Origin of the sequence: Serratia sp. Ag1 (assembly GCF_000743355.1) — a bacterium.
Classification (GTDB): domain Bacteria; phylum Pseudomonadota; class Gammaproteobacteria; order Enterobacterales; family Enterobacteriaceae; genus Chania.
Map to the genome: position 1 here is coordinate 1 of NZ_JQEI01000016.1, position 57,671 is coordinate 57,671.

The following is a 57,671-nucleotide window of genomic DNA, read 5'->3' on the forward strand; positions in this document are numbered from 1 at the left end:
TGGAAAGCGAGAGCCAAGCAACTGATGGAACGCGGCGATTTAATTGATGCCGATTGGCGCAACCTGGAATTGTATTGCCTCAACTACTCGATGTACCGCCGTGCCGTGGCAGACCTTGCGGCGCGTGGTTTTTCGGTTGAGGGTTCACGCGGTGCCACCACCACCAACCCCGCGCTGAAGGCCAAATCGGACGCCGAAAAAATCATGATCAAAATGTCTTCCCTGTTGGGTTTTGATCCGGTATCCCGCCGCCGTAATCCGGTAGAAATCGACGAGGAAGACGAACTTGACCGCCTGGGATGAATACGCAGAAGCGATAAAAAGCGGTGAAATACCGGCGTGTAAGCGGCTAAAACAGGCCGTAAACCGCTACTTTTCCGACCTCAACAACCCCCTTTACGTGTTCGATACGGCCACTGTAGAGCGTTTTGTCGCTTTTTCTCGCCTCTGTCCCCACGTTAAAGGCCCGTTGCGCGGCAAGCCGATCGCGCTTGAACCGTGGCAGCAGTTCGCCTTTGCCAACCTGCTGGGCTTCAAATTGGCGGCTACCGGTCGCCGCAAGTACCGCAGCGCCTACATTCAGGTACCGCGCAAGAACGCCAAATCGACAGTGGCCGCGATGCTGGCTAACTGGTTCCTGGTGATGGAGCACGGCCAGCAGGACATTTACACCGCCGCCGTGAGCCGGGATCAGGCCCGTATCGTGTTTGATGATGCCCGGCAGATGTGCCTGCTCTCCAAACCGCTGCGCAAGCGGGTGGCTATCCAGCAGCACAAGCTGATTTACGCCAAATCCAACAGCCTGTTAAAGCCGCTGGCGGCCAGAGCCTCCACCATTGAAGGGACTAACCCGAGCCTGGCGGTGGTCGATGAATACCACCTGCACCCGGATAACGGCGTGTATTCGGCGCTCGAGCTGGGGATGGGGGCACGCCCTGAAGGCATTCTGTTTGCCATCACGACAGCCGGCAGCAACATCGTATCGGCCTGCAAGCAACACTATGACTACTGTTGCCAGATATTGGCCGGGGAAGAAGAGAATGAATCGCTGTTCGCGTTGATCTACGAGCTGGACGACGAAACCGAAGTAGACGACCCGGCGAAGTGGGTGAAGGCCAATCCTAACCTGTCGGTATCCGTGGATGTGGCCGCGCTGGCCGATACCATCCAGAAGGCCCGCGGTATTCCCTCGCAGTGGGTGGAAATGCTGACCAAGCGTTTCAATATCTGGTGCCAGGGTGCAACGCCGTGGATGGGGGAAGGAGCCTGGAAAGCCTGCGCCGCCGACTATACCGAAGCCGACCTGGAAGGGCTGACGTGTTACGCCGGTATGGATCTCTCTTCCACCAGTGACATTACCAGCGTTTGCTACACCTTCCCGCTAGAACGCCGCGTGCGCCTGCTGACGCGCCACTATATCCCTGAAGCCCAACTGCAGAACCCGGCCAATAAGAACCGCACTTTGTACCGCCAGTGGGTGAAACAGGGCTGGTTACGCACCACGCCGGGGGATTGCATCGACTATGACCGCATCCGTGATGATGTGCTGGCCGACGCTGAGCGCTTCAACATCGAGCTGGTGGGCTTCGATACCTGGAACGCCACGCAGATCCGTACCCAGCTTCAAGGGGCTGGCCTCGATGTGGAGCCGTTCCCGCAAACCTATGTGAAATTCAGCCCGGTGGCGAAATCGGCGGAGGTGTTCGTGAACCGTAAGGTGATCGAGCACAACGGCGATCCGGTGCTGGCCTGGGCGATGGCTAACGTGGTGATGGAAACCGACGCCAACGCCAATATCAAGCCGAACAAGAAGAAGGCCGCCAACAAGATAGATCCGGCGGTCGCCTTCCTGATGAGCTTTGGCACCTATCAGCTACAGCATGAAGAATTTGCCTTCGACATGAGCGAAGAACAACAGCAGCGCCTTGCGGCGTTCAACGGTATTTAACAGGAGATCATTATGAACACACTTGATAACCAGAAAAGAACGATCAGGCTCTACGGCCCGTTGCGCCAGTTTGTGAAAGACAACCAGAAAGGCATCATTGAAATGTGTGTAAAAACGCCAGGGGAAGGGGTTAAGGCGTTATGTACTGTATTGCCTGGGTTTGAAAAATTCATGCTGACCAGCAAGGCCAAAGGGCTAACCTTTGCCATATTCAACGGCAAACGGAACATTGGCAAAGATGAGTTGGATTTTAACGGCACTGACGAGATCAGGATCGTGCCGGTCATTATTGGCAGCAAACAGGCCGGAGTGTTTCAGACCATTCTTGGTGCTGTGCTGGTTGGGGCCGCCGCCATCATGTCGGGAGGGTTAGGAGCCGCATTTGCAGTTAAAGGGCTTGCAGGGGCGATGGCAATGACGGGAACCGCTATGGCGCTGGGTGGTGTCGTTCAAATGCTGTCACCCATGCAAGGCGGCTTAGCAATGCGAGAGAGCCCTGACAATAAACCGTCTTACGCCTTCGGCGGGCCGGTAAACACCATCGCCCAGGGCAACCCTGTGCCGATTCTCTACGGCAAGCGCCGGATCGGTGGCGCAATTATTTCTGCTGGGATTTACGCAGAAGATCAGCAGTAGTGATTCAATTTTGGGGCTAGTGGTGCTCTCTAGCCCTTTGAAATTTAGGTGGAATGCTTAGTAATCACAAAGGCTTTCTGCCGAAAACCACTATTGGAAGTAGAGCCATTCCCTTTTCAGTGAGGCTCCAAAGATACCCATTTTTCCCAGCTCTTTTTTCTACTAATTTCTGTTGCTGTAACCAGTTCAGCTCTTCCAATACTACGTCTCTAGGATAATTTGCCTCTTCAGCAATCCCACTTGGGTAGCGTGCATTATATTCGGTATTAAGAAGGGCGCTCATGATAGCTTCACGCGCTTTTGTAATATCGGAGGCTAGAGTTTTGAGCTCTTCTGTATTGTTAGTTTGTTCTGAGATAACAGCCTCTTGAGCTCTCCGTTCTCTCGTTTTTGCTTCAAAGCCAGCGCCTTTGAATGACTCCAGTTTATCAATGTTACTGAAAGCTAAACCAATCGCCCCAGCAACAATGGCAAGCGCCATTTCCGCAGGGCGCCCAAGTAATGCCATAAGCGAACTTAGGCCGAAAAGAACCAAGACAGATAAGTTTTCAAGGTTAGAAAAAATAGCGCCCAGGGTTGAAAGGTGCTTCCCTCTAGCTTTTTGCTTTCCATTGATCGTGTTCATTCTAGTCTCAATTGAAGTCTTAAAATCGGGCTCTATTCTATCAGACCAAGTGCTTTTATGAGTGTACTGGTTTGTTATTGTTCATCATCATGTGTAGTCTATGGTGTAGTCATTTAAAAGAAAAAGGCGCTTAACCGAATGAGGAAAAGCGCCTTTTATCAATACGTTAACTGATTAGTATCAGTTCATGCCGTATTTTTTCAATTTCTTGCGCAACGTACCGCGGTTGATACCCATCATCAGTGCTGCACGGGTTTGGTTGCCACGGGTGTATTGCATCACCATGTCCAACAATGGCTGTTCAACTTCAGCCAATACCAGCTCATACAGGTCACTAACATCTTGACCATTCAGTTGAGCAAAATAGTTCTTCAGTGCTTGCTTAACCGAGTCACGCAGAGGCTTTTGAGTCACTTGGTCCTGTGAGTTCACGGTTGAAACGGTCAGTACGTCAGAATTTACGCGTTGTTCGAACATAGTTCTGTCAGCTCTTTTTTTTACGCTAGATTTTCGAAATATGCCTCCAACGCCTCCAGCTGTTCGCTGGCATCCTCTATGGCGTTGAATGTGCGCCGAAACTGGTCATTTGGGGCATGCTCCTGGAGATACCAGGATACGTGCTTACGAGCAATCCGGAATCCTTTGCCTTGGCCATAAAAACCGTGCAGTTCCCGAATGTGCTCTATCAACAAGCGCTTCACTTCGCCAAGTGGCATCGGTGGCAGCAGCTCCCCTGTGTCCAGATAATGCTGGATTTCCCGGAAGATCCAGGGTCTCCCCTGAGCAGCGCGGCCTATCATCAGGGCATCGGCCCCAGTGTAGTCAAGCACTGCTCTGGCTTTATGCGGGTCAGTAATGTCGCCATTCGCGATAATCGGAATGGAAACACTCTGCTTAACTGCCCGAATGCTGTTGTATTCCGCGTTGCCGTTGAACAGGCAAGCACGGGTTCGGCCATGAATCGTCAAGGCCTGTATACCGCAGTTTTCGGCCAGTTGGGCAATCTCTACACAGTTACGGTGTTCTGGTGCCCAGCCGGTACGGATCTTAAGCGTAACCGGCACATCCACGGCGTTAACCACCGCGTGGAGGATCTGCTTAACCAGATCCGGGTACTGCAATAACGCAGACCCTGCAAGCTTCCGGTTCACTTTCTTGGCCGGGCAACCCATATTGATGTCGATGATCTGTGCGCCGCTGGCCACATTAATGCGCGCCGCAGCAGCCATATCATCAGGATCACATCCGGCGATCTGCACGGAACGGATCCCTGGTTCATCACTATGTACCATACGCAGACGTGACTTATCCGTGCGCCACACCTCCGGATTGGAGGAGAGCATCTCGGATACAGCCATCCCAGCTCCCATTGCATGACACAAGGTTCTGAATGGGCGATCGGTGATCCCGGCCATCGGGGCCGCAATCAGGCAATTTGTTAACTGGTGGTTTCCAATGCGCATAGACAAAGACTGACCATACTGTGTCCGCAAGGGCGCGTATATTACGCATTTTTTCGTCGAGATGAAAGGCCAAACTTTGACCAATGTGCTGCTATTTATCAACGAAAACGCGGCTCACAGCGGTTTATATAAATATTGTATTTATTTAACAACAGCTTGACGTATTACGCTTAATTTCCGAGCAATGAAATATTCCTGTCACAACAGGATTTTATCTTTAAATGATGCGAATTTGAGCATGCAACATCAGGTGTACAGCAGAATTATCAGGGTAAAGCTTTGACAAGACGTGAAAAATAATGACAGAAAACATCGTCACTGAATCGTTTTAGCGGCCCACCGCCCCCCAGAGGAGACAGCGGTGAGCATACCTTAGACATTAATCGACGATAACGCGGCCATTGAGCGGCTGTACCGGGCGATTATTGGCATGGTGGACAACCGAACGGAATTGACCGATCTGCTCGGCAGAAGCGTTCACCGGGTGATCCAGAACCATCCAGGTTACGCCTTCAGAGCAAGGTGGTGTAGTCAGTGAACCGCTGAAGCGGTAGAAGTTGAACTGCTTAGGCAACAGGGCCTGAATATCAACCGGTTTGGTCAGGACTGCAGTCTGATCAACCTGAGTTGGCATTTGCTGCCAGGCTTGTGCCAGTTGCGGGTTGGCTTTACCTTCCTGGAACATCAGCGCCAATACCGCCAAAGCACCGTCTTTGTCTTTATAGACGAAATGGGCCTCCAGCGGGAACTGCTTGCCGTCGATCTCGTTTTCGCTCGGTGCATGGAAGTGGAACTGCTGCAGCGTAAAGGTATCGTTATCCAAACGCAGGGTATTACCTTCGCTAACGTTAACCTGAATGGTATGGCCGTTATTGATGATTTGCTGTTTACCCGGCTGGAAAGCTAAATCAAGCTTACCGTGATGCGTTTTCAGTGCACCTTGGATATTGACCGGTGACTGGTTCTTGCCGGTTTCACACAGTGAAAAATCAGGGGAGAGTTTGCCCCAATGTGCCGGATCTTCCTGACCTTCGTAACTCCAATGCTGGTGTTGCTCTGCCGCACCGATTGAGAAGCTGGCTGCCAGCATGACTGCCAGTAGTAATTTTCCTTTCATCTTCCACCTCTATTACAACTAAAACGTGAATAGTTTTTGGCGTGCATCACATTAGATAGCTGATAGCCTTTGCCAAGTTTAGGAGGATACGCCCGGCATTCCCGAGGATAAATCAGTGTTTTCTGAGGGAAAGATGGAAAACCACCGGAAGTAATTAAATTTCTGGTGGTTTTTTTTGAGAGGAAAAATGTAACTATTTACGTTGGCCTGTGATGCGGCACCATTCTTCGCGTTCGGCAACCGGATCGAGCGTGAATTTGTCTGCATAAGCTTCAGCAACGCTCTGGGCTTGAGTCGCCAGAACGCCAGAGAGGCCAAGGTAGCCACCGGTTTTTGGCAGGCAGCCGATGAGCGGGGCCAGTTCACGCAGTGGGCCTGCCAGAATATTGGCAACCACCACGTCAGCCAGCAGATCGGCGGGCTGATCTTTCGGCAGATACAGCTCCAAACGTTCTGAAACGCCGTTACGCTGCGCGTTGTCGCGGCTGGCCTGAATAGCTTGGGGATCGATATCAATACCGATAGCGCGCGTTGCACCGAGTTTCAAAGCGGCAATCGCCAGAATGCCGGAGCCACAGCCGAAGTCGATGAGGGTTTTGCCCGCCAGATCCAGTCCGTCGAGCCATTGCAGGCAGAGCGCGGTGGTGGGGTGAGTCCCTGTGCCGAACGCCAGGCCCGGATCGAGCATCACGTTAACCGCATTCGGATCCGGCACGTCGCGCCAGCTTGGGCAGATCCACAGCCGCTCGCCGAAACGCATCGGGTGGAAGTTATCCATCCATTCGCGTTCCCAATCTTTATCTTCCAACTGCTCGATTTTATGGCGGAAACCGGCACCCAGCAGTGGATGCTGTTCCAGCATGGCAACCACATCAGCCATATCGGTCTCGGCATCGTACAGGCCAATCACATCGGTATCGCCCCACAGCAGGGTTTCGCCCGGCAAAGGTTCAAATACCGGGTTGTCGTGGGTGTCCTGAAAGGTCACCGATACCGCGCCGCTTTCAACCAGCGCATCGCTCAGGTTTTCGGCCTGCTTGCCGGTGGTGTTCAGTTTTAGTTGGATCCAAGGCATAACAATTCTCTTCAAGAGGGTAATGATAACGCCAGCCGACGCTTTTCGCCGCACAGGTTACCGATATAAAACGCCGTCAGGCTGAGCAGCAGCGCAGGCACAATCGGGTGCAGCCCTGCCAGTTGCAGCTTGAAGCTGGCCAATAGCGTATAGCATAACGCACCCGTGACCATTGAGCTAAGCGCTCCCTGCGCGTTGGCACGCTCCCAGTACAGGCCCAACACCAGCGGCCAGAGGAATACTGCTTCCAATCCGCCGAAGGCCAGCAGGTTCAGCCAGATAATCATTTCCGGTGGCCGCCAGGCGGCCAATAACACCAGTAACCCCAGGATCAGGGTGGTCAGGCTGGAGAAGCGTTTGATCATCTTCTCATTGTGTACTTGCTGTGGCCGCACGCCCAGATAAAGATCTTTGATAATGGTCGCGGAGGATTGCAGCAATTGCGCATTGATGGTCGACATGATCGCCGCCATCGGCGCGGCCAGGAAGATCCCGGCGGCGTAAGGTGGCAGCACGGTGATCATCAGCGTCGGGATCACCTGATCGGGGATCTTCAGATCGGGGATCACCGCACGGCCCAAAGCTCCCGCCAGATGCATACCGAACATCAGCACTGCCACCACGATGGTGCCGAGGATGATCCCGCGATGCACTGCTTTGCTGTCTTTGTAGGAAATGCAGCGCACGGTGGTGTGCGGCAGGCCGATTACGCCGAAGCACACCAGGATCCAGAACGAAGCCATAAACGGCAGGCTGAGGATCTGCTCACCGCCCTGCGGTGTCACTAAGGCCGGATCGATCTGCTGCAATTTATCTACTGCACTGTGTAAGCCGCCCGCCGCGTGGATCACCGCCACCAGCAGCAATACGGTGCCGAGCAGCATGACCAACCCTTGCATCGCGTCGTTAAGCACGCTGGCACGGAACCCGCCGAACGCGGTGTACAGCGCAATGCTGACGCCAAAAATCAGCAGGCCGGTATCGTAGGGGATGCCCGCTGCCGTTTCCAACAAACGCGCACCGCCGATAAACTGCACCGTCATGGCCCCGAGAAAGGCCACCAGCAGGCTGAGACTGGCCAGCCAGACCAATAGGCGGCTCTGGTAGCGGGCGAACAGCATGTCGTTCAGGGTGATGGCATTGTAGCGCCGCGCCAGAATAGCGAATTTTTTGCCCAGTACCCCGAGCGAGAGCCACACAGCGGGCAGTTGGATCATTGCCAGCAGCACCCAGCCGAGGCCGTATTTATAGGCTGCACCGGGCCCGCCGATAAACGAACTGGCGCTGATATAGGTGGCGGTGAGCGTCATTGCCAGCACAAAGCCACCCATTGAGCGGTTGCCGAGGAAATATTCACTGAGGAAGTTGCCGGTCTGGCGGCGGCTGTAGGCATAAATCGACAGGCCGAAAACCAACAGCAGGTAGGCAATCAGCGGCAAGATCACTTCAATTTGCATCGCTATCCTCCAGGGGAATATCGCGGAATACGCCGCGCACCATCAGCCAGCACAGGCCGATAAACAACAGCGGCACCAGCAGGCACGCCATTTCGAACCAATGTGGCAAGCCGGTGATGCCCGTGGCGCTATCCGGCAAGTAGGCCGCCAACGACCACGCCAGCAGGTAGAGTAGCGTCAGACCCAGTGCCCAGCGCGCCTCGCGATGAGCTTGAACAAAGCGTTGTTCCATCCGTGCCTCCAAGGGTTTACGGTGATGGATTGGCAAAGGAGAGGATTTTACGACAAGATCGGCGTTTGCCCAGCGTTAAGTTGGCTGCCGCCGTAAAGAAAAAGGCCGATGAATCATCGGCCTTGGTCGGAAAATGTACAACTGATGAGCTTAGGTCTCTTGCAGGCCCAGCTTCTTTTCCAGATAGTGGATATTGGTGCCACCGTGCTGGAAGTTCTCGTCGTTCATGATCTTTTGCTGTAGTTCAACGTTGGTTTTGATGCCATCGATGATCAGTTCAGCCAGTGCGTTTTTCATACGGGCAATGGCCACGTCACGGCTTTCACCGTAAGTGATCAACTTACCGATCATGGAGTCATAGTACGGCGGCACGGTATAACCGGCGTAGATATGAGATTCCCAACGTACGCCGAAACCGCCCGGCGCATGGAAACGGGTGATCTTGCCTGGGCTTGGCAGGAAGGTGTTCGGATCTTCAGCATTGATGCGGCATTCCACCGCATGGCCGTGGATCTTCACTTCATCCTGTTTGATCGACAATGGCTGACCGGCAGCGATACGCAGCTGTTCTTTGATCAGATCCACACCGGTGATCATTTCGGTTACCGGGTGTTCTACCTGAATACGGGTGTTCATTTCGATGAAATAGAACTCGCCGTTTTCGTACAGGAACTCAAAGGTGCCTGCACCACGGTAGCCGATCTCCACACAGGCTTTCGAGCAGCGTTCGCCGATGTAACGGCGCAGTTCCGGGGTGATCCCTGGCGCTGGTGCTTCTTCAACCACTTTCTGGTGGCGGCGCTGCATTGAGCAGTCACGCTCAGCCAAGTAGATGGCATTGCCCTGGCCGTCTGCCAACACCTGAATCTCGATGTGGCGCGGGTTTTCCAGGTATTTTTCCATATAGACCATGTCGTTGTTGAAAGCCGCTTTGGCTTCCGCTTTGGTCATGGTAATGGATTGTTCAAGATCTTTGTCGTGGCGCACCACGCGCATACCGCGACCGCCGCCGCCGCCAGAGGCCTTGATGATCACCGGGTAACCGATGCGCTTGGCGAAGGCACGGTTTTTATCCATGTCGTCGGTCAGTGGGCCATCAGAGCCTGGTACGCAAGGCACGCCAGCCTTTTTCATCGCGTTAATGGCGGAAACCTTGTCGCCCATCAGGCGGATGGTGTCAGCACGCGGGCCGATGAAGATAAAGCCGGAACGTTCGACCTGCTCGGCAAAGTCGGCGTTCTCGGACAGGAAGCCGTAACCTGGGTGGATCGCCACTGCGCCGGTGATTTCCGCTGCAGAGATGATGGCCGGGATGTTCAGGTAGCTTTTAACCGAAGGCGCAGGGCCTATACACACGGTCTCGTCAGCCAGCAGTACGTGTTTCAGATCGCGATCGGCGGCAGAGTGAACGGCCACGGTCTTGATACCCAACTCTTTACAGGCACGCAGAATACGCAACGCAATCTCGCCACGGTTAGCGATAACAATTTTATCAAGCATGATGCGCCTCGTTATTCGATGACGACCAATGGCTCGTCATATTCAACCGGCTGGCCGTTTTCTACCAGAATGGCTTTCACCACGCCTGACTTGTCAGCTTCGATTTGGTTCATCATTTTCATGGCTTCAACGATGCACAGGGTGTCGCCAACTTTCACTTGCTGGCCCACTTCCACAAAGGCTTTCGCGTCTGGGCTTGGCGTGCGGTAGAAAGTCCCAACCATTGGGGAACGAACAATGTGGCCACTCATGGCCGCAGGTGCTGCTGGGGTTTCTGCGGCAACAGGGGCAACGGCAGTTGCCTGAGCGGGTTGCTGCTGGGCTGGCATGGCGTACTGTTGCATCATTGGGTAAGCCTGCACCGGTGCGGCACGGCTGATGCGAACTGACTCTTCGCCTTCAGAGATTTCCAGTTCAGAAATGCCTGACTCTTCAACCAGTTCGATCAGTTTCTTGATTTTACGAATATCCATGAGTGTGATTCCGACTCTTTTTTGCGTAGCAATTAGTTGGATTTTGACAAACGGCGAACCGCTGCCTGTAAAGCAAATGTGTAGCCATCCGCGCCAAGACCGCAAATCACACCTACCGCAACGTCAGAGAGGTAAGAGTGATGGCGGAAAGGCTCGCGGGCATGCACGTTAGACAGGTGGATCTCGATAAACGGGATCTGCACCGCCAACAGTGCATCACGCAGCGCCACGCTGGTATGCGTGAACGCGGCAGGGTTAATCAGAATAAAATCCGTATTACCGCGTGCCTGATGAATGCGATCGATTAACGCATGTTCAGCGTTGGATTGCAGATGGCTCAGGGTAATATTTAGCGCATGCGCCTGGTTTTCCAACCCGTTAACAATCTCTGCCAACGTCGTGCTGCCGTACTTCTCTGGCTCACGCGTCCCCAGTAGATTCAGATTGGGGCCGTTCAAAAGCAAAATGTGAAACTTATCCGCCATTGTGCTGCTATCTCCGGCAATAAAACCATCATTGAAGAAAATAACCCGATGTCACCGATTTGTCACCTGCCAGACGACGATTTCATGCCATCTGCAGGTACAAGGGCGGGCATTATAACGATATCGTGGCAATTCGCAGCTAAATACTGGTCTTATCAGCGAAGATATTCAACCCTGAATTGACAAAGTGATAACCCTATTATCGGATTATGAGGGATAGAACACAGAAAAGTTCCCTGCCAGAAGAGGGGATTTTCACCGTCAATCGAACCCATTCCGGCAGGATTTAGCGCCACCCGCTACGAAATTTTCTGTAACGCAGGGCCAGTAACAGCAGTGCCAGCAGAGCATAAATGAAGGGCTGCGGCGAAAAGACTTTTACCGACCAAAGATAGTGAATGGGTGCCAAGATGGTCACCAGATAGACGCAGTTGTGCAACTTTTGCCATTTTGCCCCCAACTTGCGTTGGGCCCAGAGGGTGGAGGTGGCCGCCAGTGCGAACAGCAGCAGCCAACTGACGATGCCGAGTGTCAGATACGGGCGGGTGAGCAGTTCGCGGCCCAACAGGTGGATATTGCTCAATCCCAATTCAAGCAGCGAATAGCTGAGTAAATGTAATGTGGCCCAGGCAAAACACCACAACCCCAGCATACGGCGGCAGCGGATCAGCATCGGCTGGCGCGCATAGCGGGCAAGAGGCGTGACGCATAAGGTAGCCAGCAGTAATTTGAGCGCCATTCTGCCGGTAAAATGCTGGATATCTTTCGCCGGATCGGCACTGAACCCGCCTTGATTGACCGCCAGAATCAGCCACAGGAACGGCAGAAAAGCCGCTAAAGTGATCGCCACTTTCAGCCAGCGAATATGCGTTGGGGTTAATCGCACCTAGAAATTCTCCCGTAAATCCAGACCGCGATACAGCGAAGCCACCTGATCGGCATAGCCATTGAACAGCAGTGTCGGTTGGCGCTGAACATCCAGAATGCCACCGGCACCGATGAAACGCTCGGTAGCTTGTGACCAGCGTGGATGATCGACATGCGGGTTGACGTTGGCGTAAAAGCCGTATTCATTGGGGGCGGACAGATTCCAGGTAGTTGGTGGCTGTTCGCGTGTCAGGCTGATTTGCACAATCGATTTGATGCCCTTGAAGCCGTACTTCCATGGGGTGATCAGCCGCAGCGGTGCGCCGTTCTGCGGTGGCAGCGTTTTGCCATAGACACCGACGGTCAGCAAGGCCAGCGGATGCATGGCTTCGTCGAGCCGCAATCCTTCGACATACGGATATTGCAGGCCGCCGCCGATAAAGCGATCTTTCTGGCCGGGCATCTGCTCAGGATCGTACAGGGTTTTAAAGGCAACATAGCGGGCGTTACTGTTGGGCTCCGCCAGCTTAAGCAGTTTGCCCAGCTCAAAACCGATCCAGGGCACCACCATCGACCAGGCTTCTACGCAGCGCATGCGATAAATACGTTGTTCGAGTGGGAAACGCTTCATCAGATCGTCAATATCGAGCGTGATCGGTTTACTGACTTCGCCGTCGATCTGCACTTTCCAGCCTTCGGTTTTCAGAGCGCCCGCGTTAGCCGCAGGATCGGCCTTATCCAGACCAAATTCGTAAAAGTTGTTGTAGCCGGTGACTTTCTCTTCCGGCGTCAGGGGCAGGTTAGCCTGCCAGATCTCCGGCTTGCTGAACTCCAGTGCTCTGCCGGGGGGCGCTTTGGGCCGATCATTATCTTTAAACCATGACAGCAAATCGGCCTGTGCCTGGGTGGGCAAAGCCAGAGACGCGGCGGTGATCCCCAGCGCCTGGAGGACTTTGCGCCGCTCATAAAACACGCTCTCCGGCGTGACATCGGCTTCGGTGAGTGTTCTTTTTTTGTTCATTATTTGTTCTCCGCAGGTAACGGCCTAAGCATGGCGTGAAAGCTAGCCTAATGCGAGAGGTAGGATGTAAAAATGAATGGCAAGAGGAATCAGGGGACTTTCCCTCTTCTGCAGGAAGAGGGAATAACTTACTGCTATTTCAGCGGATTTTCACCAGAGTACGGCCAGTCACCTGATTGTTCATCAGTGCAGCGGCAGTAGCAGGCACCTGTTCGAGCAGGATCTGCTGCGTCGCTTGTTGGTAGAAGCTTTCCGGCAGAATACTGGCCAAGCGCTCCCAGGCGGCTTGGCGGCGCGGGAAGGGGGTCTGCACCGAATCGATCCCTTGCAGGCGCACATTGCGCAGAATAAAAGGCATGACCGTGGTGGGCAACTGGTAGCCACCCGCCAGCCCGCAGGCGGCAACCGTGCCGTTGTAATTCATCTGCGCTAAAACGCGGGCCAGCAATTTGTCGCCCACCGTATCGATTGCTCCGGCCCACAGCTGTTTTTCTAACGGGCGTGGTGTTTCGATATAATCGCTGCGCGGCAAGACTTCGGTGGCTCCGAGCGATTTCAGATAGCCGGTATTGTTATCGCGGCCACTGATCGCCGTCACGCGATAACCTAGCGCAGCAAGCAGGGCTATCGCCGTGCTGCCGACGCCGCCGCTGGCACCGGTAACCAGAATGTTGCCGTCTGCGGGTTTTATCCCGCCTTCTTCCAACGCCATCACGCAGAGCATAGCGGTAAAACCTGCCGTACCGAGAATCATCGCTTTGCGTTCATCCAGCCCCGCAGGCAGTGGAACCAACCAGTCGCCGGAGACTTGAGCCTGCTCAGCCAACCCGCCCCAGTGATTTTCACCAACCCCCCAGCCGGTGAGCACCACGCTCTGGCCCGCTTTAAATCGTTGATCTCTACTGCTGTGCACGCGGCCAGCGAAATCGATACCGGGCACCATCGGAAAATTGCGGATAATCTTTCCTTTTCCGGTGATCGCCAGTGCATCTTTGTAATTGAGGCTGGACCAATTAATGTCGACCGTCACATCGCCCGCAGGCAGCCGATTGGCGTCGATATTTTTGACCTGCGCCAGAGTTTGGTCGCCTTGTTGTTCCAATAACAGTGCTCGCATGTCACCCTTTCCTTTTATTTCATACTTGATATGAATGTTTGAATCGGTTTAGTTTGACTATATGCATAATAAGAATGTGTGTCCTGATGAAGGACAAAAAAATAGCGCTTAATAGTTTTCTTCGTCAGCTATGCTTGATAGGTTGGTAACGGTAACTTGATGCCAGGTAAGGAAAAAAAACACTTTTTAAATGCGTTGAAATCAAGTTGCTGTGTTGCATTTATACCCAAAATAATTCGAGTTGCTTGTAGGCGGCAACCGAATGAATCCCCAGGAGCTTACTTGAGTAAGTGACTGGGGTGAGTGAGGGCAGCCAACACCCAAGCAACTTGAAGTATGACGGGTATATTCGAGCAGATACGGGGCCTTTATCTATTAAAGGATGATCTTTCGTTTAACTATTGTGGACAAAGCTCGAGGATGAGATTTACTACTAAGCTCTCTGCATTGATCACCCTGCTCGTTGCCTTGGCCATGTTTCTGATGTTGATGGGGTGTTCTTACAGTTTCTTTTACGTGACTCAAGAACGTCTTGAACGTCGTTTCGACGCATTAGCGACGTCTCTCGATCAGGCGATGTTGCATGATGTTCCTCAAGCTCAAGATCACTGGTTGCCACTGGTGATGCGGCCACTCGGCATTATTGCCATCAGTGTTGATGCCGGAAAAAGCAACCTTTTTTCCTACCGGCTTTCAACAATAAAAATGCCCTGGGAGTCGCTCAATGGTTATCGGCAGACTTCGCTGATGATGATGCATCACCCTGGAACCATGCTAAACATCACGTATATCGATCCTCTCGCCAGCGATATCCGTTCATTGCAATCTACGGCGGCGGTCACCCTTTCTATTATCCTCATGATCGTGATCCTCTTGATCAGCCTGCGCTGGTTGCGTGAACAGACCGAAGGTGAAGATCGTCTTGAACGCCGTGCCCGGCGTATTCTTAATGGCGAGCGGGAAGAAGTGCTCAAAGGAGACATGCGCGAGTGGCCCGCCAGCGTCAGCGGGGCGCTCGATCGTCTGCTGGCGGATCTGGCCGAAGCGCGCGAAGAACGCAACCGAGTTGATACTCTGATTCGCGCTTTTGCCGCACAGGATGCGAAAACCGGCCTTAATAACCGTCTGTTTTTTGATAATCAACTGACGACGCAATTAGAAGAAGGGGGAGCGCACGGTATTGTCATGATGGTGCGGCTGCCTGATTTCGATACGCTGCGTGAAATTCACGGTAATGCAGCGGTACAGGAACTGATGTATTCGCTGGTGAACCTGCTGTCTACTTTTGTCATGCGTTACCACGATGCATTGCTGGCCCGTTATTTCCACAGCGACTTCACCGTATTGCTACCGCACCGCACTTTGAAAGAAGCCGACGGTATTGCGGCACAACTGATTAATGCTATCGATTCTTTACCTTCAACAACGCTGGTCGACCGTGAGGCATTCCTGCATATTGGCATTGTTGCCTATCGTAGCGGGCAAACCCCCGAACAAATTATTGATAACGCCGAGCAAGCTACGCGCAACGCTGCGTTACAAGGGGAAAATAGTTGGTACATTTACGATAGCGATGTACCGGAGAAAGGGCGCGGTAACGTCAAATGGCGTACCTTGCTCGAACAGGTATTGGCGCGCGGCGGGCCGGGGCTGTATCTGCAACCGGTGATCACCATAGATGGAGAAGTGCACCACCGTAAGGTGATTAGCCGGATCCATGATGGTGTGCAAGAGTTGCTGCCCGCAGAGTATTTACCGCTGATCAAGCAGTTTGGGCTGGCAGAAAGCTATGATCGCCAGCATATGAGTCGGATAATTCCGTTATTGGCCCTGTGGCCTGAAGAGACGCTGGCGTTCCCGTTGTGTGTCGATTCATTATTACAGCGCAGTTTTCAGCGTTGGGCTCGTGATATCCTGCTACAGTGTGAAAAAAGTTGCCGCCGACGAATTCTGATTGAACTTGCTGAGGCAGAAGTGTGTCAACATATCGATCGTTTGCGTCCGGTGCTACGATTATTCTCCGGTTTGGGCTGCCGTTTGGTGGTTTCTCAGGCCGGATTAACCGTAGTCAGTACCGCCTATATCAAGTCATTGCCGGTGGAGATCGTTAAGCTGCACCCAGGTTTGGTGAGAAGTATTGAGCGGCGTGATGAGAACCAACTGTTTGTACAGAGCCTGACCGGCGCCTGTGAGGGCACTAATACGAAGGTTTTTGCCGTTGGCGTGCGTACACGCAATGAATGGCAGACGCTGAAAGAGTGTGGAGTCCTTGGTGGGCAGGGCGATTTTTTTGCATCACTTGAGCCGATCGATGTCAGTCGTAAAAAATATTCGCGTCGTTATCGTGTTTAACCTGATGACCGGGCAAAAATTAACGTAGAATGGCCCGTCTTTTCCTGTGGGCGTCAATAGGTGCTTATCACCCATGACAATCAGGAAAAATGTTAAATTTTATGAGCTGTGTTACGCCGCCTGGTACGTTGATTTGGTGGGAAACTGTGCCCTGATTGAGGGATTTCAGCTTTCGTTCGTTTTCCGTGCATTCGGCTATAGACATCACAGACTATATTTTCACCGAAGCAGAACATTCTTGCGCCTTGTCGCTGCTTCGTGTGGTTGGTAAAGTAGGCGGATTTTATTTTCCGCCCCCAGCTTGCAGGATTATCCTTTCGTTATGTTTAAGAAATTTCGTGGCATGTTTTCTAATGACTTGTCCATCGACTTGGGTACCGCCAATACCCTAATTTATGTTAAAGGACAAGGCATTGTATTGAATGAACCGTCGGTGGTTGCCATTCGCCAGGATCGTGCCGGTTCACCTAAGAGCGTTGCGGCCGTGGGCCATGATGCCAAGCAGATGCTGGGGCGTACGCCTGGCAATATCGCTGCTATCCGTCCAATGAAAGATGGCGTTATTGCCGACTTCTTTGTGACGGAAAAAATGCTGCAGCATTTTATCAAACAGGTTCATAGCAACAGCTTTATGCGCCCAAGCCCGCGCGTGCTGGTGTGCGTTCCCGTGGGTGCAACCCAGGTGGAACGCCGTGCGATCCGCGAGTCTGCCCAAGGGGCTGGTGCGCGTGAAGTGTTCCTGATTGAAGAACCTATGGCTGCGGCGATCGGTGCTGGCCTGCCGGTATCGGAAGCAACCGGTTCCATGGTGGTCGATATTGGTGGTGGTACGACTGAAGTCGCGGTTATCTCGCTGAACGGCGTGGTGTACTCTTCTTCCGTGCGCATCGGCGGCGATCGTTTCGACGAAGCCATCATTAATTATGTGCGCCGTAACTACGGTTCACTGATCGGTGAAGCCACCGCAGAACGCATCAAACACGGTATTGGCTCGGCCTACCCGGATGATGAGGTGCGTGAGATTGAAGTTCGTGGCCGTAACCTGGCCGAAGGTGTGCCGCGTGGCTTTACCATGAACTCCAATGAAATCCTTGAAGCCTTGCAGGAGCCGTTGACCGGTATCGTCAGCGCGGTGATGGTTGCGCTGGAACAGTGCCCGCCAGAACTGGCTTCTGACATCTCTGAACGCGGTATGGTGTTGACCGGCGGTGGTGCGCTGCTGCGTAACCTGGATCGCCTGCTGATGGAAGAAACCGGTATTCCGGTGGTCGTCGCAGAAGATCCGCTGACCTGTGTGGCACGCGGTGGTGGCAAGGCGTTGGAAATGATCGACATGCATGGCGGCGATTTGTTCAGCGAAGAATAGTCAGCCCCAGATCGGTGGGATCGTATCGGATGACGGTAACCGCATGACGTCGGATACGGTCCCCCTTTCTGTTGTCGAGGAACTCGCATAATTTATGAAGCCCATTTTTAGCAGGGGGCCTTCCCTGCAACTACGACTTTTTCTGGCAGTGATCGCGGCTATTACCCTGATCGTTGCCGACAGCCGGCTTGGTACGTTCGCTAAAATACGAAACTACATGGATACCGCCGTCAGTCCTTTTTATTTTTTGGCCAATGGGCCGCGTAAAGTTTTGGACAGCGTTTCGGAAACGCTGGCTACCCACCAACAGCTCGAACTTGAAAACCGTGCTCTGCGGCAGGAACTGCTGCTGAAAAACAGCGATATTCTTCTTCTTGGTCAATTCAAGCAGGAAAATGCCCGTTTGCGAGAACTGCTGGGTTCACCGCTGCGCCAGGACGAACACAAAATGGTCACGCAGGTGATGTCGACCGGTTCTGATCCGTACAGCGATCAGGTGGTGATCGACAAAGGCTCGGATAACGGCGTTTATGAAGGCCAACCGGTGATCAGCGATAAAGGTGTGGTAGGCCAAGTGGTGGCGGTGGCTAAAATGACCAGCCGCGTGTTGCTGATTTGCGATGCCTCTCATGCGTTGCCGATCCAGGTGTTGCGTAACGATATCCGAGTGATTGCCGCAGGCAGCGGTTGTACTGACGATCTGCAACTTGAACATTTGCCGGGTAATACCGATATTCGCGTTGGTGATGTGTTAGTGACATCCGGCCTGGGGGGCCGTTTCCCTGAAGGTTATCCGGTGGCGGTGGTTTCCTCGGTGAAAGTGGATAACCAGCGGGCCTATACGGTGATTCAGGCGCGGCCAACGGCTGGCTTGCAACGTTTGCGTTATCTGTTGCTGCTGTGGGGGGCCGATCGCAATGGGACATTGCCGCTGCCGCCAGAGGAGGTTCATCGCGTTGCGAATGAACGCCTGATGCAGATGATGCCGCAAGTGCTGCCACCCGCAGATGCCATGGGCCCGCCAGCCCCAGCAGCCACCGGCACCGCCGTGCCACCTGCCGCTACGGGCACCCCGAACGGCTCTGGAGCAACCAGATGAACCGATACCGCAGCAACGGGCGTTGGATAATCTGGCTGTCATTTCTTGTGGCTCTGGTGCTGCAGATTATGCCGTGGCCAGAGCAAATCTACATGTTCCGGCCCTCTTGGTTGCTGCTGATCCTCACCTACTGGGTGATGGCGTTACCGCACCGGGTCAACGTCGGCACAGGTTTTGTGCTGGGGTTGATCATGGATCTGATCCTCGGTTCAACCCTTGGCGTGCGGGCGTTGGCGATGGGGATCATTGCCTATCTGGTGGCATTTAAATTCCAACTGTTCCGCAATATGGCCCTGTGGCAACAGGCACTAATCGTTATTCTGCTGTCGTTGGCGATGGATGTCGTGGTGTTCTGGGCGGAGTTTTTAGTGATTAACGTCTCTTTCCGCCCCGAAGTCTTCTGGAGTAGTGTGGTGAACGGCGTGCTCTGGCCGTGGTTATTCCTGCTGATGCGCAAGATCCGCCGCCAGTTTGCCGTACAATAACCAGCATGTGCCCAATGAATCTCCCGTTGCAGTTTGAAAGATGAGAAATATATCCATGGTTTCGCTTTATCTGGCATCCGGTTCCCCACGTCGACACGAATTGCTGACCTTGCTAGGCGTTCCGTTTGAAATTCTTCTGACGCACACCGAAGAGCAATGCCGCAGCGGCGAAGGCGCTGAAGATTATGTCTGCCGTCTGGCGCAGGAAAAGGCCACGGCGGGAGTCGCCCTGGCAACGCAGGATTGGCCGGTGTTGGGTGCGGATACGATAGTGGTGCTGGATGGCAAGATACTGGAAAAACCGCGTGACAAAGCGGATGCTGAACAGATGCTGGCAGCGTTGTCCGGTCAACGGCATCAGGTGATGACCGCTGTGGCGCTTGCCGATCGGCATCAGGTGTTGCACCAGTTGGTACTGACGGACGTAATATTTCGTAGCCTGTCGTCACAGGATATTCAAGACTATATCGCCACGGGCGAACCGATGGACAAAGCGGGTGCCTATGGCATTCAAGGAAAGGGTGGTTGTTTCGTCAGGTCGATAACGGGCAGTTATCACGCGGTAATGGGTTTACCACTGGTCGAGACACATGAGCTGCTCAGCCATTTTGTCTCATTACGAGATGCAAGAACCGGTTAATTGCAGGCGCAGGCATGGCCATCGGTTCTGAGGAGAAAACATGACAGCTGAGCTACTGGTTAATATCACACCGTCAGAAACGCGGGTGGCTTATATCGACGGTGGTATTCTGCAAGAGATCCACATCGAACGCGAAGCCAAACGCGGTATCGTTGGTAATATCTATAAAGGGCGCGTCAGCCGCGTGTTGCCGGGGATGCAGGCCGCTTTTGTTGATATTGGCCTGGATAAAGCGGCCTTCCTGCATGCTTCCGATATCATGCCGCATACCGAATGTGTTGCTGGTGATGAGCAAAAAAACTTCAATGTGCGCGATATTGCCGAACTGGTGCGCCAGGGGCAGGATCTGATGGTGCAGGTGGTAAAAGACCCACTGGGCACTAAAGGTGCACGCCTCACCACCGATATCACCTTACCTTCGCGCTATCTGGTATTTATGCCCGGTGCCGCCCATGTGGGGGTTTCCCAACGTATCGAAAGCGAAGCCGAGCGCGAGCGCCTGAAACGCGCCGTGGTGGGGTATTGCGACGATCTGGGCGGTTTCATCATTCGCACTGCGGCGGAAGGGATCGGTGAAGAAGAGCTGGCGCAGGATGCCGCTTTCCTTAAACGTTTGTGGACCAAGGTCATGGAGCGTAAAAAACGCAACCAGACCAAATACAAACTCTACGGTGAGCTGGCTCTGGCGCAGCGTATTTTACGTGATTTCGCGGGTGCCGCGCTGGATCGGATCCGCGTCGATTCGCGCCTGACGCACGATCAACTGGTGGAGTTCACCAGCGAATATATTCCCGATATCACCAACAAGCTGGAGCTGTACGCTGGCAACCAGCCGATTTTCGATCTCTACGACGTGGAAAACGAGATCCAGCGGGCGCTGGAGCGCAAGGTGGAGCTGAAATCCGGTGGCTACCTGATTATCGATCAAACCGAGGCCATGACCACCGTCGACATCAACACCGGTGCTTTTGTCGGTCACCGTAATCTTGATGAAACCATTTTCAATACCAATATCGAGGCGACGCAGGCGATTGCTCGTCAGCTGCGGTTGCGCAATCTGGGCGGTATCATCATCATTGATTTCATTGACATGAATAATGAAGATCACCGCCGCCGCGTATTGCACTCGCTGGAGCAGGCACTGAGTAAAGATCGTGTTAAAACCACGATCAACGGTTTTTCTCAGCTAGGATTAGTGGAGATGACGCGTAAACGCACGCGTGAAAGCATTGAGCATGTGCTGTGTAACGATTGCCCAACCTGCAATGGTCGCGGAACGGTGAAAACGGTGGAAACCGTCTGTTATGAGATCATGCGCGAGATTGTGCGGGTACATCATGCTTACGATTCCGATCGTTTCCTGGTTTACGCGTCAGCGGCGGTCGGGGAAGCGCTGAAAGGTGAAGAGTCGCATGCGCTGGCAGAAGTGGAGATCTTCGTCGGTAAGCAGGTCAAAGTACAAATCGAACCGCTGTATAGCCAGGAACAGTTTGACGTTGTCATGATGTGATCGTCTCTCCGCCCTGTTTGTACAGTGGGCAGCATGAGCGGCGTTGAACTCCGCCAGCCCCCGTTTTTCAGCGGGCTGTGGAGGGGCAACAGTTAAGAAATTCCCGTTGCCAGGCAGCGGATGCAAGGAGAAATGCGTGAGGCGACTGCCCGGGATCCTGTTAGCAACAGGCGCCATTTTGATTGTGATTGTGGCGTTGCTGATCAGCGGGTTGCGCCTGATCCTGCCTGAACTGAACAACTATCGCCCGCAGCTGCTGGAGAAAGTGCAAGCGATCTCCGGCATTGCTGTTGAGGCTGATTTTGTGCAAGGCAGTTGGGAAACGTTTGGGCCAACGTTGGACATCCGTAATATTCACCTGACGTTGCCAAAAAGTACCCTGCAGATTGAGCGGGTGACGCTGGCGCTGGACGTGTGGCAATCCCTGTTGCGCTGGCGTTGGCAGTTCCGCGATCTCACTTTCTACCAATTACAGTTCGATCTCAATGCCACGCTCGGCGGCGAGGGCAATAACGGTAACACCCTGGCCCCCAACCAGGTCAGCGATCTGTTTCTTTATCAACTGGATCATTTTGATCTGCGCGAAAGCCGCGTTTCTTTCCTCACGCCGTCAGGATCGCGCGCCGAATTCCACATCCCACAGCTTACCTGGCTGAACAGCCTTAACCGCCATCGCGCCGAGGGGCAGATTAGCCTATCGACCCTGAATGGGCAGCATGGTGTGGTGCAGCTACGCCTGGATTTGCGCGACGAACAGGGGCTACTGAATACCGGCATGATCTACATGCAGGCCGATGATATCGACATGAAACCCTGGTTTAGCCGCTGGTTGAAGACCAATACCGGTTTGGAGAGCGCCGATTTCAGCCTGGCAGCCTGGTTGCAGATTGAGAATGGCGCAATTTACAGCAGCAATGTCTTGTTTAAACAGGGGGTTGCCCATTGGTCGGTAGCGGATGCACCTCATCAGTTGAATGTGGATAATCTGGCGCTGGCGTTAACGCGCGAGGGCAATGGCTGGCAGGTAAACGTACCGCAACTGAATCTGAAAACCGACGGCCAAGCCTGGCCTCCAGGCACATTGGCAGCGCTGTGGCTGCCAGAAAATAACCAGTTTCTCGGGCCAAATCAGAGTGAAGAGCTGCGGATTCGGGCGACAGGTCTGCAGCTTGAGCGGCTAGGAGCGCTGCTGCCGACTTTCTCCTTCCTCAGCCCGGACGTGCTGGATCGTTGGAAAGATTTGCAACCGCAGGGCAAGCTCCAGGCGCTGGCGCTGGATATCCCGTTGAAACAGATGGATAAAACTCGCTTTCAGGCGCTCTGGCAGGATCTGAGCTGGCAACACTGGAAACTGCTGCCGGGGATGAATCACTTCACGGGCGCGTTATCAGGCAGCGTGGAACATGGCCGTTTGACGCTGAATTTGCGTAATAGCACCTTGCCTTATGGCGATATGTTCCGTGCACCGCTGGAAATCAGCCATGCGCAGGGAGCATTAACCTGGCAACGTAATGATCAGGGCTGGAAGTTAGCCGGTAACGATTTGGACGTGAAAGCGAAATCGCTGTGGATTAACGGTGACTTCCGCTATCAGCAACCGGCCAAGGGTGATCCCTGGCTGGATATTCTCGCCGGTATTCGCCTTTATGATGGTGCAGATGCCTGGCGCTATTTCCCAGAACCCTTGATGGGCAAACATCTGGTGGATTACCTCAGTGGTGCCATTCAGGGGGGACAGGTGAATAATGCTTCCCTGATTTATGCTGGTAATCCGCATCATTTCCCGTACAAGCAAAATGACGGCCAGTTCCAGGTTTATGTGCCACTGCGCCATGCCACTTTTGAATTTCAACCCAAATGGCCCGCGTTGGAGGATTTGGCGATCGATCTTGATTTCGTCAATGACGGTTTGTGGATGAACGCCCCGCATACTCGCTTGGGCAAGGTGGATGGCCGGAACGTTACCGCCATCATCCCGGATTATCAGAAGCAAAAGCTGTTCGTTGATGCGGATATCGCCGGGGCTGGGGAGGAGATACAGGCCTATTTCCAACAGACGCCGCTGGATCACTCGATAGGTGCGGCATTGGATGAATTGCAGGTTGGGGGCAATGTAAGTGGGCGCTTACACCTCGATATTCCTTTGGACGGGGAATTGGTGACCGCCAAGGGGGAAGTGACGCTGCGCAACAATTCGCTGCTGGTGAAACCGCTGGCCAGCCAACTGGAGAATATGAGCGGTAAATTCCGTTTTAATAACGGCAACTTGGATAGCGACACTCTGGCGGCTAACTGGTTCGGCCAACCGTTGGCTATCAACTTCACCACCCAGGAACTGCCGCAGGATTATAAGGTGAATGTGGCGCTGAAAGGCGACTGGCAACCGGCCAAGCTGGAAGGTATGCCGCCTGAGGTGGCTCAAGCCCTTAAAGGTAACGTTCCGTGGCAAGGCGCTGTTGATATCCATCTGCCACATAAAGGCGAACCCAGCTATGCCGTGGAAGTGAATGCTGAACTGAAAAAAGTAAGCAGTCACTTACCAGCACCGCTCGATAAAGCGGCGGGAACCGCTCTGCCTACGAGCGTGAAGGTTAAAGGCGGCCTGGGGGGTTTTATCCTCAATGGCAATCTAGGCCAGCAAAACCACTTCAGCAGCGAATGGCTGCTGGCCGAGCAGCAGGTGGCGCTGGCGCGTGCTGCCTGGAAAACCGCGAGCAGTGCCGTGCCAGATCTGCCAAAAGAGCCTTCGTTGATGTTGGATCTGCCCGCTTTGGATGGGGAACAATGGCTGGCGCTGTTGGCCCCCGCGCTCAAACAGGGCGGCGAGGCGGGTAAAGCGGGCAATTTCAGTTTCCCCACTCAGGTTACGTTAAAGACGCCGCAGCTTCTGCTGGGTGGGCAGGCGTGGAATAACCTTCAACTGAATGTGGGCAAACCGCTTGGTGGCATGAGCCAGATCACTGCCAAGGGGAATGAAATTGAGGGTAGCCTGAAGATACCGCAACATGGCCCTTGGCGGCTGGATCTCGGCTTTCTTTATTACAACCCGCAATTTGCTGACGATAAAAATACCCCAGGCACGGCTAACCCGCTGGCGACAGACAAGATTTCGTTCCAGGACTGGCCTGCGGCCATGCTGCGCTGTGAGTCATGCTGGGTGCTGGGGCAGAAACTGGGCCAAGTCGAAGCCGACATTAAGCATGACGGTGATTCTCTGGTGCTGACCCACGGCCTGGTGGATACCGGCCAAGGCCGCATGACGGTGACTGGTTTGTGGAAACAGAACAGCCATGAAGAACGCAGCGCGCTGAAAGGCAGGCTATTGGGCAGCAAGACCGATCAGACCGCCAGCTTCTTTGGCGTCACGATCCCGCTGAAAGACGCACCTTATACGATTGATTTTGATCTGTACTGGCACGGCCAGCCGTGGAAACCGCAGATCGAGACGCTGAATGGGGCTATAACGGTCGATCTGGGTAAAGGTGAAATTGATAACGTCGGTGGCCGGGCTGGCCAGCTCTTGCGGTTAGTGAGTTTTGATGCGCTGTTGCGTAAGTTGCAGTTTGATTTCAGAGATACTTTTGGTAATGGTTTCTACTTTGACTCCATACGCGGCAATATCACGGCGAAAGATGGCATAATGCACACAAACAATTTATTCATTGATGGCTTGGCGGCGGATGTTGCCATGAGTGGCCAGATTGATCTGGTACGCCGCCAGATTGACATGCAGGCGGTGGTTGCGCCGGAGCTTTCCGCCACGGTGGGTGTCGCCACCGCATTTGTGATTAACCCGATCGTCGGTGCAGCGGTGTTTGCTGCTTCCAAAGTGTTGGGGCCGTTGTGGAGTAAGATCTCGTTTATTCGCTATGACATCAGCGGTAGCCTGGATCAGCCAAGTATCAATGAGGTGTTGCGTAAGCCAAGAGAGGATAAGGCGCCATGAAAAATGCTAACGTTGCGTTGCTACAACTGTGCAGTGGTGACCAGGTGCGGGATAACCTGGCGCAGATTGAACAGCAAATCAAGCAGCTGAATGCCGGGGTCAAGCTGGTCATGACGCCGGAGAATGCGTTGTTGTTTGCCAACTCGGCGGCCTATCGGGAACATGCAGAACCGCAGGGTGACGGGCCGCTGCAACAAGCGGTGCGTGAAATGGCTCGCCGTTACGGCATCTGGTTGCTGATGGGCTCTATGCCGCTGATCAGCCGGGAAGATCCGCAGCGCATTACCACCAGCAGCCTGTTATTTGACGATCAGGGCGAGATCCGTGCCCGTTACGACAAAATGCATATGTTTGATGTTGATATTAACGATATGCATGCACATTATCGCGAATCGGATACTTATCAGCATGGCCAGCAGTTGACGGTGGTCGATACCCCCGTTGGGCGCTTGGGGATGACGATCTGCTACGATTTACGTTTCCCCGGGTTGTATCAGGCCCTGCGTGCGCAGGGGGCGGAGCTTATTTCGGTGCCTGCGGCATTTACCCGTCTTACCGGTGAAGCGCACTGGGAAATTCTGCTGCGTGCACGGGCGATCGAGAACCAATGCGTGATTCTGGCCCCGGCTCAGGTTGGTCGCCACGGCACCACGCGCCGCACCTGGGGCCATTCCATGGCGGTTGACGGTTGGGGTAATGTGTTGGGAGAGAACGCTGATAGAGTCTCTGCACTTAAGGTGCGAGTGGACATTGGCGCATTGAAAACCATTCGTACCCAGATGCCGGTGATGCAGCACAACCGATTCCAACCTTCGCTGATTGCGCCGGTTGACCCTTTCTCCTCACATCAAGAGTGAAAAAACTATGAGCCTGACGTTTGTCAGTGAGCAATTACTCGCTGTAAATAAGCTGAGTCACCAAGACCTGTTTACTGTACTGGGTCAACTGGCCGAACGCCGCCTCGACTATGCCGACCTCTATTTTCAGTCCAGCTACCATGAGAGCTGGGTGATTGAAGACGGCATTATCAAAGAGGGTTCTTACAATATCGATCAGGGCGTAGGCGTGCGTGCCGTCAGCGGTGAGAAAACCGGTTTTGCCTATGCAGACCAGATCACCCTGAATGCCCTGAACCAAAGTGCTCAGGCGGCACGCAGCATTGTGCGTGAAAGCGGCAACGGCAAAGTTCAGACGTTGGGTGAGATCCACCACCAAGCGCTGTATCCATTATTCGATCCGCTGCAAAGTTTGCCGCGCGAAGAGAAAATCGCTTTGCTGCACCGGGTGGATCAAGTGGCGCGTGCCGCAGACAAGCGCGTACAGGAAGTGACGGCCAGTATCACCGGGGTATATGAACAGATACTGGTGGCGGCGACCGATGGCACTTTGGCAGCGGATGTCCGCCCGCTGGTGCGTTTTTCTGTCAGCGTGCTGGTGGAAGAAGATGGCAAGCGCGAGCGCGGTGCCAGCGGCGGCGGTGGCCGTTTCGGTTATGACTATTTCCTGGAAAGCGTCGAGGGTGAAGTGCGCGCCGATGCATTTGCCAAAGAAGCGGTGCGTATGGCGTTAATCAATCTCTCTGCCATTGCCGCCCCTGCTGGCACTATGCCGGTCGTCTTGGGGGCTGGCTGGCCGGGTGTGCTGCTGCACGAAGCGGTCGGCCACGGGCTAGAGGGTGACTTTAACCGCCGTGGTACATCGGTATTCAGCGGCCAGATGGGCCAGTTGGTGGCTTCTGAGCTTTGTACCGTGGTGGATGATGGCACGCTGCAGGGCCGCCGTGGTTCACTGGCGATCGACGATGAAGGGGTGCCGGGGCAGTACAACGTACTGATCGAAAACGGCATTCTGAAAGGTTACATGCAGGATAAACTCAACGCGCGCCTGATGGGCGTTGCACCTACCGGTAATGGTCGCCGTGAGTCTTACGCTCATCTGCCGATGCCGCGCATGACCAACACCTACATGCTGGCGGGGAAATCAACGCCGGAAGACATTATTGCCAGCGTGGAATACGGCCTGTATGCGCCGAATTTTGGCGGTGGCCAAGTGGATATCACTTCGGGTAAGTTCGTGTTTTCTACCTCTGAAGCCTACCTGATCGAAAATGGTCGCATCACCAAGCCGGTAAAAGGCGCCACGCTGATCGGCTCCGGTATCGAAGCCATGCAGCAAATCTCTATGGTTGGTAACGATCTGGCGCTGGATAAAGGCGTCGGTGTGTGCGGTAAAGAAGGGCAAAGCCTGCCGGTTGGTGTCGGCCAGCCAACGCTGAAACTGGATTCATTGACGGTTGGCGGCACGGCGTAATGCAATTCAAGCACTAAGACGTATAGGGGCGAAAGCCCCTCAGACGGCTGACAAAGCCAGTTATTAGGGGGAGCGTGCCGAAGGGGTCGTAACGGCGTAAGCCGTCGGAGCGCCCCTCGGTACGCTAGACCCGGGTATCTCGGGCTAAAAGGCCACTTTGTCATCAAGCTCAGGGGCGAAAGCCCCTTTTTTTGTGCTGAGCGAAAAAAATTTCAGATGAGTATAATTTGCTAGAGTTACTTTTTTGAAAAATTAAATAAAATATTTAAGGAATATCCTGGTTTTTTATACTAAGAGAGTTGAGAATAAACTTAATTTTCTCCCCTTATCTGCTGCTCAAAGCCAAGCTGGGTGCTTGTTGAGCTCGGTTGGCTTGGTTAGAATACGTCCGAATCATTAAAGTGACTTATCTGAATGGACTCAGTAGCAACGGATCGCAGTAATATACCCCTGTGTTTTTCCTGTTCTCTTGGCTTGTGTATCAACATGCTGTGCCAATCTTCCCTTTCGGTGTCGCTGTGAGCAACTAACTTGCTTCTGGCAGTTTCTTTATTCAAATAAATCAATTTATTAGGCGCATTTTTGTGGGCTCGATTTGTGTGCCCAGAAATATGCGGATAGTTTTATCAAAAATGCAGTGAATTGTTTTTACTGAAATTTATCAAGGGATAAGATGAATCACCATTACAGCAACTCTGTGGCATTATTCTTCAAGGCCAGCCTTTTCTGCCTGGTTGCACAACCTGTAGCGCTGGTATCAGCCAATATGCTCTCACCTGCTGCACCGCAAAACGCCGCCGCGATTGATGCCCAAGAGCACAGCCGCCAGCAGGAAAGAGAGCGGGTTTTACAACAGCAGAATACCCCGCAAACCGATGTGCGTCTCACTCGGCCAACGGCGTCATTGCCTGATTACCCAGCCGATGAATCACCCTGTTTCCCGATTAATACTTTTACGCTGGTAGGGGACGAAGCCAGTCGTTTCCAATGGGCGCTGGACGCTGCCAATGGCGCGAAAGGCCGTTGCTTAGGTTCGCAAGGGATCCTGCTGGTGATCAACAAAGTCCAGAATGCCATTCTGGAGCAAGGGTACGTCACCACGCGCGTGATGGCGCAAGAGCAGGATCTCACCAAAGGCGTCTTTACGCTCACACTCCAACCCGGCCGTATTGCCAACATCCATTTTGCCGAGCCTGTGTCTTACCGCGCCAGAGCGTGGAATGCGGTGCCAGCCCGTTCAGGGGATATCCTCAACCTACGCGCTATTGAGCAGGCTTTGGAGAACTTTAAGCGTGTTCCCAACGTTGAGGCGGATATCAAGATCGTCCCGGGCGCTAAAGAAGCCACCAGCGACCTGCTGATTGCCTGGAAAGAGAGCCGCCCGTTCCATCTCAGCGTCGGGCTGGATGACAGCGGCTCTGACAGCACCGGCAAGTACCAGGGCTCAACCACCCTGTCGATCGATGCCCCTTTTGCCCAGAACGACCTGTTTTATGTCAACCTGGGCAGAAGTCTGTTCCGCGATGGGCCGTATGACAGCCGCTCCAATACGGTCAACTACAGCATTCCTGTGGGCTATTGGAACTTCTCCGCCAACTATAACGATTACAACTATCACCAGAATATCGCCAATGCCAACGAGATCCTCAGCTACAGCGGCAAAAGCGAAAACGCGCAATTCACCGTCTCCCGTTTGCTGTTCCGCAATCAGAGTCACAAAACCACGCTGAATCTGCGCGGTTACCGTCGTCACTCAACCAACGCCGTCGGCGATATTGAGCTTACGCAGCAGGAACGGCGTGCAACCGGCTGGGAACTTGGGCTGAACCAACACAGCTATCTTGGCGATGCCACGCTGGATGCCAACCTCAATTGGCGGCGTGGGATCGGCGCGTTTGGCGCACTGCCGGTACCGGAAGAAGAAACTAACACCGGCAGGTCGCGCCCAAGCCTGATGACCGGTGACATCAGCTTGAACCAGCCTTTCGAATGGGTGGGGCAATCCTGGCGTTACAACACCAGCTTGCGTGGGCAATGGAGCAATCAGCCGCTGATCCCACAGGATCGGCTGTCGATTGGTGGGCGTTACACCGTACGCGGGTTTGATGGCGAGCAGAGTTTATCCGGTGAAAAAGGCCTGATCTGGCGCAATGAGCTGGCCTGGAAGGTGTTGGCGAGCGGTCATGAGCTGTATTGGGGCGTGGACTATGGTCGCGTGGCTGGCCCAGGCGCGCGTGATTTGGCCGGGCAGCAGTTAACGGGCAGCGCAGTGGGCTTGCGGGGCACGGTGTGGCAGCGCTTCAGCTACGACCTGTTTGCCGGTGTCCCGATCGACAAACCGGAAAGCTTCCACACCTCGGGTGTGACCACCGGTTTCAGCATCAATCTGCAGATCTAGCGGCCACCGTCCAGAACAACGCATAAGACGCCTTTTAACTGATTTTATTAGAGAATTCGCTCCATGAACAAACATTGCTACCGTATCATTTTCAGCCGTACTCAAGGTGAGTTGAGAGTGGTATCAGAACTGGCCCGCAGTTGCAGCACCCAACCAGGGCAAAGCCGCAGCTCCGGGGGCAGTCGCCTGTGGGTCACGCTGCGTCCTGCCATGTGGTTGATGGGTCTGGCTCTGTTTGCCGACCCGGTATGGGCTAATGGCATTGTGGCTGACGGCCAATTGGCACCCGCGCAACGCCCGGAAGTGATCAACACCCAGAATGGGCTACCGCAGGTCAATATCAATGCGCCCAATCAGGCCGGGGTGTCGCATAACCAGTACCAGCAGTTTGACGTCGGCCAACAAGGGGCGATCCTCAATAACTCGGCGGTGATGACGTCTACCCAACTGGCAGGTTACATCCAGGGGAACGCCAAGCTTGATCCGAATGCGGCTCCGGCCAAAGTCATCATCAATGAAGTCAACAGCAATAACCCGAGCCAGCTACGCGGTTTTCTGGAAGTCGCCGGCGGCAAGGCACAGGTGGTCGTGGCTAACCCGTCGGGCATCCTCTGCGACGGCTGTGGCACCATCAACGCTGGGCGGATGACCCTGACCACCGGTAAACCGCAATTGAACGCGGATGGCAGTGTGGCAGGCTACCGGGTTGAGCGTGGGGTGATCCAGGTTCAGGGCGGCGGTCTGAATGGCGACGCGCGCCACGATACCGAATACGTCGATATTCTGGCACGTGCGGTGCAGGTGAATGCCGGGGTTCGGGCGAAAGCAGGCGTTTCTGTGGTGGCGGGGCGCAACCAGATCGGTGCAGAGGGCACAGCGATTACCGCTCTGCCGGGCACGGACGGCAACGCGCCGGAGCTGGCGATCGACATGGGCCAGATGGGCGGTATGTACAGCGGCCAGATCAGCATGATCGGCACCGAGGCCGGGGTGGGCGTGCGCAATCAGGGTGGGCACCTGCAGGCGGACAAGACCCTGGTGGTGAGCAGCGAAGGTAAACTGATCTGGCAGGCGGCTGGCACGGAGGAGCCTCACACCCAGGCCGGGGGCGACATCACGCTCACCGCCAAAGACAGCGTTGAACATCAGGGTAAACTTTACAGCGGTGGTCAACTGAGCGTGCAAAGCCGCCAGGGTGGGATCACGCAATCCGGCACGATGGCAGCGGCGGGCAACGTCACGCTGCAGGCCGCACAGGCGATCCACAGCAGTGGACATCTGCTGGCGGGCAGCGATGCCAACAGCACGCTGGTTCGCCCGGCAGATTTAACACTCGAAAGCCAGTCGGCCATTCGTGCCAGCGGCAGCCTGATGAGCCAGAAAAAGGTGAGCGTGACCGGCAGCAAGGTGGATCTCAGCCAGAGCCGTCTGGCGGCAGAACAGGCTTCGTTAACAGCGTTTGCCGGGGATGTTGCCTTACAACAGTCACAAGTGGATAGCCAGCAATTCACCGTCAACAGCCAAGGCAACCTTGACTCACAGCAGGCACAAATCCGTGCAGGCAACTGGCAAATCACCGCCGACAGCCTGTTCAATCAGGCGGGTGTCTGGTCACAGGTCGGGGCCGGTGAAAGCCGTTTCGCCCTGAGCGGTGCGCTGGATAACACCGATGGCAGTATTGAAACCCAGCAGCTCAGCCTGAACAGCGCCAGCCTCAATAACCTGCGTGGTCGGCTGGTGGCGCTGGATGGCACGGCACAGCACTGGCGTGTGAGTGGTCTGTTGTCCAACCAGGCCGGGGTATTGGGCAGTAACGGCAGCTTGCAGCTGGATTTGGGTGCATTGGATAACCAGCAGGGGATGCTGCAAAGCCAGTCACACCTGGTAATTACCACACAGCAAGGGGCGGACAACCGTCAGGGCAAGGTATTGTCTGGTGGCAACCTGGCCCTGAGCAGCCAGGGAGCGGTCAATAACAGTGTCGGTGAGATCCATGGTCAGAACCTGCAACTGTCGACCCAGGCGCTGAATAACGCGCAAGGCCAGGTCGTCAGCCAAACAGGATTACGCCTTGATGCCCGCCAGTCGCTGAATAATCAGCAAGGACTGATAGAAGCAGGTGAGGCACTGGATGTCAGCACCGCAGGAAACTGGGACAACCGCAAAGGCACCGCGTTGGGGGCAAAACAGGCCAAGGTGACGGCAGGCAGCCTGGATAACGCGGCAGGCAAGCTGCAATCGGGCGGTGAGTTAACGCTCAACACCACCGGCAATGTCAATAACCAGGCGGGCACCCTGACGGCGCAACAGAACCTCTATTGGCAAGGGGGGGCGCTCAGCCTGTTTAACAATGATGAAGGCAAGCTGTTAAGCGGCGGTGCGCTGTCGCTGAATGGCGGGCAGTTGAACAACCGTCAGCAAGGGCTGATACAAAGCCAGCAGGCGCTGACAGTGGATCTTACCGGAGCATGGGATAACCAGGGCGGGAAGCTGGCCAGCGGTGGCAGCAGCGTGCTGCGCGCACTCAGCCTGATCAACACGCAGGGTGAAATCCAGGCATTAGATAGCCTGGACATGCAGTTCACCCGCGCACTGGATAACCGCAGCGGTAACATCATCAGCCAGCGAGCACAGCGCTTGCAGGCCGAAAATATCTTGAATAGCCAAGGATGGATCGGCAGCTTGGGCACGCTGACGGCGATCGGCCAAAGCTTCGATAACCAACTGGGTGAAGTGGTTAGTCAGCAAGAGGCTGATTTGACCGTCACCACCTGGAATAACCAGTACGGCACGTTGCAGTCCGCCGCCAATCTGGTGTTGCGCACGGCGCAAGACATCGCCAATCAGGGTGGGAAAATCAGTGCGCAAGCGCGCCTCTGGCTACAAGGGTTGACCGATGCCACACCTGCCGGAGTGTTATACAACGCGGGTGGGCAACTGCTGGCGGGTGAGCAGTTGTGGATCCGGGCTCAGGGTATCGATAACCAGCAAAATGGCCTGCTCTATAGCCAGAAGCAACTGCAATTAACGCTGAATGACCGGTTGGATAACCGTCAAGGCAAAGTGCAAAGTGGTGAAGGGACACAGATCAACGCCGCACAACTGCTGAACACCCAAGGGGTGATTGACAGCCAGCAGCAACTGGATCTGCAGCTTGCTGGCGTATTGGACAATACCCGGGGCACGCTGCGTGCCAATCAGGCCCAATACATCTCGGCTGAACGTGTACTGAACGCGCAAGGTGTGATCAGCAGCCTGGGGAGCCTCCAGCTTACCACCCAGCAGTTTGACAACGCCGCCGGTATGGCGATCAGCCAAGGTGCGGGCGATTATCACTTCAGCACGCTCGACAACCAACAGGGTAAAATCCACAGCGGTGGCGCACTCACGTTGAGCGGCAGCAGCGTGAACAATCAGGCTGGTCAATGGGTCTCCAGCCAGGCATTGACGTTCAATGGCGAAAGCGTGGATAACAGCCGCCAGGGGATCATCAGTAGCCAAGGGGCATTGAGCGTGACCGCCCAGCAGGTGAGCAACCGCGAGGGTGGCCTGCTGATTGGCACCACACAGACCGACGTCAACGCCCGCACGCTGGATAACACCGCCGGGCGGATACAAAGTGCGGGAACCCTGACGCTGTCACAGTTGGATTCGTTGGATAACCGCCAAGGCACTCTGTTAGCCAATAACGCGCTGGCTATCAGCGGCGGGGCGCTGTCGTTGTTTAACCAGGGCGGTAACATCCAGAGTGGCGGGACATTAACCGTTTTGACCCAATGGCTGGATAACCTGGCAGGTACTCTGCTCAGCCAGCAGGCGTTGCAGCTCAGTGTTCAGCAGGATTACACCCACCGCGCCGGGGACACCCTCAGCAGTAACAGTTCGGTGACCTTCAGTGTGGCTGGCGTGTTGACCAACCTGGCAGATTGGTTGCTGCCGGGCGACCTGACGTTGAGCAGCGCGCATGTAAACAACCTGGCCAGTCTGGTGGCTAACCAGCTGCAACTGACCACCGGGGCACTGACCAACCAGGGGCGTATCGAAGCCGACACGCTGACCATTAACGCCGACAGCCTGGATAACCAGACCACGCTGATGGCGGATAATCTGCTGGTGAATAGCCGGATTATTGATAACCATGGCCGCGCCGCCCTGATTGCCGCCACGGAAAACATCAGCCTGATGAGCGGTGAGCGGTTAACCAACCGGGATGGCGCACTGATTTACAGCGCAGGGACGTTACAGCTTACCAGTGGCGATCTGATTGAAAACCGCGCCAGTAATATTGAGGCGGAAGGGGATCTGACCCTGACGGCAAAACGCTTCGACAACCTGCGTGAAGGGCTGGAGATTGCGCGTGAGGCGGAAACCAGCGAGTACAGTTGGCACCGTTATAACTACTACTGGCGTTCTTATGGTGAGGATGTCACTACCGATGTCAGCGCGATAGCACCGACCACCCAACAGTTGACCTTTCGTGATGATGCGGCTGCCGCAAGCAACCCATATGGTACCTTACTGAATATTGACGCAGCCAATAAACGTGCTGAAGTGCAGGTAAAAGACGATAAGGGGCAACTGATCAGCCTGTGGGTGAACTACCTGGCCCTTGTTCCGAATGCTGATGGCAGCTATGCCATGACATTTTATGAAACACGTGGCTGGTATCAACGTACCACCATCCCTACTCCCTATCAAAACGCTTTCCATTGGGAACACGACTGGGTGGAGGTTATGACGTGGGATTCTGAAAAGCATATTGATATTGGGGTCGCGCCATTTGTTGCTGACTACAGTAACCTCCGTGAGCGCACGGCGACGGGTAAGGTAACCAGCGACAAGCTGATCTCTGCCGGTATTGGGGCGACCTTGCTCTCCGGCGGCAATATGGCTTTGCATATTGGTGAGCAACTGCTGAATGATGCCAGCACCATCAGTTCCAATGGGAACCTGACGATTGACGGCACCGCCAACATTATCAACCGGGGTTACTCGGTGAACGAGCGGCGTCAGGAGTTTATTGTCGATCACTACGACAGAGCGGAAACTCACTGGTATCCGACCTTCAATCTGGATGAAACCACCGCGCTGACGACCATTGATGGGGTGATCAGCGGTTACGGCAACGTCACTATTGGCGGTGCGCATCTGGAAAACACCACGGTTAACCAGGCACAAATCAGCGCTGTTGAGGCGGCACAGAATGCCGCCGCTGCCGAGCGCGCGGAATGGGAACGCAACCCGTTGGCGGTCAGCGTTGACGGTGGTGACTGGCAGGCTGCTGACACCGGTTTAGCCGCAGGCACTCGGCCACTAACGCCGGGGGAACTGGCGTTAACCGACAAACAGCATGTAGCCAGCGTGGCGACCCACATTCCCGATAATGGTCTGTTCCGCCAGCAAACGGCGGCCAATAGCCCGTTCCTGGTGGTGACTGACCCGCGTTTTACCAACAAAAACAATTTCCTGAGCAGTGACTATCTGCTGCAGCGCGTGGGTTATGACCCGAGCCAGGTGCACAAACGCCTGGGGGACGGTTATTACGAGCAACGGGTGGTGCGTGAGCAGTTGCTGATGTTGACGGGTCGCCCATCGTTGAAAGGTGACGATGCGATGGCGCAGTACCAGGCGCTCATGAACAGCGGCATCAAGGCAGCGGAAGATTTCCACCTGGTGCCCGGTGTGGCGCTCACGCCATCACAAATCGCCGCCTTGCAGCAGGATATCGTCTGGCTGGTGAGTGAAACGGTTGAAACTGCCGAAGGGCCGCAGACCGTTTGGGTGCCGAAAGTCTATCTGGCGAACAGCACCCTCCGTGTGACGGGGGATGGTGCGGTGATTGCCGGGGGGAACCTGCAACTCTCCACTGGCAGCCTCAGCAATGCGGGCAACCTGTTTGCCGACAAGGCCATGAGCATCGATACCGGCGCATTCCTGCACCAGGGCGGCGAACTCCGTGCAGACACAATCAATGTGCAGGCCGACAGCATCAGCCTGAGCACCAATCTGCAGGATGCCTTGCGCCAGGCGAGCATGAGTGCGCGTGAACTCAGCCTGAACGGCGGTGACATCAGCCTGCAAGGTGCGAAGCTTAGCGCCACCGAAAACCTCAGCCTGAGTGCCAGCAACAGCATTAACATCGGCACGGCGCGCAGCAGCACCACAGCAGACGTGAGCGTGATTTCCGGATCCTTGGGCAACCGCGATCGTGCCGGGATGGAAGAGGCCGGGGAGCGCAGAGCGCAGGTCAGTGGTGAATGGCAGCAGGCGTTGGGCAGCAGCCTGACGGCGGGCAGCAACCTCAGCCTGAAAGCGGGCCAGGACATCACACTGCAAGGCAGCCAGGCCAGCGCGGGGGGGAAAGCGCAGGTTCAGGCCGGTGGCAATGTCTCGTTACTGGCGGATACCACCACCAATAGCACCCATCTTGAAGCGAACAGCCGCACCTCGACAGTGAGCAACAGCCGCCAAGCCGACACGTTGCATACCAGCGGATTAAGCGGCGACAACGGCGTCACTATCCTGTCGGGCGGTAACTTTGTGGCCGAAGGGGCACAGGTGGAGAGTGCGTCGGGCGGCATCGGCCTGAGCGCACAGCAGGTCACCATCAAAGAAGCGCGCCAGCAGGTGAGCGACAGCGACAGCGGACAGAGCAAGGTGGGTAAATCGCAAAACCAGCGGCAAAGCGATATCAGCAGTGACACCGGCCACGGCAGCCTGTTCAGTGCCAAAGAAGGGGTAACGGTTATCGCCGAGCAGGGCGACATTCTGCTGCAAGGCAGCACGGTGCAGAGTGAGCAAGGGCGAATTGGGCTGAAGGCGGCTGGTGATATCTCGCTGAATGCCAGCCAGGACGAGCAGCATCTGATGATACAGGGCAGCAACAGTAGCAAAGGGTTCCTGAGCGGCAAGCAGAGTGCCTATCAACAGGAAACCCATAGCAGTACGGCCAACGGCAGCCTGCTGAGTGGCCAGGAGGTTATTCTGCAGAGTGGTAAAGATATCAACGTGATGGGTAGCCATGTTGTGGCCACCGACGATATCTCACTGACGGCGAAGAATAACATCACGGTGGGTACGGTGGAGGAACATACCGAGAGCCGTACGGCGAGCGAGAGCAAGAAATCCGGCTTCTCCGGCACCGGCGGGATAGGTTTCAGTTACGGGTCGCAAAGCCTGAAGACCACCGATACCGAAAATAGCGTTAACCACGCAGGTAGCACGCTAGGCAGCACCCAGGGGAATGTCACCCTGAATGCGGGCAATAATCTGACGGTGCAAGGTTCCGACGTGCTGGCGGGGAAAGATATCAGCCTGACGGGTAAGGAAGTGAACATTCTGGCGGTGGAGAACCAGAGTACCCAGAGTCACACCGTTGAGCAGAAACAGAGCGGGTTGACGTTGGCGCTGTCGGGCACGGTGGGCAGTGCGTTAAATACGGCAGTGACGACCGCCAACGAGGCCACCAAGGAGACCGATGGTCGTTTGGCGGCGTTGCAAGGCATGAAAGCGGCGCTGAGCGGTGTGCAGGCGGCGCAAGGCAGTGTGCTGGCTTCAGAAAATGCTGCAGATCAGAATGCCATTGGGGTGAGCCTGTCCTATGGCAGCCAGTCATCAAAATCTGAACAGACGGCCCGCCAGACGCAGAGCCAGGGCAGCACGTTGACGGCGGGGAATAATCTCACCATCCAAGCCACCGAGTCCGATATCAATGTTCAGGGGAGCCAACTGCAGGCCGGGAAGGATATCACTCTGAATGCCGCCCGGGACGTGAACCTGGTGTCGGCCGAGAACAGCTCCCAGCTTGAGGGTAAAAACGAGAGTAAAGGGGGGAGCGTTGGTGTCAGTATCGGGGCTGGCCAGGGCGGTTGGGGTATCAGCGTGTCGGCCAGTGCCAATAAAGGCAAGGGCAGTGAGACAGGTAATGGGGTGACGCATACCGAAACCACGCTCAACGCCGGTAACAACCTGAACATCACCAGCGGGCGGGACACTACGTTGACCGGGGCGCAGGTGAGTGGCGACAAGGTGACGATGGATGTTGGCCGTAACCTGACGTTGACCAGTGAACAGGACAGCGACAACTACGATGCGAAGCAGCAGAATAGCAGCGCCGGTGCCAGCTTCACGTTCGGCTCGATGACGGGGTCGGGCAGTGTAAACCTGAGCCGTGACAAAATGCACAGCAACTATGACAGCGTGCAGGAGCAGACCGGGGTGTACGCAGGTAAGGGCGGCTTTGATATCACGGTGGGTGAACATACGCAGTTGAATGGTGCGGTCATTGGTTCGACAGCCACGGCAGACAAGAATAGACTGGATACAGGCACGCTGGGTTTTGGGAATATCGAGAACCAAGCGGATTACCAGGTTGAACACCAGAGCGTGGGGATCAGCAGTGGTGGCCCTATCGGCGGACAGTTTGCGGGGAATATGGCCAACGGCCTGTTGACCGGGCTGAATAGCAGCGGCAGCGCCAGTTCCACCACGAAGTCGGCAGTCTCTGAGGGCACTATCACCATCCGTGACAAAGACAAGCAGACCCAGAACGTTGAGGATCTCAGTCGCGATGTAGAGCATGCAAATCAGACGTTAAGCCCGATTTTCGACAAGGAAAAAGAGCAGAACCGGCTGAAGGAAGCGCAACTGCTGGGAGAAATCGGCAGTCAGGCGGCAGATATCGCGCGGACGCAGGGGCAGATAGAAGCCACCCGAGCGGCGAACGAGAAGATGCAGAACATCAAGCCAGAAGACCGAGTAGCAGCCGAGAAGCAGTGGCGGAGCGAGCACCCCGGTCAGGAGCCAGAGGCAAAGGATATCAACAACCAGATCTACCAGACGGCGTATAACAAGGCGTTTAATGAGTCAGATTTTGGGACAGGGGGTAAAGTCCAGCGAGCGATACAGGCGGCAACGGCGGCGGTGCAGGGTCTGGCGGGTGGCAATCTGGCGCAAGCATTGACGGGCGGGGCGGCTCCGTATCTTGCGGAGGTGATTAAGAAAAATACCGGGGATAATCAGGCTGCGAACGCGATGGCGCACGCGGTGCTGGGTGCGGTTACTGCCTATGCCAGTGGCAACAATGCATTGGCAGGTGCAGCGGGTGCGGCAACGGCAGAGTTGATGGCTCCGGTGATTATCGCCTCAATGGGATGGGATAAGGATAAACTGACCGAAGAGCAGAAGCAGACGGTCAGTACGTTGAGTACGCTGGCGGCAGGGTTGGTGGGTGGCTTGGCAGGTGACAGCACAGGCAGTGTGTTTGCAGGCGCGCAGACCGGTAAGAATGCGGTGGAGAATAACTATCTCAACGCCAGCGATAAGATCCGCCAACAGCAACTGGAAACCAAACTGGCCAATGGCACGATTACCGACAGTGAAGTGAAAGATCTGGCTAACCTGACACAAAAGGATCTTACCAGTGACGCGAATCTGAAGGATGCCTGTGCTAATGGAGCCAGTGCGGGATGTATCCATGAACTGAAGCTGGCACAGGCAGCTAAAGAAAGCTATCAGGGTTATGCGGAATACCAGACCTATTACGACTTACGCGACCAGTTCCCCGAGGAAATGGCGAAATTCGGTGATTTAATTGGGGACTACTCGCGTGATCTGCTCAAGCTGGTAGATCAGGGTTATACGCCTGAACAGGCCAAGGCCAAGATGTCTCAGGATGCGGCCTACTCTGCAAAATATCAGCAAGCTTTGGAGGATGTTCCCGGCTGGGCCAAGATAGCGATCACCATCCAGGATACGGTGGGAATAGTTTACGGTGCCAAGGCAGCGGGTGTCAGTCTGGAAAAATTGGCTGCGAATGGGGCAACTAGCGCAACCAAGAGTACAGGCCAAGGAACAACGGGGTCTTTAACAGGTTCACAAACTAAATTACCCCCTAATGCAACACCTGAGAATATACGTTCTTTGGTAAGAGAAAATGAAAGTGCAAAAATACTCTCGGAGAATGGTTTTCACGTTGAACAAAACCCAGTCACATCGGGAATAAAGAACCCTGATTATAAAATTAATGGTGAAATTTTCGATAACTATGCTCCAAGCTCTGGAAATATTAGAAATATATGGAGAGAAGTAGAGAAAAAGGTAGAAAAAGGGCAAACAAATAGTGTTGTTATTAACCTAGCGGATACAAAGGCAAGCGTTAGTGATCTACAGAAACAATTTAGTGATTGGCCTGTTAAAGGATTGAACAAAATTATTGTTATAGATCAATCGGGTAAACCGATAAGAATCAAGTAGGAGAATGGGATGGCAATTGATATCACATGTTATACCAAGTTAGGTGTTGAGTCATTGCAGCCTAAACTAGATGTAATTAAGTTAAATTATGGTTATTTATTTGAGCAGTCATATCTTATGTATGCTGCTGATGAAGTGTTAACTCGTGAACAGTTAAAATTTATTGAGGATCGAGTTGAAAAATATAAAAAGGAAACAGATCTACTAATAGCGGAAGAGTTTGGCCTTGAAGAACCTAAGTCATATTTTATGATATCAGTCAATGATAAATCATTCCCTGAGTTGAACACTTCTGAAGTAGCAGACATGCTCAGGAAAGAGCTAGGGGAGGAAAATATTATTGTGCTTTTAAATGGTGAAGATCTAATCTAAATCTTGTGATAAATCCCGGCTAACTGGCCGGGATTTTTACATCTAAGCCTTGAAAACATCCACTTCCCGCCGCTGCAACCGGAGCACACCGGGCGCAGCGGTCACTTCCAGTTGTTCAGCGCTGGCAATGCCGAACTCGGTGAGCCAGTTGCCGCCGATAATCACCTCGCCATTCTCTCGCACCCAATCCGCCCCCAAATCCTGCCGCTGTTGACTGGCTTCGCACAGCGCTTCCCAGGTGGCGTCGTCGGTGACGACAGTGATCCAGAGTGTGTGATGCTGGAGCGTCAGTTGTAACGGCGTACCGGTGGTAAATCCTAATACGGCCAACGCGCCGCCTGCCAGTGTCAGTTCCGGTATCGGTTCAGGGGTAAAGGTGATGTTCATGCGTTCCCCTCCGTGGTGGGCGCGGTGCGGATAATCAGTTGGCCGTGTTCGGCGGTAATGCTCACCGGTTGGCCCTGGGTGAAGCCTAATGCTTCCAGCCAGCGGCCCTTGATGGTCAGTTGTGGCAGCGGGTTCGGCCTGCCGCCGTTGGTGCGGTAACCCACAATGCTCTTACGCGCTTGGGGTGCGGCGGGTTGTGACGTAGAATCTGCTCTAGCCATGGTAACTACTCCTGTTAGTTGCGGTGGTGAGCGGAAATGAGGTGTTGGTAGCACCTCATTTTCGCGATAAATAGATTTTACCCTGTCATTTCCTACCTTTATGCATGAGTATCATCGCATCTAAAACGTGATTTACTGAGCGTAATTCTTCATCATCTAATTGCTTAATGGCTTCAAACCTCAGTTTCATCTCGTCAGTCGGTTCACGTTCTTTATCTTCAAAGATGAGCCAGTCCGTAGAAACACTAAACACGATTGCTACACGTTTGAGGATATCTAACGAAGGATTAGCCTCTTCGGACTCATAACGGCGGATCTGAGTTAAATGAATGCCAATTTTTTCAGCCATTTGGCTCTGGCTCAGTCCATGCAGTTTTCGCAATTGCAGAATGCGGGTAGAGAATCCCATCCAAAACCTGCCTTAAGTATTAAGCCAAGCTTTGCATTATACGCTTTGGTTCTAGATGGAGTTATGTTTTGTTCTTATCAGAGCATATTTTAAGTTCTTAATAGGTTTATTTCAATGTTCTTTTAGGATTTAATTAATCAATTAACAGGATTAGTTAATCTTTATTTATTTAATATATAAATGATTATTTTTTGGCTGACGTACCTCATTATTTCAATAAACCATCTATGTCACTTTCGGCTCACATTGCTATGATGTACGGCGTGCAGGCAGGATGCTATGGCTGGCCAATAGCCCGTTCCTGGTGGTGACTGACCCGCGTTTTACCAACAAAAACAATTTCCTGAGCAGTGACTATCTGCTGCAGCGCGTGGGTTATGACCCGAGCCAGGTGCACAAACGCCTGGGGGACGGTTACTACGAGCAACGGGTGGTGCGTGAGCAGTTGCTGATGTTGACGGGACGCCCATCGTTGAAAGGTGACGATGCGATGGCGCAGTACCAGGCGCTCATGAACAGCGGCATCAAGGCAGCGGAAGATTTCCACCTGGTGCCCGGTGTGGCGCTCACGCCATCACAAATCGCCGCCTTGCAGCAGGATATCGTCTGGCTGGTGAGTGAAACGGTTGAAACTGCCGAAGGGCCGCAGACTGTTTGGGTGCCGAAAGTCTATCTGGCGAACAGCACCCTCCGTGTGACGGGGGATGGTGCGGTGATTGCTGGGGGGAACCTGCAACTCTCCACTGGCAGCCTCAGCAATGCGGGCAACCTGTTTGCCGACAAGGCCATGAGCATCGATACCGGCGCATTCCTGCACCAGGGGGGCGAACTCCGTGCAGACACAATCAATGTGCAGGCCGACAGCATCAGCCTGAGCACCAATCTGCAGGATGCCTTGCGCCAGGCGAGCATGAGTGCACGTGAACTCAGCCTGAGCGGCGGTGATATCAGCCTGCAAGGTGCGAAGCTTAGCGCCACCGACAACCTCAGCCTGAGTGCCAGCAACAGCATTAACATCGGCACGGCGCGCAGCAGCACCACAGCAGACGTGAGCGTGATTTCCGGGTCCTTGGGCAACCGTAATAGTGCCGGGATGGAAGAGGCCGGGGAGCGCAGAGCGCAGGTCAGTGGTGAATGGCAGCAGGCGTTGGGCAGCAGCCTGACGGCGGGCGGCAACCTCAGCCTGAAAGCGGGCCAGGACATCACACTGCAAGGCAGCCAGGCCAGCGCGGGGGGGAAAGCGCAGGTTCAGGCCGGTGGCAATGTCTCGTTACTGGCGGATACCACTACCAACAGCACCCATCTTGAAGCGAACAGCCGCACCTCGACGGTGAGCAACAGCCGCCAAGCCGACACGCTGCATACCAGCGGATTAAGCGGCGACAACGGCGTCACTATCCTGTCGGGCGGTAACTTTGTGGCCGAAGGGGCACAGGTGGAGAGTGCGTCGGGCGGCATCGGCCTGAGCGCACAGCAGGTCACCATCAAAGAAGCGCGCCAGCAGGTGAGCGACAGCGACAGCGGACAGAGCAAGGTGGGTAAATCGCAAAACCAGCGGCAAAGCGATATCAGCAGTGACACCGGCCACGGCAGACTGTTCAGTGCTAAAGAAGGGGTAACGGTTATCGCCGAGCAGGGCGACATTCTGCTGCAAGGCAGCACGGTGCAGAGTGAGCAAGGGCGAATTGGGCTGAAGGCGGCTGGTGATATCTCGCTGAATGCCAGCCAGGACGAGCAGCATCTGATGATACAGGGCAGCAACAGTAGCAAAGGGTTCCTGAGCGGCAAGCAGAGTGCCTATCAACAGGAAACCCATAGCAGTACGGCCAACGGCAGCCTGCTGAGTGGCCAGGAGGTTATTCTGCAGAGTGGTAAAGATATCAACGTGATGGGTAGCCATGTTGTGGCCACCGACGATATCTCACTGACGGCGAAGAATAACATCACGGTGGGTACGGTGGAGGAACATACCGAGAGCCGTACGGCGAGCGAGAGCAAGAAATCCGGCTTCTCCGGCACCGGCGGGATAGGTTTCAGTTACGGGTCGCAAAGCCTGAAGACCACCGATACCGAAAATAGCGTTAACCACGCAGGTAGTACGCTAGGCAGCACCCAGGGGAATGTCACCCTGAATGCGGGTAATAATCTGACGGTGCAAGGTTCCGACGTGCTGGCAGGGAAAGATATCAGCCTGACGGGTAAGGAAGTGAACATTCTGGCGGTGGAGAACCAGAGTACCCAGAGTCACACCGTTGAGCAGAAACAGAGCGGGTTGACGTTGGCGCTGTCGGGCACGGTGGGCAGTGCGTTAAATACGGCAGTGACGACCGCCAACGAGGCCACCAAGGAGACCGATGGTCGTTTGGCGGCGTTGCAAGGCATGAAAGCGGCGCTGAGCGGTGTGCAGGCGGCGCAAGGCAGCGTGCTGGCTTCAGAAAATGCTGCAGATCAGAATGCCATTGGGGTGAGCCTGTCCTATGGCAGCCAGTCATCAAAATCTGAACAGACGGCCCGCCAGACGCAGAGCCAGGGCAGCACGTTGACGGCGGGGAATAATCTCACCATCCAAGCCACCGAGTCCGATATCAATGTTCAGGGGAGCCAACTGCAGGCCGGGAAGGATATCACCCTGAATGCCGCTCGGGACGTGAACCTGGTGTCGGCCGAGAACAGTTCCCAGCTTGAGGGTAAAAACGAGAGTAAAGGGGGGAGCGTTGGTGTCAGTATCGGGGCTGGCCAGGGCGGTTGGGGTATCAGCGTGTCGGCCAGTGCCAATAAAGGCAAGGGCAGTGAGACAGGTAATGGGGTGACGCATACTGAAACCACGCTCAACGCCGGTAACAACCTGAACATCACCAGCGGGCGGGACACTACGTTGACCGGGGCGCAGGTGAGTGGCGACAAGGTGACGATGGATGTGGGCCGTAACCTGACGTTGACCAGTGAACAGGACAGCGACAACTACGATGCGAAGCAGCAGAATAGCAGCGCCGGTGCCAGCTTCACGTTCGGCTCGATGACGGGGTCGGGCAGTGTAAACCTGAGCCGTGACAAAATGCACAGCAACTATGACAGCGTGCAGGAGCAGACCGGGGTGTTCGCAGGTAAGGGTGGCTTTGATATCACGGTGGGTGAACATACGCAGTTGAATGGTGCGGTCATTGGTTCGACAGCCACGGCAGACAAGAATAGACTGGATACAGGCACGCTGGGTTTTGGGAATATCGAGAACCAAGCGGATTACCAGGTTGAACACCAGAGCGTGGGTATCAGCTCGGGCGGTAGCATTGGTGGGCAGTTTGCGGGGAATATGGCCAACGGCCTATTGACCGGTGTGAACGGCAGTGGCAGCGCCAGTTCGACGACGCAGTCGGCGGTGAGTGAAGGCACGATTACTATCCGTGACAAAGACAAGCAGACCCAGAACGTCGGGGAGCTGAGCCGTGATGTAGAGAATGCGAATCCGGGTCTGGACAAAATCTTCGACAAGGAGAAGGAGCAGAACCGGCTGCGTGAAGCGCAGATGATAGGGGAGATTGGGAGTCAGGTCGGTGATATCGTGCGTACGCAGGGGCAGATAGAAGCCACCCGCGCGGCGAACGAGAAGATGCGGAACGTAACGCCGAAAGATCGTGAAACAGCCGAAGCGCAGTGGCGGAAAGATCATCCCGGTCAGGAACCGAAGGCCGAGGATATCAGTAACCAAATCTACCAGACGGCGTATAACCAGGCGTTTAACGAGTCTGGTTTTGGAACAGGGGGGAAAGTCCAGCGCGCGGTACAGGCCGCAACGGCGGCGGTGCAAGGTCTGGCAGGTGGTGACCTGACGAAAGCGCTGGCGGGAGCCAGTGCACCTTATATCACCAATATCATTGCCGATAGTCTGCGGGATGATCCTGCTGCACGCACCCTGGCTCATGCTGCGGTGAACGCTGCTCTCGCGGCTGCCCAAGGCAATAATGCGTTGGTGGGTGCAGGGGGAGCGGTCACCGGTGAACTGATGGGCATGATTGCAGTCAATGCCTATGGGAAGCCCGTGAGTGAATTGAGCGAGACAGAAAAGCAAACAGTCTCTGCGCTGGCGACGTTGGCAGCAGGTCTGGCCGGTGGGTTGCTCGGTAACAGTACCGGAGATATGATTGCGGGTGCCCAGACCGGGCAGATGGTTGTGGAGAATAACTTCCTCAGCGTGCAGAAAGCCGAAACACTGAATAAATCCATCGAAGACCAGAAAGCGGGCAAGAACTTACTTGAAGCGTCACAGAATATTGTCAGGCTGACGAATGAAGACCGGGCTAGCAATCTGTTACTGCAACAGTATCAAACGGGTCAACCACTGACAGAAGGTCAGAAGCAAGAGCTAGCTGGATTACTTAACCAATATGGCTATGAACTTCAGTCTATGTACGGGTATACCCCACAGCAAGCCGCAGACGCTATTCAGTCACTGGTTGCAGGCAAAGCGTTTGTCGCCTCGACAGGAAATATCGAAGCGTATAACGAGGCGCTGAGTTATCTGAAAGGGTACAGCGCACAATCCGGTCAGGCTGCATTAGGAACTGATGCTTTACTCGCTTTACCGGGTGCTCCGGGGATAATTGCTCGTTCAACTCTGGCAGCAGGTGGCGGTTATCAAACCGGTACTGGGATCGGTCAGGTAGTTGATGGTAACTATGGAGAAGGTGCCCTGAATATAGGCCTCGGAACGGCTGCTATCTTTGGTGGTGTGGCAGGGAATAGTGTTATAGGTAAGACTGATGGTGCGATAGTGTCACCGGGAAACAGTAATATATGGCAAACCGGTACAATTGGTAATGTAATTACAAAGTCTGAAGGTGTATTAACGGGGCCAGTTACCAAGATAGAATCAGGGATGACGAAGGAGAATATCCGTTCCCTCAATCGGGAAAATGAGAGTGCTCAAATCCTTTCACAGTCAGGGTTTTACGTAGAGCAGAATCCTTCTGTAGCTGGAAATAAAAATCCAGATTACCGGATTAATGGTGAGATTTTTGATAACTATGCCCCTAGATCTAATAGCGTGCGAAATATCTACAGCGAAGTTAAAACTAAAATAGACAAAGGCCAGACATCTAATGTTGTGATCAATATGTCTGATACTAAAGTTAGCATTCCAGAACTTCAAAAACAGCTAACGCAGTGGCCAATAATGGGGCTGGATAAAGTCATCATTATTGATAAAACCGGTAATGCTATTAGGGTGAAGTGAGGGTGGTATGTCTATAGGGTTAACATGTTTTACTAAGCTGACTTTTACTGAGTTGCAACATAAGTTGAACGAATTTTCGGCAAAATATCCAGATGTATTTCCCGCGCATTACTATCTATCTACTGCGGGTATACCACATCCAATCCAAAAGGAGGTATCTAATGAATTCGGGTTGGATCCGCTATCTTATTGTTATATATCAGTAAATGATAAGTCTCTTAAAATATCGACAGATGAAATGGCTGACATGGTTAGGGAAGCTCTAGGGGCGGACAATGTCATCGTGCTTTTAAATGGCGAAGATTTAATCTAGATATTGTGATGAAACCCGGCCAACTGGCCGGGATTTTTTGCTTTTTACGCTTTGAAAACATCCACTTCTCGCCGTTGCAACCGGAGCACACCGGGCGCGGCGGTCACTTCCAGTTGTTCAGCACTGGTAATGCTGGACTCGGTGAGCCAGTCGCCGCCGATAATCACCTCGCCGTTCTCCTGCACCCAATCCGCCCCTACGCGTCAGGATCACTTCCGGGGCTGCGTGGTGATACCGGTGATCGGCAGAGCCGAGTCGGCGAACGTTGCCAGCCGTGGCCAGGTGCTGCAACTGTATGGCCGTCTTACCCAGCCGGATTACAAGATTATCAAGGGTAATCCCAAACACCTGTAAGGAAGTGAACATTCTGGCGGCGGAGAACCAGAGTACCCAGAGTCACACCGTTGAGCAGAAACAGAGCGGGTTGACGTTGGCGCTGTCGGGCACGGTGGGCAGTGCGTTAAATACGGCAGTGACGACCGCCAACGAGGCCACCAAGGAGACCGATGGTCGTTTGGCGGCGTTGCAAGGCATGAAAGCGGCACTGAGCGGTGTGCAGGCGGCGCAAGGCAGCGTGCTGGCATCGGAAAATGCTGCAGATCAGAATGCCATTGGGGTGAGCCTTTCGTATGGCAGCCAGTCATCAAAATCTGAACAGACGGCCCGCCAGACGCAGAGCCAGGGCAGCACGTTGACGGCGGGGAATAATCTCACCATCCAAGCCACCGAGTCCGATATCAATGTTCAGGGGAGCCAACTGCAGGCCGGGAAGGATATCACCCTGAATGCCGCACGGGACGTGAACCTGGTGTCTGCCGAGAACAGTTCCCAGCTTGAGGGTAAAAACGAGAGTAAAGGGGGGAGCGTTGGTGTCAGTATCGGGGCTGGCCAGGGCGGTTGGGGTATCAGCGTGTCGGCCAGTGCCAATAAAGGCAAGGGCAGTGAGACAGGTAATGGGGTGACGCATACTGAAACCACGCTCAACGCCGGTAACAACCTGAACATCACCAGCGGGCGGGACACTACGTTGACCGGGGCGCAGGTGAGTGGCGACAAGGTGACGATGGATGTTGGCCGTAACCTGACGTTGACCAGTGAACAGGACAGCGACAACTACGATGCGAAGCAGCAGAATAGCAGCGCCGGTGCCAGCTTCACGTTCGGCTCGATGACGGGGTCGGGCAGTGTAAACCTGAGCCGTGACAAAATGCACAGCAACTATGACAGCGTGCAGGAGCAGACCGGGGTGTTCGCAGGTAAGGGTGGCTTTGATATCACGGTGGGTGAACATACGCAGTTGAATGGTGCGGTCATTGGTTCGACAGCCACGGCAGACAAGAATAGACTGGATACAGGCACGCTGGTTTTTGGGAATATCGAGAACCAAGCGGATTATCAGGTTGAACACCAGAGCGTGGGTATCAGCTCGGGCGGTAGCATTGGTGGACAGTTTGCGGGGAATATGGCGAATGGCCTATTGACCGGTGTAAACGGCAGCGGCAGCGCCAGTTCGACGACGCAGTCGGCGGTGAGTGAAGGCACCATCACCCTCCGTGACAAAGACAAGCAGACCCAGAACGTTGAGGATCTCAGTCGCGATGTAGAGCATGCAAATCAGACGTTAAGCCCGATTTTCGACAAGGAAAAAGAGCAGAACCGGCTGAAGGAAGCGCAACTGCTGGGAGAAATCGGCAGTCAGGCGGCAGATATCGCGCGGACGCAGGGGCAGATAGAAGCCACCCGAGCGGCGAACGAGAAGATGCAGAACATCAAGCCAGAAGACCGAGTAGCAGCCGAGAAGCAGTGGCGGAGCGAGCACCCCGGTCAGGAGCCAGAGGCAAAGGATATCAACAACCAGATCTACCAGACGGCGTATAACAAGGCGTTTAATGAGTCAGATTTTGGGACGGGGGGTAAAGTCCAGCGAGCGATACAGGCGGCAACGGCGGCGGTGCAGGGTCTGGCGGGTGGCAATCTGGCGCAAGCATTGACGGGCGGGGCGGCTCCGTATCTTGCGGAGGTGATTAAGAAAAATACCGGGGATAATCAGGCTGCGAACGCGATGGCGCACGCGGTGCTGGGTGCGGTTACTGCCTATGCCAGTGGCAACAATGCATTGGCAGGTGCAGCGGGTGCGGCAACGGCAGAGTTGATGGCTCCGGTGATTATCGCCTCAATGGGATGGGATAAGGATAAACTGACCGAAGAGCAGAAGCAGACGGTCAGTACGTTGAGTACGCTGGCGGCAGGGTTGGTGGGTGGCTTGGCAGGTGACAGCACAGGCAGTGTGTTTGCAGGCGCGCAGACCGGTAAGAATGCGGTGGAGAATAATTTCCTGGGAGCCACATCTTCAGACAAACTTGATAAAGCCGTAGAGAAAATTATGCAGGGTGATAAATCACTTGCTGCTGCAAATGACCTGCTCACGCTGGCAAATGCGGATAAACGTAGTGATGCTCTGGTCTCCAAATTCACCAAAGACCCTTCACAAATGAGCAGCACAGAGCGTGCCGAGCTGGCGGGTTATTTACGTGTTTATGCTTCAGAGATGGAAAAAACCTATGGTTCGGCGGTGGCACAGGAACTGGTGAAAGGTATGCTGTCAGAGCAGGACTATATAAAACGTAACCCTGACTCAGAAGCAATGGCAAAGGCTCAGGTGATTATGAACACGTGGGGCTACCATAAATCGAATGCCAGCATAGGAGACTCTGCGCTGATTTTTGGCAGCAGTGTGCTGGGTACCACGATAAAAGGTATGGCAGCTAATGCGGCAATCGGTGTTGGTGTAAATGCAGGTGTTCAGCTCAGTGGAAAAGATCCGTTCAGCTATGTTGATGCGATAATGGCTGGAGTGACAGCGGCAGCTACGACTGGGAAAGGAATTGTAGCCTCAACACCTATTAATATGGGAGGGGCTGCAATTGGTAGCAGTATTAAGGGGGAAGATCCTGCTAATTCTGCTATTGCTGCTGGAGTGGGTTCTGTATTGGGAGGGGCCGCGGGGAAAATAGCTACAGAGCAGTTGAAACCTGCAATTAAAGAAGGAAGTGCAGAAATAATTGGAGCAGTAACAGGTGGTACTGTGGGTGAGATTACAGGAAAAAATGTACAAGACTCTTTGAATAATGCAGGTGATAAAAATGGGGAAAATTAATATTAAGGATTTGTTTTTATTGATTTTTTATTGTGTCTGCATTCTGTGTTTTGCTGTAGTGCTCGGCTATGTGATAGCTGCTGTTATTGTTTATTTTAAGATAGGTATATTTAATCTTGATTGGGAAATAATTATTCCTGAGACCGTAAGGAAAGGAAGTATTGGTGGAGTAATTCTTGGTTTCGGTATCTGGATTAAAGGTAAGTTAAATGAAAGAAAAAATAAGAATCAATGAATAAAACTAATCCCAGCCAAACGGCTGGGATTTTTTTGCTTGTCAGTCAGATATTAATGTGGAGAATAACTTCCTCAGTACGACATCCTCAACGAAACGTGATGAGTTGGCAGAGAAAGTGCTGCAAGGTGATAAATCACTGGAAACAGCGAAGAAGTATTTAGAGTTTGAAAATACGGATCAGCGCAGTGATGCACTAGTAGCTAAATTTAATAACTCTCCTGGAGAAATGAGTGATACCGAGCGCGCAGAGCTGGCAAGTTATCTGAGGATATATGCAGCCGAAATGCAGGCTCAATATGGTGATGAGGTAGCAAAAGAACGGGTTACTGCAATGTTGACCGGACAAAACTATTTGAAATCATCACCTAATAGTAAGGCAATGGAGCAAGCTCAAACCATCATGAATACCTGGGGCTACCATAAATCTAATGCGAGTATTGGTGATCCTGTGGTTCTGTATGGTCTGGGGCCGCTGGGGAACTCAATCAAGGCTGGGATGCTAGGCAATGCGGCGATAGGTGTTGGTGTTAATACAGCCGTTCAACTTGGAGGTAAAGATCCGTTTAACTACGTTGATGCGATACTTGCCGGTGTTACCGCCGCAGCCACTACAGGGAAAGGCATAGGTGTATCTGCTGGCATCAATATGGGCAGTGCTGCTCTGGGTAGTGCTGTAAAAGGTGAGGACCCGACTAATTCGACAATTGGCGCAGGAGTTGGTTCTGTTGTTGGTAGTGTCGGAGGAACGATAATAAAAGGTTCAACCTCAACGGTTGCTAAAGAAAGTATATCTGACCTGTCAGGTGCAGTAGGGGGAAGTTATATCAGTGAAAAAACCGGAAACTTGGTAAAAAATACACTTGAGGAAATAGATAAAAACAATGTTAAAAAATGACTTTTTTCGGCTAGTTGGTCTTGTACTAATGTGTCTTGTTTTATTTTTTTTCTTTGATGCCGCTTCTGTACTGCTCGCGTCGTTGTTGGTTTATTTTAAAATAGGAGTTTTTTTATTTAACTGGAAAGATATTTTTTCCTCATTTTTGCAGGCAGGGTACATAGGAGGGGGTGTCTTGGGGATGGCTATTTGGATTAAAATCAAGATACAAGAACACCAAGTTAGGAAAAAAAACAATAGATCCAATTAGCTTCACTTTTATAAAGTGGTTAACGATAGCCTGATGAATCCCGGCCAGGCTGGCCGGGATTCTTATATGTATTATTCTTATATCTAAGCCCTAAAAACCCCCAATTCCCATCACTGCAACCGGATTACTCCGGGCGCAGTAGTGACTTCCATTTCCACGCTTCCCGTTTATGAAGATAATGTTGTTCGCGTTCTGAGAGTACTGTACACCTCCCGGAAAATAGCTGGATATCACAGCAAAAGCTAGCGTGCTCCCTGTGTTTAGTTAATGACATATGGGGAAATAGTAAAAAAGACATTATAATTACTGTTTTTATTTATAAGGTAAATTAATTATGGATAAGAGATTTGAAGTGACAGTGTCGAGCGGGCGCTTTAAAAAATTAAGGACATTAAATAGACGAAAAAATTACTTCATGAAAAAAGTAAGATTAGGTGCCAAATTATATCTTGCAAAGATAATATGGGATAAATATAAGAAAAGCACACTGGATTTAAAATCCATAAAAACAGTCCTGCTGTTGCGCAATGAAGGTACTATCGGTGATATGATAGTTTTTTCTCCTCTTGTAAAGAGTTTACATGCATCTGGTTATGTTGTTGATATATTGCTAACTAAGTCGAGTAGTGTCGTCATGGAGCATAATCCATATGTCAGAAAAATCTATGAAGCAGATGATGCCAGTACAGAGGTTTATCTTAAGAGTTTTAATCATACCGTACCTGAGTCAACAATTAAAAAATTAGCAAAAAATAATTATGATCTGCTTATTGATCCATCTTTATTTGATACTCCAGTACATAGAATGCGGCTTTTACGGGAAATAAATCCTAAATCAGCGCTTGCTTTTAATAAAAGAAAATATTTCAATCATTATAGCAATTCCCTTAGTTTTTTTGAAAGAGATAAAAAGCATGTTACTCATGCTGCCTCATTGATCTCTGATTTTATGACAAATAATTCAATAATAGATAACACCTATGACTTACACATCCCTGATGCTATTTTTGATGAGGTGAAGTCCTTACTTAATACATTTGAAGGTAAGAAAAAAGTCATTATTAATGTGTTTACAGGAAGCAAGGAGCGTAATTTTTCACAAGAACAACTGTCAGAGATTATCGATAATCTCAATCAGGCTCATGATGATATTAAAATCATTCTTCTTGATCATCGCAATGAGATAAAGATTTCATTACCAGAAAATGTAATGACTAATCCATTCAAAACCCTGCATCATGTAATGGCGTTGATTCATGAGTCCGACCTTGTTATATCTCCTGATACCTCCATTGTCCATATTTCGGCTGCATTTAAAAAGCCGCTCATTTCAGTGTATAAAAACGTGGTTGACAACAATGATTTATGGGCGCCGGGTTATGATAATGCCAGTCAAATCATAGTTAATAACAGAGCAATATCTCATGTAGCACAAGTTCCTGAGCTTATCAGCCAAGAATTAAAAAGAAGGAACATTCTTGGGTAAGGTCAGTACTCTCTTTAAAGAGTTGTTCCACACTGGCAACCTATCAAAAGATCTACTGAGTTGAGATTAGCACCGCCCCCACTGCGGGCGGGTTCGGCGTAGTATACGAGCCGGACAACCGCCTGCATTGCAGGGAGCGCTGCTATATTCTCTAACGCTTACACCGTCGCGGTGCTCTGATCCGCGCTATTAACGGTGACGTCAACCAGCGTTGGGGGTTGCAGGCCCACCAGTTCTGGTTCCGGTGCCGATAGCTGCGGTGTGCCCGCTTTGCCAGATTTTACACCCAGATTGTAAACCACGGCGGCAACCCCGGCAGGATCACGTGCCGTGGGGCCAAAGTTGGAATGGCGCACATTGATATCTTTAATAATGCAGTTCTCCCCAGGCGCATTGCTTGCAGCGGCCAAGTCGGGCGGATAGATATTGATAAATATCGGTGCGTTGGATGGCCCGCATTGGAAATCACTGACAAAAATATCGCGCATCTCATAATTGCGTGTTCCCCCGGTATTTTGCTGGGGGCTGGCGTAGCCGTTGTAGTTACCATCCAGCAGGAGCGCACCGTAAAGGTTATTCGCGGTTGAAGTCCCCGCAGGTACGTTGATATTACGCATATAGATATTGCGGATATAACCACCGATGCCACTATTACTTTTCAGGCGCAGTGCAGCATATAAATTGGTGCTGCTCATGGTGATGTTTTGCGCGTAAACGTTATATACGCCACCAGAAATTTCACTGCCTAATGTTACGCCGCCATGCCCTTCGGCCATTTTGCAATTTTGGATAACGATATTGTAAGAAGGGCGTGGGCCACCCGTACCGTCTGGCGAGAAGTTGAAACCATCTCCGCCACGGCCAGACTTGATGGCAATGCAGTCGTCACCTGTATTAAAAGTGCAACCGTCGATCAGCACGCCTGAACAGCAGACCGGATCGCAGCCGTCGTTGTTGGTGCCCAGGCTTTCAACTGTCACCCCGCGCACCGTCACATTGGTGCACAACACCGGAGCCACTATCCACATGGGCGAGCGTGTGAAGGTGACGCCTTCGATCAATATGCTCTCGCATTCCCAGAATCCGACAAAGTTGGGCCGCAAAAAGCTCATCTTACCGGTGTCGGCATTGGGGCCAAAAGTGGGTGTATAGCCCAGTACCCGCTCGCTCCAAGGTTGGTAGCTTTGCTCGTCAGCACTGTTTTTCAGCGCATCACTTTCGGCTGCCTGATTGCCAGAAATAATCGGGTTAGCGTTGCTAGGGTCGTTACCATACGTGGTAGACCCTTTCCACGGCCACCACGTGGTGGTGCTGGCCTGGCCGTCAAATGTCCCTAAGCCGGTGACCGCAATATTGTTAGCTTGGTAAGCATACAAAAAAGGCGAGTAGTTATAGCAGGGATTAGCCTCGAAATGCGTCAGCACGGTGGGGTAGAACGCTGGGTCAGTACCAAACAGCACAACAGTATCGGCACTCTCAAGATACAGGTTAACGTTGGAGAGCAGTGTGATAGGGCCGTTTACCAACCAGGTCCCGGATGGCACGACAACACGGCCACCACCGGCATCATGGCAAGCCTGAATGGCTGTTGTGAAAGCACTTAAACAATCATCGCTACCTCCAGAGATAGCGCCGTAGGCCGTGATCGAAAAGTCTTGTGCGGGGAAAACCGGTAGGCGAATGTCTTTAATAATCTTCTGTACTGCGGCATCATCCCAATAGGGATCGGCAGGGACAGGGGGCTTATTATCTGCGTTATATGTTATAGATTTACTGCTCCAATCATTACAGGCTGAAAGTATAAACGGTGATAATACGGTTGATAATACAAAGGTCCTGCGTTTCATGAAAACTCCCTTTGAAAAAAGATATATCCTTCATGGATTCAAGATACAACACCCTATTGAGATCGGGTTGTGTATCTGTAACGCTAATTATTTGTGAAATAATCAGGCGTATTCTCAGACCCTGGTAATGTTATACCCGTCATACTTCAAGTTGCTTGGGTGTTGGCTGCCCTTACTCACCCCAGTCACTTACTTGAGTAAGCTCCTGGGGATGATGAGCCTCAAAGAGGCTCACCCTGCGGGCCAGCGCAGGCGCTGTTCAAATGGGTCGTAGACCCATTTGTCGTTCGGTTGCCGCGTTACTCGGCCCAACTCGAATTATTTTGGGTATAAATAAATGTGCCCCGAAATTATTCAGGGCACATATTATAATTTTAGCCTTCTAATTCCAGCACGGGTTTACGCTTCAGAATAACGCGTAACACGAAGTAGTAGACAATGCCCACGGCCAACCAGCTCAGGCCAAGGACTTTAGCTTCAATATCCATTTCGTACAGCACAAAGCCGATGATTGCCAAACCAACCAGCGGGAAAAGCAGGTGCTTCACCCAGGCGGTGGATTTCTGGCGGATGATGTAGTGGTTAATCACCGACAGGTGCAGGATCAAAAAGCCCATCAGCGCGCCGAAGTTCACCAGGCGGCTCAGGTTGTCGATGCTGCCGTTGAAGTACAGACCGGAACCGAGAGAAATCACCGCGACCAGCAGGGTGCTGACGTAAGGGGTTTTGAAACGAGGGTGAACCTTCGCCAGGATTTTCGGCAACTGACGGTCACGCCCCATGGCAAACAGAATGCGCGAAATCGCCGCCTGGGCTACCAGGGCGTTAGCGATCCCCCAAGAGAGCGCGGTGGCCCAGATGGTGGCCTGCTTCAGCCAGGTTCCACCGGCCAGATTGGCGGTGTCGTAAAACGCGGTATCCAGGTTTTTGAAATTGTGCCCTGCGGCCAGATCGGCGGCGATCCAGGTTTGCAGAATAAACAGCGATCCAACCAGCAGCAGAGCAAACAGCGAAGCTTTACCCACCGCATCGGCTCCGCCTTTGCTCTCTTCAGACAGTGTCGAGATACCGTCAAAGCCCAGGAACGACAGCACGGCGATCGACACCGCCCCCATCACCAGCGGCAAACTGAACTTCTCGGCGTTGTAGAGCGGGTTCAAGGTTAAGCCGCCTGAGCCTTCGCCGGAATACAGAGCAATCAGCCCCATCACCACGAAAATGGTCAGGATCACGATCTCCGTCACCAGAATGTAGCGGTTGGCTTTGGCGGTGAACTGAATACCGATCAGGTTGATCACACTGTTAATGGCGATAAACGTCACGATCCACACCCAGGCAGGCACACCCGGCAGAATCGGGCCAAGAGCTGCGGCGCTGACGATATACAGCAGCGAAGGAACCAGAATGTAATCCAGCAGGATCAGCCAACCAGCGAAGAAGCCGACGGTTTCGTGGATACCGCGCTGTGCGTAGGCATACACCGAACCAGATACCGGGAACGCACGCGACATCGACCAGTAGCTCATGGCGGTGAAGAACATCGCCACCATACCGATCAGGTAGGCCAAGGCAACCATACCTTGTGAGCCTTCCCAAACGTAACCAAAAACGCCAAACGGTGCGATCGGCACCATAAAGATCATGCCGTAAATCACCAGATCTTTCAGGGTGAGGGTACGGTGCAGTTCCTGCTTATAGCCAAATTGTTCAACAGACATGACTTTGGCCCCTTAATCCAACTGAATGTTTAGCTGTGCGGCAACGCTGCGTGGCAGCGCGAAGCGGCAGGTTTTCAGCGGATCAACCACTTGGCAGATTTGCAGATCGCCGGTAATGCTCATCAGGTTGATGGCGTCGGCCAGCGTGACGGCGCTGTGGTTGGCGACAAAGTGCGCCATGTTGCGGGTAGCCAGTTGGGCGGCCTCGTCGAGCGTTTTAGCAGAAGCCAGCGTGTAGAGTGCGTCAGCGGTGCTCATCATTGGCGTGGGCAGTGGGCGGTTTTTCACCACGGTCAGATTCACCACCACTTCACCGGGGATCTCCAACCCGCATACGGAGACTTCGCCGTCGCCCATGGCGGCATGCAGATCGCCGAGTGCAAACAGTGCGCCTTTCACGTTAACCGGCAGCCACAGCGTGCAGCCTTCGGTAATGATCTTGCAATCCATGTTGCCGCCGTGCGCATCCGGTGTGCCGCAAGGCACGGCGTCACCTGCCGGTGCCACGCCAATCACGCCAATCATTGGTTTGAGTGGCCAACGCACGCCGCCTGGCAGCAGCGCAAAGCCCTCTTCCAACGGCACGGTGCGGATCTGCGGCTGTTGCAGTTCATCGCCGATCACGCCCAGGCCCGGTGCGGTGACCATCACCGCCTGATGGCTGCGTGGCGTAATGCGCTTGATCTCTACCCGCAGTACATCGCCTGGCTGTGCATCCTGCACATAGACCGGCCCGGTGGCTGGGTTGATGCGGTTCCAATCCAGTTCGGTA

The 57,671-nt window shown here is 53.5% G+C and carries 40 protein-coding genes and 2 pseudogenes (1 of these 42 running past the window's edge); 23 read left to right on the plus strand and 19 right to left on the minus strand.

What is annotated here, in order from left to right; genetic code table 11:
• The 3 genes from IV04_RS10140 to IV04_RS10150 form a co-directional block, all read left to right on the plus strand.
• Nucleotides 1–303 (plus strand): phage terminase small subunit P27 family (locus IV04_RS10140; protein ID WP_051916749.1); only part of this gene is annotated, 303 nt, incomplete at its 5' end.
• Nucleotides 287–1,948 (plus strand): terminase large subunit, encoded by a 1,662-nt coding sequence (locus IV04_RS10145; protein WP_037395074.1) that lies wholly within the window; start codon nt 287–289, stop codon nt 1,946–1,948. The genes IV04_RS10140 and IV04_RS10145, both read left to right, overlap by 17 nt.
• A 12-nt stretch (nt 1,949–1,960) precedes the next feature.
• A complete protein-coding gene (locus IV04_RS10150; RefSeq protein WP_037395071.1) occupies nt 1,961–2,584 on the plus strand; it encodes a tail assembly protein in 624 nt (207 codons plus the stop codon).
• A gap of 64 nt (nt 2,585–2,648) precedes the next feature.
• On the opposite strand, the gene IV04_RS10155 is transcribed toward IV04_RS10150, so the two are convergent.
• From IV04_RS10155 to IV04_RS10215, 13 genes are all read right to left on the minus strand, one after another.
• The gene (locus IV04_RS10155) at nt 2,649–3,209 is read right to left on the minus strand and encodes a hypothetical protein (RefSeq protein WP_037395068.1); all 561 of its coding nucleotides are present in this window, start codon (nt 3,207–3,209) and stop codon (nt 2,649–2,651) included.
• Between the two features lie 180 nt (nt 3,210–3,389).
• Nucleotides 3,390–3,686: a DNA-binding transcriptional regulator Fis gene (gene fis / locus IV04_RS10160; protein WP_003855228.1), complete on the minus strand. Its 297-nt coding sequence runs from the start codon at nt 3,684–3,686 to the stop codon at nt 3,390–3,392.
• A 20-nt stretch (nt 3,687–3,706) separates the two neighbouring features.
• Nucleotides 3,707–4,672: a tRNA dihydrouridine synthase DusB gene (gene dusB / locus IV04_RS10165; protein WP_037395061.1), complete on the minus strand. Its 966-nt coding sequence runs from the start codon at nt 4,670–4,672 to the stop codon at nt 3,707–3,709.
• Between the two features lie 379 nt (nt 4,673–5,051).
• The gene (locus IV04_RS10170) at nt 5,052–5,789 is read right to left on the minus strand and encodes a carbonic anhydrase (protein ID WP_037395058.1); all 738 of its coding nucleotides are present in this window, start codon (nt 5,787–5,789) and stop codon (nt 5,052–5,054) included.
• 193 nt (nt 5,790–5,982) lie between these two features.
• Nucleotides 5,983–6,864 (minus strand): 50S ribosomal protein L11 methyltransferase, encoded by an 882-nt coding sequence (gene prmA, locus IV04_RS10175; RefSeq protein WP_037395055.1) that lies wholly within the window; start codon nt 6,862–6,864, stop codon nt 5,983–5,985.
• A gap of 11 nt (nt 6,865–6,875) precedes the next feature.
• Nucleotides 6,876–8,321 carry a sodium/pantothenate symporter gene (gene panF, locus IV04_RS10180; protein ID WP_037395053.1) on the minus strand — a complete coding sequence of 482 codons (1,446 nt, stop codon included), beginning with the start codon at nt 8,319–8,321 and terminating at the stop codon, nt 6,876–6,878.
• Nucleotides 8,311–8,553 carry a YhdT family protein gene (locus tag IV04_RS10185; RefSeq protein ID WP_037395051.1) on the minus strand — a complete coding sequence of 81 codons (243 nt, stop codon included), beginning with the start codon at nt 8,551–8,553 and terminating at the stop codon, nt 8,311–8,313. Before IV04_RS10185 ends, panF begins: the two co-directional genes overlap by 11 nt.
• Nucleotides 8,554–8,703: 150 nt before the next feature.
• Entirely contained in the window at nt 8,704–10,053 is a 1,350-nt protein-coding gene (accC, locus tag IV04_RS10190) for an acetyl-CoA carboxylase biotin carboxylase subunit (protein WP_037395048.1), read from the minus strand.
• Nucleotides 10,054–10,064: 11 nt separating this feature from the next.
• Nucleotides 10,065–10,526, minus strand: a complete 462-nt coding sequence (accB, locus tag IV04_RS10195; protein WP_037395045.1) for an acetyl-CoA carboxylase biotin carboxyl carrier protein — start codon at nt 10,524–10,526, stop codon at nt 10,065–10,067.
• Between the two features lie 32 nt (nt 10,527–10,558).
• A complete protein-coding gene (gene aroQ / locus IV04_RS10200) occupies nt 10,559–11,011 on the minus strand; it encodes a type II 3-dehydroquinate dehydratase (RefSeq protein WP_037395042.1) in 453 nt (150 codons plus the stop codon).
• Nucleotides 11,012–11,297: 286 nt separating this feature from the next.
• A complete protein-coding gene (gene msrQ / locus IV04_RS10205; RefSeq protein ID WP_037395038.1) occupies nt 11,298–11,897 on the minus strand; it encodes a protein-methionine-sulfoxide reductase heme-binding subunit MsrQ in 600 nt (199 codons plus the stop codon).
• Complete coding sequence (gene msrP, locus IV04_RS10210) at nt 11,898–12,899, minus strand: protein-methionine-sulfoxide reductase catalytic subunit MsrP (protein ID WP_037395036.1); 1,002 nt, start codon at nt 12,897–12,899, stop codon at nt 11,898–11,900.
• 139 nt (nt 12,900–13,038) lie between these two features.
• A complete protein-coding gene (locus IV04_RS10215; protein WP_037395034.1) occupies nt 13,039–14,016 on the minus strand; it encodes an MDR family oxidoreductase in 978 nt (325 codons plus the stop codon).
• Between the two features lie 420 nt (nt 14,017–14,436).
• On the opposite strand from IV04_RS10215, the gene csrD reads away from it, so the two are divergent.
• The 12 genes from csrD to IV04_RS10275 all read left to right on the plus strand — a co-directional run bounded on the left by csrD (nt 14,437) and on the right by IV04_RS10275 (nt 40,748).
• Complete coding sequence (gene csrD, locus IV04_RS10220) at nt 14,437–16,368, plus strand: RNase E specificity factor CsrD (protein ID WP_037395031.1); 1,932 nt, start codon at nt 14,437–14,439, stop codon at nt 16,366–16,368.
• A 322-nt stretch (nt 16,369–16,690) separates the two neighbouring features.
• Nucleotides 16,691–17,734, plus strand: a complete 1,044-nt coding sequence (gene mreB, locus IV04_RS10225) for a rod shape-determining protein MreB (protein ID WP_021180765.1) — start codon at nt 16,691–16,693, stop codon at nt 17,732–17,734.
• Nucleotides 17,735–17,828: 94 nt separating this feature from the next.
• A complete protein-coding gene (mreC, locus tag IV04_RS10230) occupies nt 17,829–18,833 on the plus strand; it encodes a rod shape-determining protein MreC (protein WP_037395025.1) in 1,005 nt (334 codons plus the stop codon).
• Nucleotides 18,830–19,318 (plus strand): rod shape-determining protein MreD, encoded by a 489-nt coding sequence (gene mreD / locus IV04_RS10235; protein WP_037395023.1) that lies wholly within the window; start codon nt 18,830–18,832, stop codon nt 19,316–19,318. The genes mreC and mreD overlap by 4 nt, the downstream gene beginning before the upstream one ends.
• Nucleotides 19,319–19,373: 55 nt before the next feature.
• The gene (locus tag IV04_RS10240; RefSeq protein ID WP_037395020.1) at nt 19,374–19,958 is read left to right on the plus strand and encodes a nucleoside triphosphate pyrophosphatase; all 585 of its coding nucleotides are present in this window, start codon (nt 19,374–19,376) and stop codon (nt 19,956–19,958) included.
• A 40-nt stretch (nt 19,959–19,998) separates the two neighbouring features.
• Nucleotides 19,999–21,468: a ribonuclease G gene (gene rng / locus IV04_RS10245; RefSeq protein WP_037395016.1), complete on the plus strand. Its 1,470-nt coding sequence runs from the start codon at nt 19,999–20,001 to the stop codon at nt 21,466–21,468.
• Nucleotides 21,469–21,604: 136 nt separating this feature from the next.
• Nucleotides 21,605–25,414 carry an AsmA2 domain-containing protein YhdP gene (gene yhdP, locus IV04_RS10250; protein ID WP_037395014.1) on the plus strand — a complete coding sequence of 1,270 codons (3,810 nt, stop codon included), beginning with the start codon at nt 21,605–21,607 and terminating at the stop codon, nt 25,412–25,414.
• Complete coding sequence (nit1, locus tag IV04_RS10255) at nt 25,411–26,271, plus strand: deaminated glutathione amidase (protein ID WP_037395012.1); 861 nt, start codon at nt 25,411–25,413, stop codon at nt 26,269–26,271. The genes yhdP and nit1 overlap by 4 nt, the downstream gene beginning before the upstream one ends.
• Nucleotides 26,272–26,278: 7 nt before the next feature.
• Nucleotides 26,279–27,724 carry a metalloprotease TldD gene (tldD, locus tag IV04_RS10260; RefSeq protein ID WP_037395010.1) on the plus strand — a complete coding sequence of 482 codons (1,446 nt, stop codon included), beginning with the start codon at nt 26,279–26,281 and terminating at the stop codon, nt 27,722–27,724.
• Between the two features lie 766 nt (nt 27,725–28,490).
• The gene (locus IV04_RS10265; protein ID WP_231566269.1) at nt 28,491–30,122 is read left to right on the plus strand and encodes a ShlB/FhaC/HecB family hemolysin secretion/activation protein; all 1,632 of its coding nucleotides are present in this window, start codon (nt 28,491–28,493) and stop codon (nt 30,120–30,122) included.
• A gap of 63 nt (nt 30,123–30,185) precedes the next feature.
• The gene (locus tag IV04_RS25185) at nt 30,186–40,376 is read left to right on the plus strand and encodes a hemagglutinin repeat-containing protein (protein WP_037397371.1); all 10,191 of its coding nucleotides are present in this window, start codon (nt 30,186–30,188) and stop codon (nt 40,374–40,376) included.
• A gap of 9 nt (nt 40,377–40,385) precedes the next feature.
• Complete coding sequence (locus tag IV04_RS10275; protein ID WP_037397373.1) at nt 40,386–40,748, plus strand: hypothetical protein; 363 nt, start codon at nt 40,386–40,388, stop codon at nt 40,746–40,748.
• A gap of 42 nt (nt 40,749–40,790) precedes the next feature.
• Here the strand turns inward: IV04_RS10275 and IV04_RS10280 are convergent, their stop codons facing one another.
• The 3 genes from IV04_RS10280 to IV04_RS10290 form a co-directional block, all read right to left on the minus strand.
• On the minus strand, nt 40,791–41,135 hold the full coding sequence (locus IV04_RS10280; protein WP_037397375.1) for a hypothetical protein: 345 nt from the start codon (nt 41,133–41,135) through the stop codon (nt 40,791–40,793).
• Complete coding sequence (locus IV04_RS10285; RefSeq protein WP_037397377.1) at nt 41,132–41,356, minus strand: SymE family type I addiction module toxin; 225 nt, start codon at nt 41,354–41,356, stop codon at nt 41,132–41,134. Before IV04_RS10285 ends, IV04_RS10280 begins: the two co-directional genes overlap by 4 nt.
• 85 nt (nt 41,357–41,441) lie before the next feature.
• On the minus strand, nt 41,442–41,765 hold the full coding sequence (locus IV04_RS10290; protein ID WP_037397380.1) for a helix-turn-helix domain-containing protein: 324 nt from the start codon (nt 41,763–41,765) through the stop codon (nt 41,442–41,444).
• Between the two features lie 397 nt (nt 41,766–42,162).
• Here IV04_RS10290 and IV04_RS10295 point away from each other — a divergent pair.
• The 8 genes and pseudogenes from IV04_RS10295 to IV04_RS10330 all read left to right on the plus strand — a co-directional run.
• Nucleotides 42,163–45,951: pseudogene (locus IV04_RS10295) on the plus strand (hemagglutinin repeat-containing protein); the annotation flags it as partial.
• A gap of 804 nt (nt 45,952–46,755) precedes the next feature.
• A pseudogene (locus IV04_RS27100) lies at nt 46,756–46,995 on the plus strand (hypothetical protein); the annotation flags it as partial.
• A gap of 7 nt (nt 46,996–47,002) precedes the next feature.
• Nucleotides 47,003–47,308, plus strand: coding sequence for a hypothetical protein (locus IV04_RS10300; RefSeq protein ID WP_037397383.1), 306 nt, complete (start codon nt 47,003–47,005; stop codon nt 47,306–47,308).
• Between the two features lie 51 nt (nt 47,309–47,359).
• The gene (locus IV04_RS26395; RefSeq protein ID WP_161782091.1) at nt 47,360–47,662 is read left to right on the plus strand and encodes a hypothetical protein; all 303 of its coding nucleotides are present in this window, start codon (nt 47,360–47,362) and stop codon (nt 47,660–47,662) included.
• 4 nt (nt 47,663–47,666) lie between these two features.
• Nucleotides 47,667–50,465 carry a hemagglutinin repeat-containing protein gene (locus tag IV04_RS25755; protein WP_304413315.1) on the plus strand — a complete coding sequence of 933 codons (2,799 nt, stop codon included), beginning with the start codon at nt 47,667–47,669 and terminating at the stop codon, nt 50,463–50,465.
• Nucleotides 50,452–50,700: a hypothetical protein gene (locus IV04_RS10315; protein WP_037397386.1), complete on the plus strand. Its 249-nt coding sequence runs from the start codon at nt 50,452–50,454 to the stop codon at nt 50,698–50,700. Before IV04_RS25755 ends, IV04_RS10315 begins: the two co-directional genes overlap by 14 nt.
• 58 nt (nt 50,701–50,758) lie before the next feature.
• Nucleotides 50,759–51,598, plus strand: coding sequence for a hypothetical protein (locus IV04_RS10320; RefSeq protein WP_231566266.1), 840 nt, complete (start codon nt 50,759–50,761; stop codon nt 51,596–51,598).
• A gap of 584 nt (nt 51,599–52,182) precedes the next feature.
• Nucleotides 52,183–53,334 (plus strand): glycosyltransferase family 9 protein, encoded by a 1,152-nt coding sequence (locus tag IV04_RS10330; RefSeq protein WP_037397391.1) that lies wholly within the window; start codon nt 52,183–52,185, stop codon nt 53,332–53,334.
• Nucleotides 53,335–53,492: 158 nt separating this feature from the next.
• Here the strand turns inward: IV04_RS10330 and IV04_RS10335 are convergent, their stop codons facing one another.
• The 3 genes from IV04_RS10335 to IV04_RS10345 form a co-directional block, all read right to left on the minus strand.
• Nucleotides 53,493–55,181: a glycoside hydrolase family 28 protein gene (locus IV04_RS10335; protein ID WP_051916751.1), complete on the minus strand. Its 1,689-nt coding sequence runs from the start codon at nt 55,179–55,181 to the stop codon at nt 53,493–53,495.
• Between the two features lie 374 nt (nt 55,182–55,555).
• Nucleotides 55,556–56,899, minus strand: a complete 1,344-nt coding sequence (locus IV04_RS10340) for an APC family permease (RefSeq protein ID WP_037397394.1) — start codon at nt 56,897–56,899, stop codon at nt 55,556–55,558.
• Nucleotides 56,900–56,911: 12 nt separating this feature from the next.
• Nucleotides 56,912–57,671, minus strand: the 3' portion of a protein-coding gene (locus tag IV04_RS10345; protein ID WP_037397397.1) for an acetamidase/formamidase family protein. Its footprint extends 143 nt past the window's final position; the window shows 760 of its 903 coding nt (coding positions 144–903); its start codon lies beyond the right edge, outside the window; its stop codon occupies nt 56,912–56,914.

Coding starts and splice junctions, on each gene's coding strand:
- IV04_RS10150 (WP_037395071.1), top strand. CDS start 1,961: ATGAACACACTTGATAACCAGAAAAGAACGATCAGGCTCTACGGCCCG.
- IV04_RS10155 (WP_037395068.1), bottom strand. CDS start 3,209: ATGAACACGATCAATGGAAAGCAAAAAGCTAGAGGGAAGCACCTTTCA.
- fis (WP_003855228.1), bottom strand. CDS start 3,686: ATGTTCGAACAACGCGTAAATTCTGACGTACTGACCGTTTCAACCGTG.
- dusB (WP_037395061.1), bottom strand. CDS start 4,672: ATGCGCATTGGAAACCACCAGTTAACAAATTGCCTGATTGCGGCCCCG.
- IV04_RS10170 (WP_037395058.1), bottom strand. CDS start 5,789: ATGAAAGGAAAATTACTACTGGCAGTCATGCTGGCAGCCAGCTTCTCA.
- prmA (WP_037395055.1), bottom strand. CDS start 6,864: ATGCCTTGGATCCAACTAAAACTGAACACCACCGGCAAGCAGGCCGAA.
- panF (WP_037395053.1), bottom strand. CDS start 8,321: ATGCAAATTGAAGTGATCTTGCCGCTGATTGCCTACCTGCTGTTGGTT.
- IV04_RS10185 (WP_037395051.1), bottom strand. CDS start 8,553: ATGGAACAACGCTTTGTTCAAGCTCATCGCGAGGCGCGCTGGGCACTG.
- accC (WP_037395048.1), bottom strand. CDS start 10,053: ATGCTTGATAAAATTGTTATCGCTAACCGTGGCGAGATTGCGTTGCGT.
- accB (WP_037395045.1), bottom strand. CDS start 10,526: ATGGATATTCGTAAAATCAAGAAACTGATCGAACTGGTTGAAGAGTCA.
- aroQ (WP_037395042.1), bottom strand. CDS start 11,011: ATGGCGGATAAGTTTCACATTTTGCTTTTGAACGGCCCCAATCTGAAT.
- msrP (WP_037395036.1), bottom strand. CDS start 12,899: ATGAACAAAAAAAGAACACTCACCGAAGCCGATGTCACGCCGGAGAGC.
- IV04_RS10215 (WP_037395034.1), bottom strand. CDS start 14,016: ATGCGAGCACTGTTATTGGAACAACAAGGCGACCAAACTCTGGCGCAG.
- csrD (WP_037395031.1), top strand. CDS start 14,437: ATGAGATTTACTACTAAGCTCTCTGCATTGATCACCCTGCTCGTTGCC.
- mreB (WP_021180765.1), top strand. CDS start 16,691: ATGTTTAAGAAATTTCGTGGCATGTTTTCTAATGACTTGTCCATCGAC.
- mreC (WP_037395025.1), top strand. CDS start 17,829: ATGAAGCCCATTTTTAGCAGGGGGCCTTCCCTGCAACTACGACTTTTT.
- mreD (WP_037395023.1), top strand. CDS start 18,830: ATGAACCGATACCGCAGCAACGGGCGTTGGATAATCTGGCTGTCATTT.
- IV04_RS10240 (WP_037395020.1), top strand. CDS start 19,374: ATGGTTTCGCTTTATCTGGCATCCGGTTCCCCACGTCGACACGAATTG.
- rng (WP_037395016.1), top strand. CDS start 19,999: ATGACAGCTGAGCTACTGGTTAATATCACACCGTCAGAAACGCGGGTG.
- nit1 (WP_037395012.1), top strand. CDS start 25,411: ATGAAAAATGCTAACGTTGCGTTGCTACAACTGTGCAGTGGTGACCAG.
- tldD (WP_037395010.1), top strand. CDS start 26,279: ATGAGCCTGACGTTTGTCAGTGAGCAATTACTCGCTGTAAATAAGCTG.
- IV04_RS10265 (WP_231566269.1), top strand. CDS start 28,491: ATGCTCTCACCTGCTGCACCGCAAAACGCCGCCGCGATTGATGCCCAA.
- IV04_RS25185 (WP_037397371.1), top strand. CDS start 30,186: ATGAACAAACATTGCTACCGTATCATTTTCAGCCGTACTCAAGGTGAG.
- IV04_RS10275 (WP_037397373.1), top strand. CDS start 40,386: ATGGCAATTGATATCACATGTTATACCAAGTTAGGTGTTGAGTCATTG.
- IV04_RS10280 (WP_037397375.1), bottom strand. CDS start 41,135: ATGAACATCACCTTTACCCCTGAACCGATACCGGAACTGACACTGGCA.
- IV04_RS10285 (WP_037397377.1), bottom strand. CDS start 41,356: ATGGCTAGAGCAGATTCTACGTCACAACCCGCCGCACCCCAAGCGCGT.
- IV04_RS10290 (WP_037397380.1), bottom strand. CDS start 41,765: ATGGGATTCTCTACCCGCATTCTGCAATTGCGAAAACTGCATGGACTG.
- IV04_RS10300 (WP_037397383.1), top strand. CDS start 47,003: ATGTCTATAGGGTTAACATGTTTTACTAAGCTGACTTTTACTGAGTTG.
- IV04_RS10315 (WP_037397386.1), top strand. CDS start 50,452: ATGGGGAAAATTAATATTAAGGATTTGTTTTTATTGATTTTTTATTGT.
- IV04_RS10330 (WP_037397391.1), top strand. CDS start 52,183: ATGGATAAGAGATTTGAAGTGACAGTGTCGAGCGGGCGCTTTAAAAAA.
- IV04_RS10335 (WP_051916751.1), bottom strand. CDS start 55,181: ATGAAACGCAGGACCTTTGTATTATCAACCGTATTATCACCGTTTATA.
- IV04_RS10340 (WP_037397394.1), bottom strand. CDS start 56,899: ATGTCTGTTGAACAATTTGGCTATAAGCAGGAACTGCACCGTACCCTC.